The sequence below is a fragment of the Stutzerimonas marianensis genome, from assembly GCF_022810315.1.
GTDB lineage: Bacteria > Pseudomonadota > Gammaproteobacteria > Pseudomonadales > Pseudomonadaceae > Stutzerimonas > Stutzerimonas marianensis.
This window is the reverse complement of record NZ_JALGRD010000010.1, coordinates 111,367-169,037: the sequence shown is the minus strand read 5'-3', so window position 1 is coordinate 169,037 and position 57,671 is coordinate 111,367. Positions and strand designations below refer to the sequence as shown.

The window sequence follows — 57,671 nt, the reverse complement described above, 5'->3', positions numbered from 1 at the left end:
GCGGCGACCATGGACTCGGTGCCGGGGTGGCTGGTGCCCCAGGCCATGGAGGAGATCGCGGTGTCGATGTGGTCGGCGCCATTCTCGATGGCCTTGAGCTGACACATGCTGGCTACGCCCGCCGTGTCGTGGGAATGGATGAACACCGGCAGATCGATCTCGGCCTTCAGCGCGCGGACCAGGTCGCCCGTGGCGAATGGCGTCAGCAGGCCGGCCATGTCCTTGATGGCGATGGAGTCGACACCCATGTCACGCATCGCCCGCGCCTGTTCGACGAACAGCTCGACGGTATGCACCGGGCTGGTGGTGTAGGCAATGGTGCCCTGGGCGTGCTTGCCGGTCTTCTTGACCGCGCGGATGGCGGTCTCCAGGTTCCGGACGTCATTCATCGCATCGAAGATGCGAAACACGTCGATGCCGTTCTCGGCCGCCTTGGCGCAGAATGCCTCGACCACATCGTCGGCATAGTGCCGGTAACCCAGCAGGTTCTGCCCACGCAGCAACATCTGCAGCCGGGTGTTCGGCAGCGCCGCCTTGAGCTGGCGCAGGCGCTCCCAGGGATCTTCCTTGAGGAAGCGCACGCAGGCATCGAAGGTCGCCCCGCCCCAGACTTCCAGCGACCAGTAGCCGACACGGTCGAGCTTTTCGCAGATGGGCAGCATGTCCTCGGTGCGCATGCGGGTGGCGATCAGCGACTGATGGGCATCGCGCAGGATGGTGTCGGTTACGGTGATTTTCTTCTGAACAGTCATGGTTCGTTCCTCACAGTCCTGCGTGGGCGGCGATGGCGGCAGCGATGGCCAGAGCCAGCTCGCCCGGCTTGCGTTTGATCGAGTAGTTCAGCAGCTCCGGATGGTTGTCGACGAAGCTGGTGTTGAACTGCCCGCTGCGAAAATCCGGGTTGGCGAGGATCTGCTGATAGTAGGTCGCGGTGGTCTTCACGCCTTGTACGCGCATGTCGTCCAGTGCACGCGAGCCGCGGGCCAGCGCCTCTTCCCAGGTCAACGCCCAGACGATCAGCTTCAGGCACATGGAGTCGTAGTACGGCGGAATGGTGTAGCCGGTGTAGATCGCCGTGTCGGTGCGCACGCCCGGGCCGCCGGGGGCGTAGTAGCGGGTGATCTTGCCGAAGCAGGGCAGGAAGTTGTTGCGCGGCTCCTCGGCGTTGATGCGGAACTGCAGGGCGAAGCCGCGATACTGGATGTCTTCCTGCTTGACCGAGAGCGGCAGGCCGGAGGCGATGCGGATCTGCTCGCGGACGATATCGATGCCGGTGATTTCCTCGGTGATGGTGTGTTCCACCTGTACCCGGGTGTTCATCTCCATGAAGTACACCTCGCCTTCGGCGAGCAGGAACTCCACGGTGCCGGCGTTCTCGTAGCCCACCGCCTTGGCGGCGCGTACCGCCAGGTCGCCGATGTAGGCACGCTGCTCGGGCGTGAGCTGCGGGCTCGGGGCGATTTCGATGAGCTTCTGATTGCGGCGCTGGATCGAGCAATCGCGCTCGAACAGGTGCACGGTATTGCCGAAGCTGTCGGCAAGGATCTGCGCTTCGATGTGCTTGGGCTCGACGATGCACTTTTCGAGGAACACATCGGCGCTGCCGAACGCCTTGGTGGCCTCGGAGATCACCCGCGGATAGGCCTGAGCCAGCTCTTCGGGCGTATTGCAGCGGCGAATACCGCGCCCGCCACCGCCGGATGTCGCCTTGAGCATTACCGGATAGCCGATGCGTTCGGCTTCGGCCAGGGCCTGCTCGGCGCTGGCGACGTTGCCTTCGGTGCCGGGCGTAACCGGCACACCGGCCTTGATCATGCTGCGCCGCGCCTCGGTCTTGTCGCCCATGCGGCGGATCACGTCAGCCCTGGGGCCAACGAACTTGATCCCACGTTCGGCGCAGATCTCGGCAAGCTCGGCGTTCTCAGACAGGAAGCCGTACCCCGGGTGCAAGGCATCGCAACCGGTCTCCACGGCCAGATTCACCAGCTTGCGGGGGTTGAGGTAGCCGGCGAGGGGGTCGTCACCGATGAAATAGGCTTCGTCGGCACGCTTGACGTGCAGCGCGTGACGGTCCGGCTCGGCGAAAACCGCCACTGAGCGCACGCCCATTTCTGCGCAGGCCCGCACGATGCGGACGGCGATTTCACCGCGATTGGCGATCAGCAGCTTCTTGATCACGCTGTCATTCCCTTCGGTCGATGAGCGGTGTCCACTGAGGACATTCGTGCCTGCACGCCGTGCAAGCCTTTAAACCCTACGCCCGCCGGTACGATTAATTGAAATGAATAATAGTTTGATGCTGAATAAGTAATTACTTATAGATGGCGTTGCAAGGCTGGCGCGCGCCTGCGGCAGTTGACGAGCCGAGCCGGATGACGGCACGAAAAAAGGCAGCGAACACTATGCGAAAAACCATGATGAGGCTGACATTGCGTCAGCTACAGGTGTTCCGGGCGGTATGCGAAAGCCGCTCCTACAGCCGTGCTGCAGACGAGATGGCGCTGACCCAACCGGCGGTGAGCCTGCAGATTCGCCAGCTCGAAGAGCTGATCGGCCAGCCGCTGTTCGAATACCTCGGCCGGAAGCTCTACCTCACCCCGGCCGCCGAAGCACTGCAGCGTGCCAGCACCGATATCTTCGGCCGGCTGGACAGCCTCGACATGCAACTCTCCGATCTGCAGGGCTCGCTGCAAGGCCAGCTCAACCTGGCCGTCGAATCGAGCGCCAAGTACATCACCCCGCACCTGTTCGCCGCCTTCAAGCGGCAACATCCCGAGGTCAATCTCGAACTGGTGGTGGTCAACCATGCGCAAGCGGTCAAACGGCTGTCGGTGAGCCGCGACGACCTGCTGATCATGTCGCAGGTGCCGACCGACATGGACCTCGAGTTCATGCCATTCCTGGACAATCCGATCGTTGCAGTCGCCCCGGCGGGCCATCCGCTGTGCCAGATCGGCGACCTCACATTGCAGGACCTGACCGCCTATCCATTGCTAGTCCGCGAGCCTGGCTCAGGCACACGCAAGGCCAGCGAGGACTACCTCAGGCAGAAGCGCGCCCACTTCGCCCAGACGACCCAGGTCGCCTCGCTCGATGCGCTGCGTGAAGCCGTGGTGGCCGGACTGGGCGTGGCGCTGATGCCGCGCCATGCCGTGCACCTGGAGGTGGCGCACGGCCTGTTGTGCGAGCTGCCGGTGCAGGAACTGCCGCTGTACCGCAGCTGGTGCGTGGTTCATCCGCGCGGCAAGCGTCTTAGCCCGGTGGCGCAAGCGTTCTTCGCGTTCATCCGCGCCGAGCGGGCCCGGATCAGCGCCCTGGCTACACGCTTTGACGCCGCTCCGACAGCCCATCGAGCATCGGGCTGATCATCAACAGGTCGGGGAATTCGGTCAGCTGGGCCTGCAGTTGCCGCTGTTCGTCATAGCTTTCGATCGCACGCCGGAAATACATACGGCGTTCGTCCTGCAACTTGCGACGGGTACGGGCATCGAGGTTGACGTGAGCTTCGCGGTGCGGGGCCATGCGCTTTCTCCCGAAACAGAAGGTGGGAGTTCCAGCATCAGAGCACCGCGTGACGGCATGAGGTCAGCGAGATGACAGGGTGATGACCGTCGCCCGGCGGCTAGTCTTCATGCGCCTTCACCGATTTGGGCGACAGGCGCAGGCTGCGCAAGCTGCGCTTGACGCTTTTGAGGTGGTTGACCAGGCTTGGTCCGCGCGCCATGGCAACGCCCATCGCCAGCACGTCGATGACCACCAGGTGCGCGATGCGCGAGGTCAGCGGGGTGTAGATTTCGGTGTCTTCCTGAACGTCGATCGCCAGGTTGATGGTCGCCAGCTCCGCCAGTGGCGTCTGGCTCGGGCAGAGGGTGATCAGCGTGGCCCCTGTCTCGCGAACCACATTGGCGGTGATCAGCAGGTCCTTCGAGCGCCCGGACTGCGAGATGCAGATCGCCACGTCGGTCGGTTTCAGCGTGACCGCGGACATCGCCTGCATGTGCGGATCGGAATACGCCGCCGCGCTGAGCAACAGGCGGAAGAACTTGTGCTGCGCATCGGTGGCCACCGCGCCGGACGCGCCGAAGCCATAGAACTCGACACGCTCGGCCGCCGCCATGGCCTTCACCGCTCGCTCCAGCGCGTCCGGGTCGAGTCGCTCGCGCACCTCCATCAGCGTATGCAGCGTGGTGTCGAAGATCTTCAGCGCGAAATCGGTGACCGAATCGTTCTCACTGATGGCGAACTGACCGAAGCTGGCGCCGGCGGCGAGGCTCTGCGCGAGCTTGAGCTTCAGATCCTGGAAGCCCAGGCAACCAATGGCGCGACAGAAGCGGACGATGGTCGGCTCGCTCACCCCGACCGTGTGGGCAAGATCCGCCATGGAGCTGTGCATCACGGCCGCCGGATCGAGCAACACATGGTCGGCGACCTTGAGTTCCGACTTGCGCAGCGAGCTTCTCGATTGGGCGATGTGTTGCAGCAGGTTCACGTTCGGGACTCGCTATGATCAGTACCTGACAGCCTGATCGAGCGTGGCTGCATGCTCGGTCCAGACGTGCCGGCTGGGTGTAGTGGGCTTGTAGTTATACTACAAGCGACGCAGTATCGCCCAACTGCTGGCGGTTGAAAACGCAAGCGAGGCAGGCAAGACAAGGCCAAAGCAGCCGAAAGCGCGGGCAATGAGACTCGGCCCCACCCATCCGAGACCCACCCGCGAGGCCTGCCCATCGAGCCCATCCACCCTCTGAGGAGCGATGCTGTGTCCATTTCCTGCGACATGCTGGTGTTTGGCGGCACCGGCGACCTGGCGCTACACAAACTCATCCCGGCGCTCTATCACCTGCACCGCGAAAACCGGCTGCACGACGATGTGCGGATCATCGCGCTCGCCCGGCAGGACATCGACCGCGATGCGTACCTCGCCCTGACCGAGCGTCATGCCCGGGCCGAAATCGCGCGCAGCGACTTCGAGCCTGCGGTCTGGGACAGGTTCAGCCAGCGCCTCGACTATTTCGCCATGGACGCCTCCCAGCGCAGCGAATTCATCCGCCTCGCCCATTATCTCGGCCAGGCCGAAGGCCGCGTGCGCGTGCATTACCTGGCGACCGCGCCCACCCTCTTCGTGCCCATCGCTTCGAATCTGGAGAGCGCCGGCCTCGCCGGGGAAAACGCGCGCATCGTGCTGGAAAAACCCATTGGCCACTCGCTCGACTCGGCGTTGGAGATCAATGAAGCGATCGGCATGGTGTTTCCTGAATCGCGCATCTACCGGATCGATCACTACCTGGGCAAGGAAACGGTGCAGAACCTGATGGCCCTGCGCTTCGCCAACGCGCTCTTCGAACCCATCTGGCGCGCCGGGCACATCGACCATGTGCAGATCACCGTGGCCGAGACGCTGGGCGTGGAGAACCGCGGCAGTTACTACGACCACGCCGGCGCCATGCGCGACATGCTGCAGAACCATTTGCTCCAGTTGCTCTGCCTGGTGGCAATGGAGGCACCGGTGCGCTTCGATGCGAAATCCATCCGCGGCGAGAAGGTCAAGGTGCTCGAGGCGCTCAAGCCCATCACCGGAGGCGATGTCCAGGACAAGACCGTGCGCGGCCAGTACGGCGCCGGACGGATTGGCGGCCACGACGTGCAGGCCTACTACTTCGAGAAAAACGTCGACAACGACAGCGACACCGAAACCTTCGTCGCGGTGAAGGCGGAAATCGACAACTGGCGCTGGGCCGGCGTGCCCTTCTACCTGCGTACCGGCAAGCGCATGGCGCGCAAACGCTCTGAGATCATCATCACCTTCAAGCAGGTGCCGCATCAGCTGTTCAGCAAGGGCGAGGTAAACCGTCTGGTGATCAGCCTGCAGCCCGAGGAAAGCATCAGCCTGCAGCTGATGGCCAAAGCACCGGGCAAGGGCATGCAGCTCGAACCGGTGGAGCTGGACCTGAACCTTGCACACGCCTTCAGCAGCACGCGCCGCTGGGAGGCCTATGAGCGGCTGCTGCTGGACGTCATCGAGGGTGATTCGACGCTGTTCATGCGCCGCGACGAGGTCGAGGCGGCCTGGAACTGGGTGGACCCCATCCTGCGCGGCTGGCAGAGCCACTATCGCAAACCACGCCCCTACCCGGCCGGCACCGACGGACCCGAGCAGGCGCGCCGCCTGATCGAACACCAGGGCCGCCAGTGGTGGCGCCAAGCCACCTGAACACCGCATCACGCTTTGACTGGAGTTCCCCGTGAGGCCCGCGATAGAGCGGCTTGCGGGGAATTACCCACAACTAACGCGACCACCCCCAGGCAACTTGCGCGCATCGCTCTCGAAACTCCACACCAACTAACGCGCCATAAAAATTTCATTTACGGGATGAAGTCGGCCTTTTCAGGCCGAGCACGGGCGAATATCGCGTAGTGCGAGCGCCGTTCAACCCAAGCCTTTTCCTGCTGATTTGGCCTCGATTCCGCCAGCAACTTTCGCCGTATCGACCGACGGGTCACAGCCGTATTCGGCGCCAAACTTTACTGCGCTCCAACTCTAGCGACTTTCCTTATAAATCAATCACTTGGATATCTATCGCCTGCGCTTTTCGCTATCGCCGATTCTCGCGCTTCGCAGCCACCGTCTCACGGCGAAAATATTCCCCGATCAGCCACAGATGTTCCGAACCGGATGGATTAGTTTCAGCCGCGCATTTCGCTTGTTTCATGAATAGTTCAACTTTCACGATGAGCGGCCAACTTCGTCGATATGGGAACTGGCATACTCCGGCGGCTATCGCCCTTGGGGTTGAGATTCTTTTTTCGATGTGTTTATTCTTGAAAAGGATTCAATCAGCAACCCAAAAGGTTTTGTTTTGAGTGTTCCTACCGTAACGCTCCGTCGCCCCCACGACGGCGACGGTTATCCCCTCCATGAGCTGGTCGCACGCTGCCAGCCACTGGACACCAATTCGGTGTACTGCAACCTTCTGCAATGCTCCGATTTCGCCGACACCTCCATCGCTGCGGTCAACGCAGACGGTCATCTGGTCGGGTTCATTTCCGGTTACTGCCCTCCTGCCCGCCCGGACACGCTGTTCGTCTGGCAGGTCGCCGTCGACTCGTCGATGCGCGGTCAGGGGCTGGCGCTACGCATGTTGATGGCCCTGGTCGCCCGGGTCGCCAACGAGCAAGGCGTATGCAACCTGGAAACCACCATCTCGCCGGATAACGGGGCCTCCCAGGCGCTGTTCAAAAAAGCCTTCGCCAAGCTCGGCGTCGACTACAGCACCCGCACCCTGTTTTCCCGCGCCGAACATTTCGCCGGCAAGCACGAAGACGAAGTGCTCTACCGCGCCGGCCCGTTCGCCGCACCCCATTCAGAAGAAGAACTAGAGGAAACCGCATGAAAACTTTCGAACTGCACGAATCTGGCGTTCGCAGCTACTGCCGATCCTTCCCCGTGGTCTTCAAGCAGGCTCGTGGCGCAGAACTGATCACCCGCGAGGGCAAGCACTACATCGACTTCCTGGCCGGTGCCGGTACGCTGAACTACGGCCACAACCATCCGGTACTCAAGCAGGCGCTGCTCGACTACATCGCCGCCGACGGCCTGACGCACGGCCTGGACATGTACTCGGACGCGAAGGAGAACTTCCTCTCCACCTTCGATCGCCTGATCCTCAAGCCGCGCAACATGGACTACGTCATGCAGTTCACCGGCCCGACCGGCACCAACGCGGTCGAGGCCGCGCTGAAGCTGGCGCGCAAGGTGACCGGACGCAACAACATCATCAGCTTCACCAACGGCTTCCACGGCTGCAGCATCGGCGCGCTGGCCGCGACCGGCAACAAGCACCACCGTGGGGCCGCGGGCGTGGCCCTGGCCGACGTCAGCCGCATGCCCTACGCCAACTATTTCGGCGACAAGGTCAACACCATCGGCATGATGGACAAGCTGCTCAGCGACCCGTCCAGCGGCATCGACAAGCCCGCCGCGGTCATCGTCGAGGTGGTCCAGGGTGAAGGTGGCCTGAACGCCGCGTCCGCCGACTGGATCCGCAAGCTGGAAAAACTCTGCCGCAAGCACGAGATGCTGCTGATCGTCGATGACATCCAGGCCGGTTGCGGCCGTACCGGCACCTTCTTCAGTTTCGAAGAGATGGGCATCAAGCCGGACATGATCACCCTGTCCAAGTCGCTGTCTGGCTACGGTTTGCCGTTCGCCATGGTGCTGCTGCGCAAGGAATTGGACCAGTGGAAGCCGGGCGAGCACAACGGCACCTTCCGCGGCAACAACCACGCGTTCGTCACCGCGGCCGCTGCCATCGAGCACTTCTGGAAGGACAGCGCGTTCGCCGATAGCGTCAAGGCCAAGGGCAAGCGCATCGCCGACGGCATGCACAAGATCGTTCGCCGCTACGGTCCGGACTCCCTGTTCGTCAAGGGTCGCGGAATGATGATCGGCATCAGCTGCCCGGACGGCGACACCGCCGCCGCCATCTGCCGCCACGCCTTCGAGAACGGCCTGGTCATCGAAACCAGCGGCGCCCACAGCGAAGTGGTCAAGTGCCTCTGCCCGCTGGTCATCAGCGAAGAGCAGATCGACAAGGCCATGAGCATCTTGGACAAGGCGTTCGCCGCCGTGATGTCCGAGCAGGCCGCCCACCAGGCTTCTTGAGAGGATTCAGAACATGATCGTACGTACCCTGGCCGAATGCGAGCAGTCCAACCGCAAGATCAAGACCGAGACCTGGGACAGCACCCGGATGCTGCTCAAGGACGACAAGATGGGCTTCTCGTTCCACATCACCACCATCTACGCCAACACCGAGACCCACATCCACTACCAGAACCATCTGGAGTCGGTGTACTGCATCAGCGGTAATGGCGAGGTGGAAACCATCGCCGACGGCAAGATCTACAAGATCGAGCCCGGCACCCTGTACATCCTCGACAAGCACGACGAGCACCTGCTGCGCGGCGGAAGCGAGGACATGAAGATGGCCTGCGTGTTCAACCCGCCGCTCAACGGTAAGGAAGTACACGACGAAAGCGGCGTCTACCCGCTCGAAGCCGAAACCGTTTGAGACTTGGAACAGGGCGCGGAGCCATCCGCCCCCGTCCCAAAAGACCGAAGGAATAGAAAGGAGAGCGAACGTGAACCCCGTGCAAGCCGACCTGTACCCTTCGCGCCAGCAGGACGAACCCAGCTGGCAGGAGCGTCTGGATCCGGTTGTCTACCGCCACGACCTGACCGACGCCCCGATTTCGCCGGAAATGATCGAAGGTTTCGAGCGCGACGGCTACCTGGTCATCCCCAACCTCTTCAGCGCCGAGGAAGTCGCGCTCTTTCGCGAAGAACTCGACCGCATGCGCCAGGACCCGGCGGTGGCCGAGTCCGGCAAGACCATCAAGGAACCCGACAGCGGCGCGATCCGCTCGGTGTTCGCCATTCACAAGGACAACGCGCTGTTCGCGCGGATCGCCGCCGACGAGCGCACCGCCGGTATCGCCAGCTTCATCCTCGGCGGTGACATCTATGTCCATCAGTCGCGCATGAACTTCAAGCCCGGCTTTACCGGCAAGGAGTTCTACTGGCACTCGGACTTCGAGACCTGGCATGTCGAGGACGGCCTGCCGCGCATGCGCACCCTGAGCTGCTCGATCCTGCTCACCGACAACGAGCCGCACAACGGCCCGCTGATGCTGGTCCCCGGCTCGCACAAGCATTTCGTCCGCTGCGTCGGTGCCACACCGGAGAATCACTACGAGAAGTCTCTGCGCAAGCAGGAGTTCGGCGTGCCGGATCACGACAGCCTGACGCAACTCGCCGACCGCTATGGCATCGACACCGCCACTGGCCCGGCGGGCACCGTGGTGTTCTTCGATTGCAACACCATGCACGGTTCGAACAGCAACATCACGCCGAGCGCGCGCAGCAATCTGTTCTACGTCTACAACCATGTGGATAATGCCGCGCAGGCCCCGTACTGCGGCCTTTCGCCCCGCCCGGCCTTCGTTGCCGAGCGCGAGGATTTCGAGCCGCTGCAGATCCAGAAACAAACGTATCTCTGACTGTTCGTATCAGGCCCATTCTTGGGCCTGATCTTTGTCGGCCGGCCAGATGGCGCGGCCCAGGGATGACATTCACCCCCAAGACGGGACGTTGAATCGATGCATACCGTAGAAAAAATCGGCGGCACCTCCATGAGCCGCTTCGATGAACTGCTGAGCAACATCTTCATCGGCCAGCGAACGGGTGACGCCCTCTACCAGCGCGTCTTCGTCGTGTCCGCCTACAGCGGCATGACCAACCTGCTGCTGGAACACAAGAAGACCGGCGAACCCGGGGTCTACCAGCGCTTCGCCGACGCCCGGAACGAAGGCGCCTGGCTCGACGCGCTCGAAGCCGTGCGGCAGAAGATGGTCGAGAAGAACGCCGAACTGTTCCAGACCGAATTCGAACTGCGCGCGGCCAACCAATTCATCAACGCGCGCATCGACGATGCCCGCGAGTGCATGAGCAGCCTGCAGCGCCTGTGCGCCTATGGCCACTTCCAGCTCGACGAGCACCTGATGAAGGTCCGCGAGATGCTCGCCTCCCTCGGCGAAGCGCACAGCGCCTTCAATTCGGTGCTGGCGATCAAGCACCGTGGCGTCAACGCCAAGATGGTCGACCTGACCGGCTGGCACCGCGATGCGCCGCTGCCCTTCGAGGAAATGGTGCGCGAGAGCTTCGTCGAGGTCGACCTGGCGCGCGAGCTGGTAGTCGCCACCGGCTACACCCATTGCAGCGAAGGCCTGATGAACACCTTCGACCGCGGCTACAGCGAGATCACCTTCGCCCAGATCGCCGCGGCCACCGGTGCGCGCGAGGCGATCATCCACAAGGAGTTTCACCTTTCCAGCGCCGATCCGAACCTGGTGGGTGCCGACAAGGTGGTCACCATCGGCCGCACCAACTATGACGTGGCCGACCAGTTGTCGAATCTCGGCATGGAGGCGATCCACCCGCGTGCGGCCAAGACGCTGCGCCGCGCCGGCATCGAGCTGCGCATCAAGAATGCCTTCGAGCCCGACCATGCCGGCACGCTCATCAGTCAGGACTACAAGAGCGAGCGGCCTTGCGTCGAGATCATCGCCGGGCGCAAGGACGTATTCGGTATCGAGGTCTTCGACCAGGACATGCTCGGCGACGTCGGCTACGACATCGAGATCAGTCGGATGCTCAAGCAGTTGCGCCTCTATGTCGTCAACAAGGACTCCGACGCCAACAGCATCACCTACTATGCCTCGGGTTCGCGCAAGCTGATCAACCGCGCCGCACGCCTCATCGAGGAGAAGTACCCGGCGGCGGAGGTCACCGTGCACAACGTGGCCATCGTTTCGGCGATCGGCTCGGACCTCAAGGTCAAGGGCATCCTCGCCAAGACCGTCGCAGCCCTGGCAGGCGCCGGCATCAGCATCCAGGCGGTGCACCAGTCGATCCGCCAGGTGGAAATGCAGTGCGTGGTCAACGAGGAAGACTACGACGACGCCGTCGCCGCACTGCACCGCGCATTGATCGAGCCTGAAAACCATGGCGACGTGATCGCCGCGGCCTGACCGACCGCCCACGCGTGTGCGACCCACCGCCGGGCCCGGCTACTGCTGGGCCCGGCGGTCTGCCGTCTGCCAGTCGTTGTCCGGAGCATGGCGGTGGCGATACCAGGTCGCGAAGAACACCAGCGCCAGCAACAGCTCGGCCAGATCCCCGCCGTAATACATCAGTTGCGCCGCCGCCTCGATTTCCGCCAGTGAATGCCCGGCATCCTTGGGGAAACCGTGGGCGTACATCAGCTTGCCCAGTGTCGAGTGCGCAGCGATCGCCGCAAAGAGCACCACCAGCCTGACGAACATGCCCGGGCGATGCGGTGCCGGGTCGGGGCCGGCGATGGACCAGCAGAACAGATAACCGGCCAGCACGAAATGCAGGTGCAGCCCGACATGCACCAGCGGCTCGCTGAAGCTCAACTGATACAGCGGCGTCAGGTACAGCAGATAAAGCCCGCCGATATCCAGCACCAGCGCCGTCACCGGGTGACTCAGCCAGCGTGCCGGCGGCGTCCCGGCGAGCTGCATGATGCGCCTGGCGCGCACCACCGGTACGCTGCGCAGCAGCAGGGTGCCAGGGGTGCCGAGCATCAGCGCGATGGGCGCGAACATGCCCAGCAGCAGGTGCTGCGTCATGTGGCCACGCAGATCGTTATGCCCCCACTCGACCATGGACGGCGACAGCGCGATCACCAGCAGGCCGCAACCGAGGCTGAAACTGCCCAGCCGCCAGCAGCTCCAGCCCTTGCGGGCGCGGCGCTGCGCACGGACGCCAAGCAGATACGCGAACCATAGCCCGATCGTCATCAGCACCAGGATGAACATGCCGCTGAGGGCAAGCAGATGCGCCTGATGCGTCATTGGTCGATCGTCTCCCGACGTGCGCGCTGCCAGATCAGGTACGCGATCACCAGCAGCAGCGCGCCGAAGCCGTTCCACGCCAGGTCGTACGGCCAGAGCTGATCGACGTACCGCACCTGATGCAGACGCAGCAGCTTATGGTTGACCAGCCCGTCGAAAAGCTGGAAACCGCCGGCGCCGAAACACAAACCGGCCCAGGCATGCATGCGCGACAGCGCGCCTCGGCGGCTGAGCGTGAGGAACAAGCGAAAGCCGGCCGCCAGCATGAGCAACTCGGCGGCGTGCAGGAGCCCATCGGACAGCAACGAGACGGCCAGGGTGGAGCGATCGAAGAAGTGGTGCCAGGCGAGCACCTGATGAAAGATGATCTCGTCGACTGCCGCCATCAGGCCGACGCCCAGAAATATCGCGGCGATCAGGCTGCCTCTGGCATCGACGGTGGTGGCGTTCACGCGGGCCTCCGGTGGATTCACGGGTGGCTCGCGTCGGCATCGGGAGAGTCGACCAAGCCCTGCCTATCTAGTGATGACTTGCGCCGAGCCCTGGAGTTCGCCATGACGTCACTGACGGAGGCGAACAGGCGCGGCCAAACCCGGTAGAATCCCACACCTTTCTTGTTGGTATACCGAGCCATCCCACCATGAGTCCCCTGCGCACCGAACTGCTCTCGCCAGCCGGCACCCTCAAATCCATGCGTTATGCCTTCGCCTACGGCGCCGATGCGGTCTACGCCGGGCAGCCCCGCTACAGCCTGCGCGTACGCAACAACGAGTTCGACCACGCCAACCTCAAGCTCGGCATCGACGAGGCCCACGCGCTGGGCAAGCAGTTCTATGTGGTGGTCAACATCGCCCCGCACAACGCCAAGCTCAGGACCTTCATCAAGGATCTGGAGCCGGTGGTGGCGATGGGGCCGGACGCGCTGATCATGTCCGACCCGGGCCTGATCATGCTGGTGCGCCAGCATTTTCCGCAGCAGACCATCCACCTCTCGGTGCAGGCCAACGCGGTGAACTGGGCGACGGTGAAGTTCTGGGAAAGCCAGGGCGTCTCCCGGGTGATCCTCTCCCGCGAGCTGTCGCTGGAGGAGATCGGCGAGATCCGCGAGCAGGTGCCGGGCATGGAGCTGGAAGTGTTCGTCCACGGCGCGCTGTGTATGGCCTATTCGGGCCGCTGCCTGCTGTCGGGCTACATCAACAAGCGCGACCCCAACCAGGGCACCTGCACCAATGCCTGCCGCTGGGAATACAAGACCCACGAGGCCAAGGAGGACGAACTGGGCAACTCGGTTCACCTCTACGAGCCCATCGCCGTGCAGCCGGTCGAGGCGCAGGGCAACCCGACCCTGGGCGTCGGCGCACCCACCGACAAGGTGTTTCTGCTCGAGGATGTCTCGCGTCCCGGCGAGTTCATGGAGGCGACCGAGGACGAACACGGCACCTACATCATGAACTCCAAGGATCTGCGCGCCGTGCAGCATGTCGAGCGGCTGGTGCAGATGGGCGTGCACTCGCTGAAGATCGAGGGCCGCACCAAGAGCCACTACTACGTGGCGCGCACCGCACAGGTCTACCGCAAGGCCATCGATGACGCCCTGGCCGGCCGCCCGTTCGACAAGTCATTGATGGACACCCTCGAATCCCTGGCCCACCGCGGCTACACCGAGGGCTTCCTGCGCCGTCACGTGCATGACGAATACCAGAATTACGAACGCGGCTTCTCGCTCTCCGAGCGCCAGCAGTTCGTCGGCGAACTGACCGGCGAGCGGCGCAACGGCCTGGCCGAGGTGATCGTCAAGAACCGCTTCGCCGTCGGCGACCGGCTGGAGCTGATGACGCCGCAGGGCAACCTGAACTTCACCCTCGAGCATCTGCAGAAGAAAAACGGCGAACGCACCGACATCGCCCCGGGCGACGGCCACGTCCTCTACCTCCCGGTGCCGGACGATGTCGACCTGCGCTACGCACTGCTGATGCGCGAACTGGACGGCAGCACCACCCGCGGCTGAAAGGCACGGCGCGCCGCATGAGGCCGAGGGGACCCGAGGGGTCATCTGATGGCGCTGCGGCGTGCCGGGTCGTTGGGCGAATCAATTCGCCCCTACGAAAGCCGCCGGGTGCGTGGACGAAGCGCCGGCCTCAAGCCTCAAGCCTCAAGCCTCACGCCTCAAGCCTCAAGCCTCAAGCCTCAAGCCTCAAGCCATCATCCAGGATCCCGCGCCCCTTTACCCCAGCAACCTTACGAACTCGGCCGCCGGCACCGGCCGGCTGATCAGGTAGCCCTGCATTTCGTCACAGCCGTGGGCCTTGAGGAAATCCATCTGCGCCTGGGTTTCGACGCCCTCTGCCACCACCTTCAGGTCGAGGCTGTGAACCATGGCGATGATGGCGCGAACGATGGCCGAGTCCTCACCTTCCTGCGTCAGCTCGGAAACGAAGGAGCGATCGATCTTCACGTAGTCCACCGGGAACCGCTTGAGGTAGCTGAGCGAGGAATAGCCGGTGCCGAAGTCGTCGATGGCGAGCTTCACGCCCAGTGCCCGCAACTGCTCGCTGATACTGATGGCGTTGTCGACGTCATCGAGCAGCTGGCTCTCGGTCAGCTCCAGTTCGAGTCGGTCGGGGGGCAAGCCGGTCTCCTCCAGTACCTGGCGCACCAGGGTGATGAAATTGCCCTGGCGCAACTGCTTGACCGATAGGTTCACCGACACACGGATCTCGGCGAGCCCATCGAGCTGCCATTGCCGGGCCTGCCGGCACGCCTGCCTGAGCACGAACTCACCCAGCGGGATGATCAGGCCGGTCTCTTCGGCCAGATGGATGAAATAGCCCGGCGCAAGCAGGCCCTTTTTCGGATGCCGCCAACGCACCAGCGCCTCGGCGGCGTCCAGGCAGTCGGATTCGACATTCAATCGCGGCTGGTAGAAGACCTCCAGCTGGCCTTCCTCGAGGGCGCGGCGCAGCTGGTTTTCCAGCTGCAGGTTCTCCAGGCTCGACCCCTGCAGCCGCTCGGTGAAGAACTGCAGCGTGTTGCCGCCCAGGTGCTTGGCGTGCTTCATCGCCATGTTGGCCTGCAGCAGCAGCGCCGTCGCGTCACGCGCGTTGTCCGGCATCAGGCTGACGCCGATGGAAGCGCTGACCACCAGATCCTGGTCGCCCAGCTGGATCGGCTTGCTGATCCGCGACAGCAGCCGACTGCCGCTGTGGGCCAGGGCGGCGAGACTGCCATAGCCCTCGAGCACCACGACGAACTCGTCGCCGGACAGACGGGCGATGGTGTCGGCGTCGGACAGCGTGTGCGACAGGCGTCGTGACACCTCCCGCAACAGCTGGTCCGCCACTTCATGGCCGAGGCTCTCGTTGAGCACCTTGAAGCGGTCCAGATCAACGTAGAGCACCGCCAGCCCCCGGTTACTCGTACGGTTACGCTCGCAGGCTTCGTTCAGACGCGCCTTGAGCAGACCGCGGTTGGCCAGCCCGGTCAGTTCGTCGTAATGGGTGAGGTAGCGCAAGCGCTCCTCGACCTGTCGCCGCACGCTGAGATCGGAAACGAAGGCCACCACATTGGTCACCTTCCCCTGACTGTCGTGGACGACACGCATCTGCGCCCACTGCGGGTAGACCTCGCCGTTCCTGCGCGTCTCGATCAACTCGCCCTGCCAGCTTCCCTGCTGGGCGAGCGCCTCGCGAATCGCGGCGTACTGCTGGCGGCTGTCCTCGGAGCTGGCCAGCACCGCGACACTCCGTCCGATCAGCTCCTCGCGACTGAACCCCGACAGGTTGCAGCAGGCCTGGTTGACTGCGAGCAGACGGAAGTCGGGATCCATGATCGCCATCCCCTCGCCCGCCGCCTCGAACACCGTGGCGGCCAGGCGCAACTGTTCGGCCTGGCGGCGACTTTCGTTGATGTCACGTCGCGTACCGATCATGCGCAGTGCGCGCCCGTTGGCGTCGCGCTCGATGACGCGACCGCGGTCCTCGATCCAGACGGGGCTACCGTCGATCCGCAGCCCGCGATACTGCACGACATAGGTTTCGGTCTCGCCCTTGAGGTGCGCGATCATGTCCCGCTGGACCCGCTCGGCATCGTCCGGATGCAGCTCGGGGCGTTTCTGCTCGACCAGGCGCAGGCGGCTGTGCTGGCCATCGCCGAAGATGGCCTCCATGCGCGACAGGTGCACCTCATTGCATGTCAGGTCCCAATCCCACATGCCCAGTTCGCTGGCTTCCATCGCCAGGATCAACCGTGCCTCGCTCTCGCGCAGCTCGGCGGTACGCTCGATGACCCGCTGCTCGAGCCCGTCGAAGGCTTCGCGCAGCATGATTTCGGCATGCCGCCGTTGGTCGATCTCGCGGGCCAGCTCGTCGTTGAGCTGACTGGACTCCTCGCGCATCCGCTCGAGCCGCTTGATCAGCTGTTGATTATCGAGGCGTTGCTGAAAGCTTGAGGTCAGGAGCCGGTTGATCTGCCAGGCGATCATGCACAGCGTGATCAGCACGATGCTCGCCAGTACACCCCAGCCCTGCAGCTGCGGCTCGCCGCTGCCGAGCAGCACCGCCGCGGCGGGCAACAGGCTGGGAATGGCAAAGGCACCGAAGGCCCGCAAGGACACGCCGCAGGCCACGCTGCCGGCGAAGATCACCGAGCCGAGCGAACCGAACAGCGCCGCCTGGGTGAGAAAATCCCCGACCGGGGCCAGCTCGATGAGCGCGTAGGACAGCATCAGCGCACTCGCCGCGCTGCTCACCAGGAACGAGCGCAACCACCAGGGGCGCTGGCGATCGGCCAGCTCGGCACGCTGAAAGGCCAGGGTCTGCTGCAGCCGCAGCAGGATGAGGGTTGAGGTCACACCGGCCCAGAGCAGCAGCTCCAGCCGTGCGACCCGGTCCCAGAGCAAGGTCACGAACACCACGCACGCCAGCGCCAGCAGCAGCAGAGACACCCGCGAGCCCTGGTAGAGCAGCCGGGTACGCTCGGTCTGCTGATCGGCATCGTCGTCGACGGCAACCGGTGTGCCGACCATCGACGTTGATTGGGTGGACTGGACGGAATCGATCATGGCGGGTTCTTGTTGTACGTCTTCGTTTGAGCCAGGCGACGCGATCACTGCTCGATAATGGCACGTTGCTAGCGGAGGATGACAGCCCGCTCCGACCAAAGACATGCCCTACCCCACAGCATCGGCCCGACGGCAGCAAACCTTGAGCCAGACCCTACGCCTCGTCCGGGCACACGCCTAGGCCCGGACTGTCGCAGGCATGGCCGGCATCCGTCCGGTGCGCGAGCGGTTCGACGCGGTTTCCGGCTAGAATGGCCGCCATGCACGACGATCTCTCGCTTCTCCTGAACTCTCTCAACGATGCCCAGCGCCAGGCCGTGGCCGCGCCGCTGGGCCGCCAACTGGTTCTCGCCGGTGCCGGCTCGGGCAAGACCCGTGTGCTGGTGCACCGCATCGCCTGGCTGCACCAGGTCGAACGGGCATCATTGCATTCGATTCTTTCAGTGACCTTTACCAACAAGGCCGCCGCCGAGATGCGCCAACGCATCGAGCAACTGATGAAGGTCAACCCGCAGGGCATGTGGGTCGGCACCTTCCACGGCCTGGCGCATCGCCTGCTGCGCGCCCACTGGCGCGAGGCCAAGTTGGCGGAAAATTTCCAGATCCTCGACTCCGACGACCAGCAACGGCTGGTCAAGCGGGTGATCCGCGAGCTCGGCCTGGACGAGCAGCGCTGGCCGGCGCGCCAGGCGCAATGGTGGATCAACGGACAGAAGGACGAAGGCCTGCGCCCGCAGCACATCCAGGCCAACGGCGACCTCTTCCTGACCACCATGCTGAGCATCTACCAGGCCTACGAAGAAGCCTGCGCGCGCGCCGGGGTGATCGACTTCTCCGAGCTGCTGCTGCGCGCGCTGGACCTGTGGCGCGACAATCCGGGCCTGCTCGACCATTACCAGCGGCGTTTCCGCCACATCCTCGTCGACGAGTTCCAGGACACCAACGCCGTGCAGTACGCCTGGCTGCGCCTGCTGGCCAAGGGCGGCGAAAGCCTGATGGTAGTCGGCGACGACGATCAGTCGATCTACGGCTGGCGCGGCGCACGGGTCGAGAACCTGCACCAGTTCAGCGAAGACTTCCAGGACGCCGAAACCATCCGCCTGGAGCAGAACTACCGCTCCACCGCCTGCATCCTCAAGGCCGCCAACGCGCTCATCGCCAACAACCAGGGCCGGCTCGGCAAAGAGCTGTGGACCGAAGGCTGCGAGGGTGAACCGATCAGCCTCTATGCGGCCTTCAACGAACACGACGAAGCCCGCTACGTGGTCGAGAGCATCGAGAAGGCTATCCGTGATGGCCTGAGCCGCAGCGAGATCGCCATCCTCTACCGCTCCAACGCGCAGTCACGGGTGCTGGAAGAGGCGCTGCTGCGCGAGCGCATCCCCTACCGCATCTACGGTGGCCAGCGCTTCTTCGAGCGCGCCGAGATCAAGAACGCCATGGCCTACCTGCGGCTGATCCAGGCGCGCGACAACGACGCGGCGCTGGAGCGGGTGATCAACGTGCCGGCGCGCGGCATCGGCGAAAAGACGGTCGAATCCCTGCGCCAGCTGGCGCGCCAGCAGGAAACGTCCATGTGGGCCGCGCTGCACCAGGCCGTCGGGACCAAGGTGGTCTCCGGCCGCGCCGCCAGCGCGCTGAACGGTTTCGTCGAGCTGATCGACACCCTCGCGCTCAAGGTCGAGGGCCTGCCGCTGCACAGCATGGCGCAGCTGGTCATCGAGCAGTCCGGCCTGCTGGCCTACCACCGCGACGAAAAGGGCGAAAAGGCCCAGGCGCGAGTAGAAAACCTCGAAGAACTGGTTTCCGCCGCACGCGCGTTCGACAACTACAGCGAAGGCGAGGAAGACGAACAGACGCCGCTGGCCGCCTTCCTCGACCACGCCTCGCTGGAGGCCGGCGAGCAGCAGGCCGGCGACCACGAGGACAGCGTCCAGCTGATGACGCTGCACAGCGCCAAGGGCCTGGAGTTTCCGCTGGTGTTCCTGGTAGGCATGGAAGAAGGCCTGTTCCCGCACAAGATGAGCCTGGAAGAGCCGGGCCGGCTGGAAGAAGAGCGCCGCCTGGCCTACGTGGGCATCACCCGTGCCATGCAGCAACTGATCGTCACCTATGCCGAGACTCGGCGGCTCTATGGCAGCGAGACCTACAACAAGGTGTCGCGCTTCATCCGCGAACTGCCACCGGCGCTGATCAGCGAAGTGCGCCTGAGCAACACCGTCAGCCGCAGCTTCAATAGTCGCGGCATGGGCGGCGGCTCGCTGTTCGACGGCGCCAATGTGCCGGAGACCCCCTTCAACCTCGGCCAGCGCGTGCGCCACTCGCTGTTCGGCGAGGGCACCATTCTCAATTTCGAAGGCGCCGGCGCGCAGGCGCGCGTGCAGGTGAATTTCGAGAGCGAAGGGAGCAAGTGGTTGATGCTCAGTTATGCCAAACTGGAAGCGCTATGACGTTAACGTCAACCTCGACCCGATACTAATAATTCTGCAAAGGAAAACCCACTGATGAAACGTCGCCACTTGTTTGGTGCCGCCGCTGCCTTGCTTGCGGCCCTTGGTCTTGCCGGCTGCAACGACGAGAAGAAGGTCGAATCCGGCGCCGAGCCGCAGGCCACCGCCAGCGAAGCGCCGAAGACCTTCAACTGGAAGATGGTCACCGCCTGGCCGAAGAACTATCCCGGCCTGGGCACCGCGGCCCAGCGCCTGGCCGATCGGGTCAACACCATGAGCGACGGTCGGCTGACCATCAAGGTCTACGCCGCAGGCGAACTGGTGCCCGCGCTCGAGGTGTTCGATGCCGTTTCGCGCGGCACCGCCGAACTGGGCCATGGCGCCGCCTATTACTGGAAGGGCAAGGTGCCCACGGCGCAGTTCTTCACCTCGGTTCCGTTCGGTCTGTCCACCAGCGAAATGAACGCCTGGCTGACCCGCGGCGACGGCCAGAAATTCTGGGACGAGGCGTATGCGCCCTATGGCGTCAAGCCGATGGTCGTGGGCAACACCGGCATGCAGATGGGCGGCTGGTACAACAAGGAAATCAACTCGCTCGCCGACCTGCAGGGTCTGAAGATCCGCATGCCCGGCCTCGGCGGCGAAGTGCTGAGCCGTCTGGGCGCCACCACCGTCAACATGCCCGGCGGGGAAGTCTTCACCGCCCTGCAGACCGGCGCCATCGACGCCTCCGACTGGGTCAGCCCCTACAACGACCTGGCGTTCGGCCTGCACAAGGCGGCCAAGTACTACTACTACCCGGGCTGGCAGGAGCCGCAGGCCGTGCTGGAGCTGCTGGTCAACCAGAAGGCGCTCGACAGCCTGCCCGAAGACCTGCGCGCCATCCTCACCGAGGCGGCGCTGGCGGCGAGCCGCGACATGCTGGATGACTACGTCTACAACAACGCCATGGCGCTGGATCAGCTCAAGCAGCAGGGCGCCGAGCTCAAGCGCTTCCCTGACGAAGTGCTGAACGCCATGCGCGAGCAGGCCGACGTGGTGCTTGGCGAGCTGGCCGCGCAGAGCGAGCTGAACGGTCGCATCTGGGCCTCGATGAAAGCCTTCCAGGCGCAGGTCAAGCCGATGCACGAAATCTCCGAAAAAGAGCTGTATAACTGGCGCTGACAGCGCCCGACCGCGACCCCGCCCCGGCGGGGTCGCGCTTTCTCCTGGCACGACCTGACGGATGGGTGACCCCGCCCCAGGCGAGCCGCAGAGCATGATCGCCGCTACCGGCGCAAAAGTCGGTAACACACTGTCGCTGGCGAAGCCTCCTTCGGCTCGGCAGGATGCGAGTCGTTAATCCACCTGATAAAGCGGGAATCCTTAATGCAACGTGTGCTCAGCATCTTCATGGCACTGTGTATCGGCCTGTCGTTCAGCCTTGACGTTCACGCCAAGCGCTTTGGCGGCGGCAAGAGCTTCGGTGCGGCGCCCAGCCACCAGACCCGTCAGGCGCAGCCCCAGCAGCGCAACGACAGCGCTGCGCAGCAGCCCGGTCGTCAGCAGCCCGCTGCGGCCAGTGGCGCGTCCCGTTGGCTCGGCCCGTTGGCCGGTCTGGCCGCCGGTGGCCTGCTCGCCTCGATGTTCATGGGCGACGGCTTCGAAGGCATCCAGTTCATGGATATCCTGATCTTCGGCCTGATCGCCTTCCTGCTGTTCCGCTTCCTTGCCGCCCGTCGTCGCCAGCAGCAGCCAGCCATGGCCGGGCATGCCCCGATGCAGCGCGAGATGCCGGCCCAGCCGTCGATCTTCGGTGGCAGCAACGCCGCACCCGCTGCCGCTCCGGTGATCAACGCACCGGCCTGGTTCAACGAGCAGAACTTCGTCGCTGCGGCGCGTGAGCATTTCCTGTCGCTGCAGCAGCATTGGGATGCCAACGAGATGGACAAGATCGCCGAGTTCGTCACCCCCCAGCTGCTCGACTTCCTCAAGCGCGAACGTGCCGAGATTGGCGAAGCCTACCAGTCGACCTACATCGACGACCTGCAGATCGTTCTGGACGGCGTCGATGACCAGGCGGAAAAAACCATCGCCACCCTGACCTTCGTCGGTGTCGCCAAGACGTCGCGCTTCGACCAGGGCGAGCCCTTCAGCGAAAGCTGGCGTATGGAGCGTACGCAGGGCGAAAACCAGCCGTGGCTGGTGGCCGGCATCCGTCAGAACGTCTGATCCGCTCGCAACGCCCCCGCAACCCCGCCCCCGTGGCGGGGTTTTTTATTCACGCAAAAATGGCGCCTGGGCATCCACCGGATGCGGGCGGCCGAGCAGAATTAAGCCGTAGTTCTCAACACCTCGAGATTCGTCGCCACCGGCTGAACCCTGCCGGAAAAACGGCGTCTATGCTGTTCGCATAACAGCAAGAACAAGAGGTCCTGCGTGTCAGGCAACATCCCCCTGGGATTAGGTAATGGCGCTACGATCCGCCTAAACGCCCCCGTCCCGTCGTATTCGGTCATGCAGCCATGACCAGCGCCCGTCTGCCTTCCATCGACAAGCTCCTGCGTGCGCCCGCCTGCGCACCGCTGCAGCATCGCTATGGTCGCGAAGCGCTGCTGAAGACGCTGCGCGATCTACTCGACGAGCTTCGCGAACCTGCCCGTCACGGCCAGCTGGCCGCGCTGGAGCTGTCCGAAGCGGTGCTCGCCGGGCGTGCCGGCGAACGCCTGGCTAGCCAGCACCGCAGCCGAGTACGCCGCGTGTTCAACCTGACCGGCACGGTGCTGCATACCAACCTCGGCCGCGCGCTGCTGCCGGATGAGGCAATCGAGGCAATCACCCTCGCGGCGCGCTACCCGCTCAACCTGGAATTCGACCTGGCCACCGGCAAGCGCGGCGACCGCGACGACCTCATCGAAGGGCTGATCCGCGAGCTGACCGGCGCCGAGGCGGTCACCGTGGTGAACAACAACGCCGCCGCCGTGCTGCTGGCCTTGAACAGCCTCGGCGCCCGCCGGGAAGGCATCATTTCCCGCGGCGAGCTCATCGAGATCGGCGGCGCCTTCCGCATCCCGGACATCATGGCCCGCGCCGGCGTGAAGCTGCATGAAGTCGGCACCACCAACCGCACCCATGCCAAGGATTACGAAGCGGCCATCAACTCACGCTCCGGGCTCCTGATGCGCGTACACACCAGCAACTACAGCGTGCAGGGCTTTACCGCCAGCGTCGCCACCGCCGAGCTGGCCAGCATCGCCCACGCCCATGGCTTGCCGCTGCTCGAAGACCTCGGCAGCGGCAGCCTGGTAGACCTCTCGCGCTGGGGCCTGCCCAAGGAGCCGACGGTGCAGGACGCGCTGCGCGACGGCGCCGACATCGTCACCTTCAGCGGCGACAAGCTGCTCGGTGGGCCGCAGGCCGGGCTGATCGTCGGCAGCCGCGAGCTGATCGCCAGGATCAAGAAGAACCCGCTCAAGCGCGCCCTGCGCGTGGACAAACTGACGCTCGCCGCGCTGGAAGCGGTGCTCAACCTTTACCGCGACCCGGATCGCCTGGCCGAGCGCCTGACCAGCCTGCGCCTGCTCAGCCGCCCGCAGGCCGACATCCAGCAGCAGGCCGAACGCCTCGCCCCGCCGCTCACCGCCATGCTCGGCGAGGGCTGGCAGGTCCAGGTCGAACCTGCGCTGGGCATGATCGGCAGCGGCGCCCAACCGGTGGCACGCCTGCCCAGTGCGGCCCTGTGCATCCGCCCCCTGCAACCGCGTCGGCTGCGTGGCCGTAGCCTGCGACAGCTGGAGGAAGCCTTGCGCAACCTGCCGATCCCGGTGCTCGGGCGCATCGCCGAAGACGCGCTCTGGCTCGACCTGCGCCAGCTTGACGATGAGCCGGGCTTCGTCGAACAGCTGGGCCTGCTGCAACAGGAACTCTGCGCATGATCATCGGAACCGCCGGCCACATCGACCACGGCAAGACGGCTCTGCTCAAGGCCCTTACCGGCCAGGAGGGCGACCGCCGCCGCGAGGAGCGCCTGCGCGGCATCACCATCGACCTCGGCTACCTGTACGCCGCTCTGGACGGGAACGAACTCACCGGCTTCATCGACATGCCCGGCCACGAACGCCTGGTGCACAACATGCTGGCCGGCGCGTGCGGCATCGACTGCGTGCTGCTGGTGATCGCCGCCGATGACGGCGTGATGCCGCAGACCCGCGAGCACCTGTCGATCATCGAGCTGCTGGGCATCCGCCGCGCCCTCGTGGCCCTGAGCAAGATCGACCGGGTCGAACCCGCACGGGTCGAAGAGGTCCGCCGCGAAATCCGCGACCTGCTGGCACCCGGTGCGCTCGCCGAGGCACCGATCTTTGCCGTATCCAGCCTCACCGGGGACGGCATCGACGCGCTGCGTGACGCCCTGCTGCACGAAGCCGACCAGATCGAACAGCGCAGCGACGAAGGCTATTTCCGCCTCGCCATCGACCGCGCCTTCAGCGTCAGCGGCACCGGCGTGGTCGTCACCGGTACCGCCTTCGCCGGGCGCGTAGCGGTCGGCGATGAACTGATGCTGAGCCCTGGCGGACGCCCGGTACGGGTACGCGGGCTGCATGCGCAGAACTGCGAGGCCCAGCAGGCCCGTGCGGGCCAGCGCGTTGCCCTGAACATCGCCGGCGACCGCCTTTCGGTCGAGGACATCAGCCGCGGCGACTGGCTGCTGCACCCGGCGCTGCAGGCCGACACCCGGCGTATCGACATCGAATTCGTGCTCCTGCCCAGCGAGGCGCGTGCGCTCAAACACTGGACCCCGGTGCATGTTCACCTCGGCGCCCAAGACGTTACCGGGCGCATCGCCCTGCTCGAAGGGGAATGCCTGGCGCCGGGCGGCCATGTACACGCACAGCTGCTGCTCAATGCGCCGGTGCATGCCGTGCATGGCGACCGAGTGGTGCTGCGCGACCAGTCCGCCCAACGCACCCTGGGCGGCGGGCGCGTACTCGACCCCTTCGCCCCGCCGCGCAACCGCCACCGCCAGGCGCGCCTGGCGCAGCTGCGCGCGCTGTCCGGCGAGAGCCTCGAAGACATCCTGCCGGCCCTGCTCTCCAGCGCCCTGAACGGCATCGAGCCGGCCGTGCTGGAACGCCAATTCAATCGCCCGCGGCACACCTGGCAGCTCGGCGACGACGCCCTCGACATCACCACCCGCCTCGGCCCGCGCCTGTTCGACCGCGGCACCTGGGATTACCTGCAACAAAGCCTGGTCGCCGCACTGGGCCGCTTTCATGAACAGCAACCCGACGAGCTCGGCCCGGACCGCGACCGCCTGCGCCGCTTCGCCCTGCCCCAGCTCGAACGCCCGGTGTTCATCGCCCTGCTCGATCAGGTGCTCGCCAGCGGCGCAGTCGAAGCCAGCGGCCCCTGGCTGCACCTGCCGGGCCATCGGGTCCGCCTGAGCGATGAAGAAGAGGCCCTGAAGGCGCGGTTGTGGCCGCTGATCGACTCGGCCCGCTACGACCCGCCCTGGGTGCGCGATCTGGCGCGCGAACTGGATGTGGAAGAAGAACGCATCCGCTTGCTGCTGCGCAAACTGGCCCGCATCGGCGCCCTGCAGCAGGTCGTCAAGGACCTGTTCTACCCCGAGACGACCATCCGCCAGCTCGCCGCCCGCATCCTGGAAATGGAGCGCCAGGCCGGCGTCATCCGCGCCGCCGCCTTCCGCGACCAGATCCAGCTCGGCCGCAAGCGCAGCATCCAGCTGCTCGAACACTTCGACCGCATCGGCTTCACCCGCCGCTTCGGCAACGAGCGCAAAGTCCGCCGCGACAGCGCCTTGGCCTCGGAGACCGAGCTCAGGTAGCCTGTGCTTCCTTTCCAGCTACACCCTTCCGCCTAACGGAAGGCAATCGCACCCGGTGGTGCGGCCGGGCTTCAAATCCTCTGATCACTTAGTTTATTAGTGGGCTACGTTGGTAATACCTAGCGTATCGTGGGTGTCCTGCATTCAATTTGGTTAATGCCGGGCTTCGTTGGCATTCTTTTTCGACACATTTTCGACACTGCCGAGTCTTCCGTTTCTGATCAACCGATCATTTACATCCCAAGAAAAGCGCTCTATACGGCTAAAGGGTGATAAATGGGTTTTGGTCGTATCTATTAAATACATAACGCTATTTCGGGCAGTTTTGTTCGTCGCAACGGCGTAAAAACACCCTAGCAAAAAGACAGCCAATGCTAACCGATTAATAAATCGAAGCCTCTTTTCCGAGCGATCTATCAAGCTGAGTAGCTTTTCTTTTGCCTGTTCAGCGCTAACCCTTACCTCATCTTCATCTTTCATTACCTCGTATCTTTTAAGCGAGCGCTTTATCTGATCCTTTAAAGACGCATACGCTTCGTTATGTATATTATTAGCTATGACAGTTAACAGCCAAATACACAACAAACCAAAACATACAAGGAACAATGCCAATGAATCAGTATTACGCACCAATGCAGCTATTGCTATTATCGCCCCCGGGATAGCAAAAGCTTTAGTCTGACTGGACGATATAGACTCGTTAATCTTACCTATATAGTCAGTTGACTTTTCCTCAATTTCACTAAGTAGTTTATTTACCGAAAACTTATGTAAGTATAAATCATAGTTCTCTTGATACTTCTTTCTTAACCGCCTACCCTGCCTTATCAATGCAGGAATAGAAGTTTCCTTCTGCGAATCCTCCAGAATTTCAGATAAAGATGTTCGCAATACATCGCGACGCTCTTTCTGGTGCCCATCTATTAAACTAATATCGTTCCGCAATTGCTCAAGATCGTCTTGATAAACTTCTCCCTCTGGTATTTCCAGAAGCTCATCAAGAGTTATCTTGCCGGGATCTATCGTATATATTTTTGCGCCTTTCTCTGTGCTTATAAAGAACACCAGAGCGGCATGATTCGCTTCCGACCCAAGGTGATCCTTTAAAGTGAAAAGCAAACTTCGCCATCCAAGATAATACTCAATTGCTTTTATCTTGTTGCTCTTCGGCTCTTGGCCGCTGTATAAATGCTCTTGTAGAACGTAAAATTTTTCCGGAATCTCAGAATTTCTTTTTACGTAATCCCAGAAATCGTAAATGGTCGGAAAAAGGGTGAATGACCATTCCATGCGTCCGCGTCAAGGTTGATAGATAAACAGTGACCTAGCTTGCCAGATTCAACTATTTCGTCTTCGGTATAGCCTACGCTAACGATTTCATTGAATAGCAGTCCTAAGCGGGATTGCTCTAGATATATCTCTAGAACACCCGAGTCCAGCTGATAGTCCGAATCTCTTATAAGATCAGCTATCTGCTTCATCTTTTTCGCCTATCACTGCTTTGATCTGGTCCCTATCCGCAGCGCTCAGTGGGATCTTAAGGTAGGTCAGATTACTGTCGACGATAACCGGCTTTCCGCTGTAGCCGATAGAAGCGGCCTTGATATTTACCGTATAGTTACTTTGGAAATCAGTTATCTTTATTGTTACGCCTTGGTTGAGAGAGTACCTTGTAGCCTCAAAAACAGCGTTGATTTGATATCCATTTTCGTTAGCAAACTTTGAGAATTTCCCGACCGCCAAATGATCAGGCGGAAGCGCACCATCAATGACATTCTGAATCTCTTTTAACTCGACCTGCTGACCGATGTTTTTTTCAATGTACTCGTATACCTTTTGAGTAATTGAAGCCTGCATCTTGTGCTTTATTGAATTCAAAGCCGAAAACTGCTTAATAGCTTCGAATATATTTCCAACGCTCTCTTTATTTGAAACCTGCGTATCACACCCAAGCGCCGACTTAAAGAACTCAGCCTTTGATCGCCCTTCAATAAAATGCAAATAAGCAGCGCCATCTTTATTCGGGTAAACCTCAGAGAATAGCGTTAGATCGAACATTGCTGCTTGTCGCAGGGCGTCAGTATCTATCGGCTGCAATCTCTTTGGCTCTAGCGTTTTCTCATCAAATTCGAATGCTCCTTTCTTATCGAGCATTACCACTAGCAAACGACCGGCATCATCTTCTTCACCAGTATTCTTATAGTGCATAAAGACGACATTGCCGCCGACCAGCGAGGTACTATCAGATTCGTTTGCTAAGCTTTCGAGAAGCTTCATCTCGTTCTGAACCAAAGCTTTGAAGTCAATTTGACCTGCAATGTACTCTGTCAGATTCTGTGGCGTTTGATTAGAAGGAAGCCCAGAAAAATAACTATGGAACTTATTCTTCTTTCTAAACTTCTTCTCAAGCTTTTCAACAAATTCAATGGAAGCCTCGTTTTTGAGATTCCAAATATTGCCTAGATAGCTCCTGAAGGGAGACCTATCTACTGATCTATCTCGCTCAAGTGATGCTGTGATCCCAGCCTGAATTGTAAACTTCGAGCTTGGCAATTCTGTACTTTCAACAGCATCTTCAATTCCGATTACTTGGTTATTCATGCGTGATATCCCTAGCGCAATTTTTGCTGACTGATCTAATTGGACGGCACAAGCTTTGGTTGTGCTCTTATACTTATATGCCGCACGCTTCGGCTTTTTTACTAGCGGTTCTTTGAGTAGCGTTCTGACTGTGTTGCTGCCACCAAAACTGGCATTCAGCTGACTTGTAACGTTTTTCCTGTTCGAGTCTTGCTAGCTCGGCTTGGCGACTGGCTTGCTGTTGAGCTTGCTGCTGTGCTCGCGCATTCGCTTCTGCGGCCGCTCGCTGCCGCATTTCAATTTGCGACTGGCGGGTACTCTGCTCGGCTTGTTTGAGGGCTTGCTGCATATAGAGGGCAGCTTCATGGACGGCGGCTCGCACCCGCTGTTCCTGGATATAGTCGTAGAGCAGCTTTCCGCCCCATAGACCGCCAACGATGATGATTGCCGCCAGGATAATGGCTTGGCTGGTGTCCATTGGTCGGTGGGCGTGTTGAACGCTGGATCGGCCCCAACCACGACGTTCATTGCGATCGTCGATTTCTTCGTCCATGCCGAAGCTAAGCGTGCTTAGCTGCTCGTCGATATCACGCTTATCCATGTGATCTGTCCTTTAACCGTACCTTGTTCCATGTACTCGGGCATACCAGCGCCTAGTCACTTCAGCTGTGATCGCTATTCCGCGCTCTGTTTGATCGAGCTTCGGCTGGCCTCGTCATCCAGTGCGGGTTATCGGCCGCCGCTCCTGATTTAGGTAAAGATGCTACTACTTCCTAAACGGCGGTGCGATGCGGAAATCATGGCCGTGCTGGCCACAGACGGGGCACCATAGAGCTCATAAACGTCGTCACCGCTATATCAATTTGCTACGCTCTTTCACCCGCTAGCAGGGGCTTATTGGCTAGCGACCGCTAAACGATTCGATTTAGCTAAGTACCGCCGCATACGGAAGGCAATCGCACCCGGTGGTGCGGCCGGGCTTCAAACCCGGTTGGGGGCGGCAGCCGTTCCCGGGTGAGTTCGACTCTCACTGCCTTCCGCCATCTTCGCCATAAGCCCCTCTCCCGCACATTCTCCGCCTCTCGAACCGTTCTCTCTAGCTGCAGCCGTTCCGCTCGTTTTTCCAATCGGCCCCATAGACAAAAGCCATCTCCCGATCGAGCGCACGTCTGGAAAAGCTGGACTAGGATTTCCTGCACGCGGAATCAGGAGATCGACCATGTTGGCCACATTACTTCCGACTTTGAGGGAACTGGACCTTCCGTTGCGCCTGAAGCTGTGGGACGGGAAGGAGATGGACATTGGCCCGGCGCCGTCGGTGACGCTGGAGATAAAGGACCCGAACCTGGTCGCACAGCTCGCGCACCCCAGCCTGGATCTGCTGGGCGGTGCCTACGTCGAGGGTCAGATCGATCTGCATGGGCCGCTGGAGGAGATCATCCGCATCGGCGATGAGATCACCCGGGCGCTGGGTGACGAAGGCGACTCGGTGCCGACCCGCGAGGCCCATGACAAAGCCACGGACGCCGAGGCCATTTCCTATCACTACGACCTCTCCAACGCGTTCTACCAGCTGTGGCTGGATCGCGACATGGTCTATTCCTGCGGTTATTTCGAAACCGGCACCGAGGACCTCGACCAGGCGCAGCAGGCCAAGCTCCGCCACCTGTGTCGCAAGCTGCGCCTCAAGCCGGGCGACCGGCTGCTCGACGTGGGATGCGGCTGGGGTGGCCTGGCCCGGTTCGCCGCGCGCGAGTATGACGCCGACGTGTTCGGCATCACGCTCAGCCGCGAGCAGTTAAAGCTGGCACGCGAGCGCGTCGCCGCCGAGGGGCTGGAGGGTCAGGTCAGGCTGGAGCTGATGGACTACCGCGACCTGCCGCAAAACGAGCAGTTCGACAAGATCGTCAGCGTCGGCATGTTCGAGCACGTCGGCCATGCCAATCTGCCGCTGTATTGCCGCCAGCTGGCCTCGCTGGTGCGCCCCGGTGGCCTGGTGATGAACCACGGCATCACCTCGCGTTACATCGACGGCCGCCCGGTCAGCCATGGCGCGGGCGAGTTTATCGATCGCTATGTGTTCCCGCACGGCGAGCTGCCGCACGTGACGGAGATCGGCGCCTGCATCAGCGAATCGGGCCTGGAGATCGTCGATGTGGAGAGCCTGCGCCTGCATTACGCACGCACGTTGCAGTTCTGGAGCGAGCGGCTGGAAGCGCGGCTGGACGAGGCGCAGCGGATGGTTCCGGAGCGCGCCCTGCGGATCTGGCGGATCTACCTGGCGGGCTGTGCCTATGGTTTCCGCCGCAACTGGATCAACCTGCACCAGATCCTGGCGAGCAAGCCGCTGCCGGACGGTAGCCATGAGCTGCCCTGGTCGCGGGCGGACTTGTACGCCTGAGCCGCTGGCCTGGCGCCCAGTGCGCCAGGCCGAAGCCGTCAGCGCAATAACAGCAGCGGCGTCGTGGTGGTGCGAATCATGTTGGTGGTAGTGCTGCCGACGAGGAACTGGCGAATACGTGAGTGCCCGTAGGCGCCCATGACCAGCAGGCCGATGCGGTGCTCGGCCTGGTAGGCATGCAGCGTGGGTTCGACCTCGCCGGCGCGGATCGCGATCTGCACCTCGAACCCGGCGGCACGCAGCGCGTCACGGGCCGATTCGAGCAGCGCGCGGCTGTCACCGGTGTCCGCCCCGACCATCACCAGATGGATGGGAATGCCTTTGAACAGGGGGCTGGAGGCGATCATTTCGACGCCCTTGCGGGTGGTCGCGCTGCCGTCGAAGGCGAGCATGACGCTGTCCGGTGCGGTGAATCCGGTCGGGGTGACGAGGATCGGCCGGTGCAGCGTGCGGATGACGCTTTCCAGATGGCTGCCGATGAGCGCCGTGTCGACGCCGCTGTCTTCGCCCTGCTTGCCGATCACCAGCAGACGGATGTCGGATTCCAGCTCGCGCAGGCTCTCGACCAGATCACCATGACGCTGCCGCACGTCCGGCTGGGCCACGCCCGCGGTGATGGCGCGTTGCCGGGCGGCATCGAGCATCATCCGTCCTTCTTCGAGGGCGAGCTTGCTGCGCTTCTCGTCCAGCGCGGCCAGCTCTTCGAGCAGGTACTCGCGGCTGCCCAGGCCGATGATGCCGCTGAGGTTGCCGGCGGCCGGGTATTGCTGCTGATCGAGCACGTGCAGCAGGGTCAGCGGTGCGTCCAGCTTGCGGCTGGCCCAGGCGGCGCAGTCGCAGACGGCCGCAGCCTGGGGGGAACCGTCGATGCAGGCCATTACTTGATTCATTGCAGCTCTCCTGATCAGTGGCCCATGAGGCTGTCGATGGCCTCGGGTTTGTCGTGTACGCCGAAACGGTCGACGATGGTGGCGCTGGCTTCGTTCAACCCCAGCACCTCGACTTCAGTACCTTCGCGGCGGAACTTGATGACGACCTTGTCCAGCGCCGCGACGGCGGTGATGTCCCAGAAATGCGCATGGGTGAGGTCGATCGTCACCTTCGCCAGCGCTTCCCTGAAGTCGAAGGCGCGAGTGAACTTGTCCGAGGAGCTGAAGAAGACCTGACCGACCACTCGGTAGACCCGCGCATGGCCGTCGACGTCCAGTTCCGAACCGATGTGCAGGTAGTGCCCGACCTTGTTGGCGAAGAACATCGCCGCCAGCAGCACGCCGGCGAGCACGCCGTAGGCCAGGTTGTGGGTGAAGACCACCACCACCACGGTGACCACCATGACGATGTTGGTCGAGAGCGGGTAGCGCCTGAGGTTGCGCACCGAATCCCAGCTGAAGGTGCCGATGGAGACCATGATCATCACGGCCACCAGCGCGGCCATGGGGATCTGCCCGACCCAGTCGCTGAGGAACACCACCATCAGCAGCAGCACGACGCCGGCGATCAGCGTCGACAGGCGGGTGCGACCGCCGGATTTCACATTGATCACCGACTGCCCGATCATCGCGCAACCGGCCATTCCGCCGAAGAGGCCGGAGACGATATTGGCGACGCCCTGGCCCTTGCACTCGCGGTTCTTGTCGCTGCCGGTGTCGGTGAGGTCGTCGACGATGGTCGCGGTCATCAGCGATTCCAGGAGGCCGACCACGGCCAGCGCGGCGGAGTACGGGAAGATGATGGCGAGGGTTTCGAAGGTCAGCGGCACTTCCGGCCAGAGGAAGACCGGCAGGGTGTCGGGCAGCTCGCCCATGTCGGCGACGGTGCGGATATCCAGGCCCAGGTACACGGCCACCGCCGTCAGGGTCAGGATGCAGACCAGCGGCGACGGGATGACCTTGCCGAGCGTTGGCACATAGGGGAACAGGTAGATGATGCCCAGGCCCGCCGCGGTCATGGCGTAGACGTGCCAGGTGACCCCCGTCAGCTCCGGCAGCTGGGCCATGAAGATGAGGATGGCCAGCGCGTTGACGAAGCCGGTGACCACCGAGCGCGAGACGAAGCGCATCAGCGAGCCGAGACGCAGGTAGCCGGCGCCGATCTGCAGCACACCGCAGAGCAGGGTGGCCGCCAGCAGGTACTGCAGGCCGTGCTCGCGCACCAGCGTCACCATCAGCAGCGCCATGGCGCCGGTCGCCGCCGAAATCATGCCCGGACGACCACCGACGAAGGCGATCACCACGGCGATACAGAAGGAGGCGTACAGCCCGACCCGCGGGTCCACCCCGGCGATGATGGAAAAGGCGATGGCCTCCGGGATCAGCGCCAGCGCGACCACCAGACCCGCGAGCACATCGCCGCGAAGGTTGCAGAACCAGTTTTGTTTGATCGTTTGAAGCATTGTGGTTTTCCAGAGCAAAAGCACCACCAACGGCATCGAAGCGACGCGCTGATTGATACAAGGCTAGTTTCTGAATGGGGAACAGGGTGCAAATCGCGTGCGCGAAATGCGGAGCACGGGGCAGCGCGACCGTCCTAACCGGAGATCGGCTCAGGCGAAGGGCATTGCGCTATGGCGGACTGGGCAGCCAGGTCATGCTTGGGGACACACTCGTGAGGGCTTCGAAGGCTCGAAGCGGCCAGACAGGGCGCGGATGATAGCTCAGCTACCCGTCAGGTGCGACCCGCCGGTCGCGTACCGGCCTGCGGCTGCGGGGCGCACCCAGCGCGGCAGGCATGGCTAGCGCCAGATGTCCTCGAGCTTGTTGAAGCCCCATTGCACGGGGTCTTCCCGACCGACGATGCGGTCACCCGGGTTGCGCCGCGACAGGTCCAGGTCCTGCGGCTGGATCTGCATCCGCGTCTTGCTCGAGAAGAACACCCGCACCACCGGCTCGGTGAGGCGATCCTCGTGCTGCTCGATGACCACACCCAGGCGCCCGGATTCGAGCCTGACCAGCGACCCCAGGGGGTAGATACCGACCGAGCGGACGAAAGCGTGGAAGATCCGCGTGTCGAAATGCCCGCTCCACTGCGCCATGCGCGCCACCGAATCGGCCGGGTTCCAGGCCGTCTTGTACGGGCGGTTCGAGGTGATGGCATCGTAGACGTCGCAGACCGCGCCCATCCGCGCGAACAGACTGATCTCCTCGCCTTTCAGGCGATGCGGGTAGCCAGTGCCATCGAATTTCTCATGATGATGCAGGCAGACGTCCAGCACCGAAGCAGGCAGGTTTTCGGCGGCGGACAGCAGCGCGTGCCCGCGCTCGGGATGGCTGCGCATGATGGCGAACTCATCGTCCGTCAGGCTGCCGGGCTTGTTCAGCACAGCGCTGGGCATGGCCATCTTGCCGACATCATGCAGCAGCCCGGCGAGGCCGGCCTCGCGCGCAGTGGCTTCGTCGAGCCCCAGTTGGCGCGACAGCGAGACCATCAGCGCGCATACCGTGACCGAGTGCATGTAGGTGTACTCGTCCTTGTGCTTGAGCCGCGCCAGGCCGATCAGCGCCGAACCATTGCGCGCCAGCGAATCGCTGATGTCCGAAACCAGCGGCAGGCAGGAGTCGACGTCGATGGCCTTGCCCAGGCGCGCCTCGTTGAACAGCTCGCCCACGGCCTTCTTCGATTTGCTGAGGATCCGCGCGGCCCGCTGCAGCTCATCGCGTACGGTGCAGCGCGGCACCGTAGCCACGGTGGGCAGCTCCGGGGTCGCCGTGGCGTTCGTCGACGCCATCTGCTCGCCTGCTGCCGGGCCGACGACCGGCGCCAGGTCGAGGCCCTTGCTCAGATCGATCCACACCGCGACCAGCCCGCTGGTACGCAGCCGCTGGACATCGTCAGGCTTGTCGATGACGAACCTGCTTTTCCAGAAGGGGTTGGAGAGCCAGTCGCCCTCGAAGGAGTGGATGTACATGCCGGCACGAACGGCATCGACGGGGATTTTTCTCAGCATGACGGCAACTCGAAAACGACATGACCCAGGCGGGCCTGTCGGCGAGCGTCCCTGCCCGCCAGACGGCGCGCATCGGTCAGGCCGGGCGGCAACTGACCGAGCAGTCACATTGCCACCATCTCCCAGCCCTGTACATCAGCCTTTAGCCGCGTGAGGCGTCGCTTCCGACAGGCGGCGTGGCTTACCATGGCCGCCACCCTTCGATGAGCCGAACCCGTGCCCGCCAGCCGTTATCGCGTCGTCCTGACCGTCCTGCTGATCCTTGCCGGACTGCTGCTGTGCATGCACCTGGCAGGGCGTGTTGCCGAACAGCGCGCCTGGGACGAGCGCAGCCAGGAGGCACGCGGCCAGCTGCAGCTGTACGCCCAGGCGATCCATACGCAGGTCCAGCGCTTTCGCTCGGTGCCGGCGCTGTTGGCGCTCGACAGCGACATCCGCCAGCTGCTCGCCAACCCGGACGACCAGAACCTGCGTGAACAGCTCAACCTGCGCCTGGAAGCGCAGAACCAGGCCGCCGGCTCGTCCGTGCTCTACTTGCTGGACCGCCACGGCGAAACCCTGGCGGCCAGCAACTGGCGCGACTGGAGCAGCTTCGTCGGCAACAACTACGCCTTCCGCCCCTACTTCCTCGACGCCCTGGCGAACGACTCGGGTCGCTATTTCGCCGTCGGCGTGACCACCGGCATTCCCGGCTATTTCCTCTCCAGCTCGGTAAAGAACGACCGCGGCGAGGTCATCGGCGTGCTGGTGGTCAAGCTCGAACTGGAAGATATGCAGCGCGAATGGGTCGGCCAGTCGGGCATCCTGCTGATTTCCGACTCGCTGGACATCGTCATCCTGACCAACCGGCCGGCGTGGCGCTTCCGCTACCTGCGCCCCCTGAGCGACGAAGTGCGCGAGCGCCTGGTCGCCGTGCGCCGCTACGCCGAACAGACCCTGCAACCGCTGCCAAGCGACCAGGTGCAGCAGATCGCCGAGGACAGCGAACAGCGTCTGGTCGAGGGGCCGGACGGGCGCCGCCTGTATCTGTGGCAACGCCTGTCGCTGCCCGAAGAGGACTGGACGCTGCACCTGTTGCAGGAGCCGCAGCAGATCGCCGCCAGCGTACGCAGCTACCGCCTGGCCGCCGCCGGGGTCTGGATGACGCTGGCGTTCCTGCTGCTGTTTCTCGCGCAACGCCGCAAGACACGGCGCATCGAGCAGCGCAACCGCAGCGAGCTCGAACGGCTGGTCGAAGAGCGCACCCGTGAGCTGCACACCGCCCAGGACGAACTGGTGCATGCCGCGCGCATGGCGGCCCTGGGGCAGATGTCCGCCGCTCTCGCCCACGAAATCAACCAGCCACTGACGGCCCTGCGCATGCAGCTGGCCAGCCAGCGTCTGCTGCTCGACAGCGGCCGCACCGACGCCGTGCGCGAAGGCATCGGGCAGGTCGAGGGCCTGCTCGAGCGCATGGCCGCGCTGACCAGCCACCTGAAGACCTTCGCCCGCAAGAGCCCCGCGGGGCTGCGTCAGCGCCTGAGCCTGGCCGAGGTGCTGGACCAGGCCCTGCACCTGCTGGCGCCGCGCATCCGCAGCGAAGGCGTCGAGGTTCAGGCCCGCGTACCGGGAGATGCCTGGGTCAGCGGCGATGCGATCCGCCTGGAACAGGTCCTGATCAATCTGCTGACCAACGCCCTCGACGCGATGCTCGGCGGCCAGGTGCGCCAGTTGCACATCGACTGCGTGCCCGAGCGGGACGGCTGGACCCTGCGCGTCGCCGACAGCGGCGGGGGCATCGCGGCCGAACATCTGGAGCAGGTCTTCGAGCCGTTCTTCACCACCAAACCGGTGGGCCATGGCCTCGGCCTGGGACTGGCCGTGTCCTATGGCATCGTGCGGGACCTCGGTGGCACGCTCGAGGCGAGCAACGAGGGCGCGGGCGCCGTGTTCAAGCTGCATCTGCCAGCGGCCGAGCCGGGCCACAGCGAGTAGACTGGCGATCAGCAGGAGGACATGACATGACCGGCCAGGTGATCTTCATCGATGACGAGGCGGCGATCCGCCAGGCAGTGCAGCAATGGCTGGAGCTGTCCGGCTATCGCGTGCGCACCTGCGCCAGTGCGCAGGAAGCGCTGGGCATCGTTGACCGCGGTTTTCCCGGCGTGCTGATCAGCGACGTGCGCATGCCGGACCTGGACGGCCTCGGCCTGCTGGAGCGGTTGGTCGCGCTGGACCCGGAGCTGCCGGTGATCATGGTCACCGGCCATGGCGACGTGCCCATGGCCGTGCAGGCGCTGCGCCAGGGTGCCTACGACTTCATCGAAAAGCCTTTCACCCCCGAACGCCTGCTCGACAGCGTTCGACGTGCCCAGGACAAGCGTCGGCTGGTCTGCGAGAACCGCCAGTTGCGCGAGCAATTCACCCGCAAGGGGCGCATCGAGTCGATGCTGCTGGGCGTTTCGCGCGCCATGGAAAACCTGCGCCGCCAAGTGCTGGAGCTGGCCGGCACCAATGTCAACGTGCTGATCCGCGGGGATACCGGCAGCGGCAAGGAGCAGGTGGCGCGCTGCCTGCACGACTTCAGCCCGCGCGCGCGCAATCCGTTCGTCGCGCTCAACTGCGCGGCCATCCCGGAAACCATCTTCGAGAGCGAACTCTTCGGCCATGAGAGCGGCGCCTTCACCGGCGCCCAGGCCAAGCGCATCGGCCGCATCGAGCACGCCCACGGCGGCACCCTGTTTCTCGACGAGATCGAAAGCATGCCGCTCGCCCAACAGGTCAAGCTGTTGCGCGTGCTGCAGGAGAGAACACTCGAGCGGCTGGGGTCGAACCGCAGCATCGAGGTCGACCTGCGGGTGATCAGTGCCGCCAAGCCGGATTTGCTGGAAGAGGTGCGCGGCGGGCGCTTCCGCGAGGACCTGCTGTACCGCCTGAATGTCGCCGAGCTGCACATCCCGCCCCTGCGCGAACGGCGCGAGGACATTCCGCTGCTGTTCGAACACTTCGCCAGCCAGGCCGCCCAGCGCCACGGTCGGGACCCCGTCCCCGCCAGCCCGGCGGAGCTGGCGCAGCTGCTCGGCCACGACTGGCCGGGCAATGTCCGTGAATTGATCAACGCCGCCGAACGTCACGCCCTGGGCCTGACCCCGCCGCCAACGGCACAGGCCCCCACCACCAGCACCGGAACCTCCCTCGCCGAACAGATGGAAGCCTTCGAAGCGCAATGCCTGCACAATGCGCTGCAACAACACAAGGGCAACATCAGCGAGGTCATGGCGCAGCTGCAGCTCCCGCGCCGTACCCTCAACGAGAAGATGCAGCGCCACGGCCTCAGCCGCAGCGACTACCTGCCAGCGGGCAGCAATGACGGCTGAGTGGTGGGTAGGGATTTACCTGAAGGCGCGAGCGACCGCACTGCACTCTGCTTGACCACGACGCCGCTGAAATCCTCGCTTTTGGCAGCCTCTGCGCCACCGCAGGCGAGCGTGATCGCCGGCGGTGTTGCCAGTAGGCGAACAAGGGCGCCCCTACCGGGCCAGCCACCCCGACAACTTTGTAGGGGCGAATCTATTCGCCCAACGGCCCCCGGCTCAACCCATACCGCCAACAAACGCCCTGTAGCTGTCGTGGAGCGTTATTGCTCTTCGCTAGCGCTCGAGCTCGCTCAGCTGCCGCTGCAGGAAGCGCTTCTCCGGCTCCAGCTGCGCCAGGGCCAAGGCCGTCCGGTAGGCTTCGCGCGCCTCGTCCACCCGTCCGAGACGGCGACAGAAATCGGCGCGGGCGGCATGCAGCAGGTGATATTCAGGCAGCTCGCCGCGCGCCAGCAGCTCGTCCGTGACCGCCAATCCGGCGGCAGGCCCATCGCGCATGGCCAAGGCCACGGCGCGGTTGAGCTCGACCACCGGCGACGGGGTGGCATGCAGCAGCAGGTCATAGAGGCGCACGATCTGCGCCCAGTCGGTTCGTTCGGCACTGGGGGCTTCCGCGTGCACGGCCACGATGGCGGCCTGCAACGTGTAGGCGCCGAATCGTCTCGATCCGAGCGCGCGCTGCACCAGGGCGATACCTTCGGCGATTTCAGCCCTGTCCCAGCGGCTGCGATCCTGCTCGTCCAGCCGCACCAGGTCGCCGGCGGCATCAAGGCGCGCAGCCCGCCGGCTGTCGTGCAGCAGCATCAGTGCAAGCAGTCCCGCCACCTCCGGGTCCGGCAGCAATTCGAGCAGCAGCCTGCCCAGGCGAATCGCTTCGGCGCTGAGGTCCGCGCGGGTCAGTTCGGGGCCGCTCGAGGCCGAATAGCCTTCATTGAAGACCAGGTAGATCACCCGCAGGACGCTGTCCAGCCGCGCCGGCAGCTCGTCGCGTGACGGTACGTGGTAGGGCAACTTCGCCTCGCGAATCTTCGCCTTGGCGCGGACGATGCGCTGCGCCACGGTCGCCGGCGCGGCCAGGAAGGCCCGTGCGATCTGCTCGGTGGTCAGGTCGCAGACTTCGCGCAAGGTCAGTGCCACGCGGGCGTCCGGCTGCAGCGCCGGATGGCAGCAGGTGAAGATCAGCCGCAGACGGTCGTCTTCCATCTCGTCCACCTCCGCGGCGTCCGGCGAGCCTTCCAGTTGCTCGGCCAGCAACCGCAGCGAGGCATCGAAACGTGCACGACGGCGCAGCGCATCGATGGCCTTGAAGCGCCCGGCGGACACCAGCCAGGCGCGCGGATTGTCGGGCACGCCCTCCCGCGGCCACTGCTGCACAGCCGCGGCGAAGGCGTCGTGCAGCGCCTCTTCGGCCCGATCGAAATCGCCGAGCAGGCGAATCAGCGTCGCCAGGACACGACGCGACTCCTGTCGATAGATGGCCTCGATCCGCCCGGCCAGCGGGCTGGCGTAACCGGGCATGCTAACGCTGTGGCAGCTGCCGCAACGGCCGCACTTCGATGCTGCCGAGGCTGGCCGGCGGAATCGTCGCGGCGATGGCCTCGGCTTCCGCCTGATCAGCCGCTTCGATCAGGTAAAAGCCGGCCAGTTGCTCGCGCGTTTCGGCGAAGGGCCCATCGACGACCGATGCGGTGCCCTCGCGCACCCTGACCGTGCGGGCGGTTCGCACCGATTGCAGCGGCTCGCCGGCGAGCATATGCCCACTGGCACGCAGGCGCTCGCCGCAGGCCAGGCAGCGCGCGACCAGTGCCTGCCACTGCTCGTCGGTCATCGCGTCCACAAGCTGCTCGTCGTAATAGATCAGGCACAGGTATTTCATGGCGGGGCTCCGTCTGCCGGTAACCCAGCAACGCTAGCAGCGACCGGCGCTCCCTGCCCCACCAAGCGACGAACGCTCAGCGCCCTACCCGGCCTGCTCCTGCAACGGCGGTGTCGAGTCGGACATGCAAACCTGTCCGGTCTCCATGTCGAAGGGCATGGAGAAATGTTCATGCACGACCCGCCATTGATCGCCTTGCCGGCGCCAGACCCGGCTGCCACGCATCCAGGCGGTCTGCATCTCGCCCTTTTCGTTGGGGCCGCCGCAATGCGAGAGCATGCGGCTGTACGCCAGGTCGCCGCCTACCTCGACATGCAACTCGTGGGTTTCGAAGAAGCCCTCGCCCTGGCAGAACTCGAAACAGCGCTTCCAGTGCGCGTGGTAGTCCGGTACGCCGGCGAATTGCAGCGCACCGACGGCGTCGAAGGCGACAACGTCCGGCGCGTACTGGGTCATGATCCGGTCCAGATCCCTGGCCTTGAGGGCAACTTCGAATTCGTCGTGCAGCTGACGGATGCGGGCTTCGTCCGGGTGGATGGCGTTTGGCATGGTGGTTTCTCCTGTCATGTGGGTTTCGCATGAACTGGTCGTCCGGCAGCACGCCAGATCGACAACCACCCTCATGTGTTTCCGAATATGACGACCAACGGCATAGTCGCGACCATTCGGCGCAGGATGATGCAACTTAGGTTGCGAATTGTTCGCATTGAAATATGATAGTGGCCCTCAGATAGCATGCCGTTTCGTCGGCCTCTGCTCCGTGATCCACCCATTGCCTCCATGCCGGTCAGGTCTCCCATGCCCACTCTTCGCTTCGCACGCAAAACCGCCCTGCTGCCCGTTTGCCTTGCGGCCAGCTTCACTGGCACGCCGTTGATGGCGCAGGAACAAACCGAGCGCCAGCCCCAGGCGGCGACCACCGAGCCGGTGGAACTGCAATCGGTCGAGATCACCGCCAGCGCCGACGCCTCCGCCGAGGGCCTGACCGAACCCTACGCGGGTGAACAGGTGGCCCGAGGCGGCCGGGTAGGCATCCTGGGTAATCAGGACTATATGGAGACGCCGTTTACCTCGACGTCCTATACCTCCAAGCTGATCCAGGATCAGCAGGCGCGTAGCGTCTCCGATGTGCTGCAGAACGACCCATCGGTACGCGTCGCCCGCGGCTTTGGCAATTTCCAGGAGCTGTACGTGGTACGCGGGTTCCCAGTGTTCTCCGACGACATCGCCTACAACGGTCTCTATGGCCTGCTGCCGCGCCAGTACGTGGCTGCCGAATTCATCGAGCGCGTGGAAGTGTTCCGCGGCGCCAACACCTTCCTCAACGGTGCGGCACCGGGTGGCAGCGGCATCGGCGGCGCGATCAACATCCTGCCCAAGCGCGCACCGAACGAGCCGTTGACACGCTTGACCGTAGGTGCCGAGAACGGCGGCCAGTTCACCAGCTCGGCGGATATTGCCCGTCGCTTCGGCGAGGACGACCGCTTCGGCGTGCGCCTGAACGCGGCCAAGCGCGCCGGCGAAACCACGGTCGAGGACGAGGATCGCACCCTCGACATGTTTGCCCTTGGCCTCGACTACCAGGGTGACAACTTCCGCCTGTCCGGCGACATCGGCCACCAGTACCACTTCATCGACAGCCCGCGCCCGAACGTAACTCCTGCCGGTGGCATCCCCAGCGCGCCGGACGCCGAGGACAACTTCGCCCAGCCGTGGACCTACTCGAAGGAAAAGCAGACCTTCGGCACCTTCCGCGCCGAATATGACTTTTCCGATGCAGTGACAGGCTGGCTCGCTGCTGGCGTGCGTGAGGGCGAGGAGAAGAATCGCCTGGCCAACCCGACGTCCGATGCCAATGGCAACCTCACCGCGTACCGTTTCGACAACGTGCGCGAGGAGGAGGTATTCACCAGCGAAGTCGGCCTGCGTGGGCTCGCGCAGACCGGCGCGGTATCGCACCAATGGGTCGTCTCGGCGGCGATGTTCGATGTGGAGGCCCGTAACGCCTACGCCTTCTCGAACTTCGCCGGCTTTGCCAATGACCTCTATGACCCCTACGCCAGCCCCATGCCATCGGCAGACTTCTTCATAGGCGGCGCGATGTCCAACCCCCATGTGACCGAGCGCACCCATACCCAAAGCTTGGCCATCGCTGACACCCTCGGGTTTCTGGACGACCGCCTGCTGATTACCCTTGGTGCCCGCCGCCAAGGCATCGAAGCCAAGACCTACGATTACAACTCCGGCCTGCGTGCGTCGTCCTATAACCGCTACGAGACCACTCCGTCGGCTGCCGTGGTCTACAAGCTGACCGATGAACTTTCGGTATACGCAAACTACATCGAGGCGCTGGTCAAAGGTGATATTGCCCCGGCGAACAGTGGCGGCAGTCCCGTCACCAACGCGGGCGACGCGTTGGCGCCCTATGTCTCGGAGCAGACCGAGGTGGGTATCAAATATGACGGTAGCTACCTTGGCGGCAGCCTGGCCTTGTTCACGACCGATCGGCCTTTCAGCACCATCGATAACGGTGTATTCACGGACGGAGGCGAGCAGCGCAACCGCGGCATCGAGCTGTCCGTATTCGGTGAACCTGTCTATGGCGTACGCTTGCTGGGTGGCGTGACATTGCTCGACGCCGAGCTGACTCGCACCGAGAACGGACTCAACGAAGGCAACCGCGCCATCGGCGTGCCCCGCACCCAGGCCAATATTGGCGGTGAATGGGACCTGCCGGGTGTAAACGGTCTGACCCTGACCAGCCAGGTCGTCTATACCAGCAGCCAGTACGCCGATGCGGCGAACGACCTGAAGGTGCCGTCCTGGACACGCCTGGACCTCGGTGCCCGCTACCGGATGGTGCTCGACGAGCGTGACGTGACCCTGCGCGCCAACCTGGACAACGTGACCGGGCGCGACTACTGGGCCTCGGCTGGCGGCTACCCCGACCAGAGCTACCTCGTCCTCGGCGCCCCGCGCACCCTCACGGTCAGCGCCACGGTCGACTTCTGATGCAGGCAGTCACGCTCCGCCGTTGGGGCTGGATCCACAAGTGGTCCAGCCTCGTTTGCACACTGTTCATCCTGATGCTGTGCCTGACCGGCCTGCCGCTGGTCTTCTCGCATGAGATCGATCACCTCACCGGCAACGAGATCGAGGCGCCGGCGATGCCCGAGGGCGCGCCACGCGCTCCGGTCGATCAGGTGGCTGCCAAGGCGGTCGAGGCCTATCCGGGGCTGGTCCCGCTGTATTTCTTCGCCGAGGAAGACGAGCCGGACGTCTGGTACGTCAAGCTCGACACCCGCGTCGACACCGACGAGAGCGAGTCGACCCTGATCCTGTCCGACGCCCGCACGGCCGAGGTGCTGGGCGCGCCGAACTTCGACGAAGGCTTCATGAGCGTCATGTACCGCCTGCACGTGGACCTCTACGCGGGGCTGGCGGGCAAGCTGTTTCTCGGTCTTATGGGCCTGCTGCTGATGGTGGCGATCGTCTCCGGCGTGGTGCTCTACGCCCCCTTCATGCGCAAGCTGCGCTTCGGCGAGGTACGCCAGGAGCGCACGGCCCGTACCCGCTGGCTGGACCTGCACAACCTGCTCGGTATCGTCACCCTGGTCTGGGCGCTGGCGGTGGGCTTCACCGGCGTGATCAACACCTGGGCGGACCTGATATTCCAGGCCTGGCAGGCCGAACAGGTCGCCGCGCTGCAGGCCGGCAAGACTCGTGTGCTGCTCGCGGACGATGCCAGTGATGCCCCGGCCGCGGACGGCTCGCTGCAAACTGCCGTCGACCGGGTGCTGGCCGCGGCACCCGACATGGCCGTTTCGATGATTGCCTACCCCGGCACCCTGCGCGCCACGCCGGAGCATGTCGCGGTGATCCTGCGCGGCGACACGCCGCTGACGTCGCGCCTGACCCAGGCGCTGCTGGTCGATCCGGCCAACGGCGAGGTCCTGGAAGCCGGCGCCCGGCCCTGGTACGTCACCGCGCTGCAACTGTCCGAACCGCTGCACTTCGGCGATTACGGCGGCCTGCCGCTGAAAATCCTCTGGGGGCTGTTGGACATTCTCACCATCGTGGTGCTCGGCAGCGGCCTGTACCTGTGGCTCAAGCGCGGCGCGACGGAGGGTCGGGCATGATGCGCATCTGGTTGTGGCCGGTGGTGATCGCCGTGGTATCGGCGATCGGACTGATCGCCGGCCTGGTCTCCGAAGGTGCCGGCGACTGGCTGAGCTGGCTGGCGCTCGCCGTACCCGTGGTGATCTCGCTGCATGGCCTGCGCCGCTGCAAGCCGCAGGGGCCGCGTGGCCTGAGCGTGCGCGCCCAGGGCTGAGGGGCGGCGCAGCGTTCTTCGACCGGAGCATTGCCGCCTGACTGCGGTCACATGCTCACGTCTGTCTGGAGATGCGCCATGCGCCACCTCATCAACGCCCTGCGCCAGTGCGCCCTGATCGGGTCCCTGGCCTTCAGCACCTCGGGAGCCGCCGCACCCATGTACCAGGTCCTCATTGGCAGTTACACCAGCGAAGGCAACAGCGAAGGCATCTACCGGATGCAGTTCGACGCCGAACGCGGCCACCTCGACCCGCAACCCCTGCAGGTCATCCGCAGCCACAATCCGTCCTGGCTGACCCTGGATCTGAATCGCAACCGCCTGTACGCCGCCAACGAAAATGGCCCCGGGCATCCCGACCCGGTGGGCCGGGTCAGCGCCTTCATGATCGCCGCAAGCAGCGGCAGACTCTCCCCGCTGGCGCAGCAGATCACCCTCGGCGACGAGCCCACCCACCTGGCACTGAGTCGCGACGGGCGATTCCTCTTCGTCTCCAACTATGGGTCACGGGCCAACCCTGGCGGCAGCCTGGCCGTGGTGCCAACGGCGAAGGACGGCACCCTGATGCCGGTGACCCAGATCGCCACGCACAAGGCCAGCGAACAGCACCCCGAGCGCCAGCAATCGGCGCACGTGCATTCCGCCGTGATATCGCCGGACGGCAAGACATTGTTCGTCAGCGATCTCGGCGCGGACCGGATCTTCGTCTACCGCTACGACCCGAGCAACGCCGAGCGCCCCCTGACGCCAGCCGACCCGGCGGTCATCACGCTACCGGATGGCAGCGGGCCCCGGCACCTGGCGTTCAGCCCTGACGGCCTGCAGGCCTATGCAACGCTGGAGCTGAGCGCCCAGGTGGTGCGTTTCGATCATGTCGACGGCAGCCTGGTCCAGCGCCAGCTGGTGAACCTGGCGGAGGACGGCGACGCTTCCCGGCATTCCCCCGGGGCGATCCATCCCTCGCCGGACGGCCGCTTCCTGTACGTCAGCGATCGTGCCGAGACGAATCGGATCCTGGTCTACGCCGTCGACGACAACGGCATGCTGCGCGAGATCCAGCAGCGCGACAGCGAAGGCCGCGAGCCGCGAGAGTTCGCCATCGATCCAAGCGGCCGGTTCATGCTGATCGCCAATCAGAAGAGCGATGCCCTGGTGGTGCTCGAGCGCGACCCGGACACCGGGTTGCTGGGCGACACCCTTCAGAGCCTGCCGATGGGGCGGCCGTCGGATGTGAAGTTCATCGACCGCACCCAGAGCGGGGGCTGAGATCAGGACAGCAGGCTGACCACCGCGAAGCGGCTGATGATGGCCTGCGCCACGACCGTCTGGGTGACGGCCGCGTAGCTGGAGGGGCTGCGCTGCATCAGGTTGAACACCGAGCGGGAGAAGTCCAGCGCCCACTGCTTCTCGTCCGCATGGGCCTGGCGGGCGAGAAACTCGCGGATTTCCTTCTGGCGGTTGCTCAGTTGCTCGCGCAGCGCGGTGACCTTGTCGAGCCCGGTGACCACCGAATCGAGCAAGCGGCGCAGTTCGCGAAAGGAGTCCAGCTGCAGCTCCTCGGGCAGCGCGAGCAGCTGGTCTTCCTGGCTCTGCAGACGAACGTACCGACCCTTCTCGAACAGCTTGCCCTCGCCCTGCACCGCCAACTGGCCCTTGAGCTTCTGCCAATCGGCTTCACGCGCGGAGAATTTCAACTCGCCGTTCTGATCCAGCTCGGCGCGAATACCGGCCTGCCCGAGGCTGCCGTTGAAGCGGCGCAGGATCTGCTCGTCGGTCATCTCGTCGTCGAGCACCACCGCGACGGGCTCGGCCAACTGGCGGCCGCCACTGAACAGCAGGGTTTCGCGGCCGGACTGGCGAATCTGCTCCAGCGACTCGAGCCCCTGCAGGCTGAAACGGCTGCGGACGGGTTCGGTCAGGCGCAGCTTGAGCGTCGCATCGAGGGATTCGCCGGAGCGCTGGCGGCGCGCCTTCAGCAGCTCGTCGAGTTGCTGGGCCGAGCGACGGATATTTTCTTCACCGCTTGGCTGCGGCGCGCTGATCTGGCGGCTGAGGTCCAGCTTGAGCTGGGACAGGCGGCTCTGCAGATCACCCAGGTAGCTGTCGGCCGACTGCATCGACGACAGCTGCTGGTTGAGCTGCAGGCTGAAGCTGGTGCTCTTGCTGGGAGCCGTCTCGGCGTGCGGCGTTTCCGACGGCAGGCCGCCACGCAACGGCGCAGGCGTATCGCGCAGCAGGGCTTCGCGCCGCTCCTGCGGATTGATTGCGGAAACAGCGGGTAGCTGCTTGCCAATCTTCATTCACGCTACCTCGGTCAGAGCATGCCGAACAGCGACAGCCCGTTGATCTTCAAATAGGTCTTCTGCGTCGCCTGCAGCGACAGCTGATAGTTGTTCAGGTCGATGCTGGCGGTGGCGTAGTCGAGCTGCGAGAGCTCGCCTTCAATCTTCTGGTTCACCAGCGAGACGTCTTCGTTGCTGCTCGACAGCAGCGTCAGGGTGTTCTGCCGCCCGCCGAGATCGGTGACCGCGCCGAGCAGCCTGCCGTGGGTGGCGTCGAGGCTGTCCATGCTCGCGGCGATCTGCGCGCGGACGGCCGGGTCGCTCGAATCCAGCGCCGGGTCCTTGAGCGTCTGCACCAGGCTGCGCAGCTCGTTGAGCATGCCCACGCCGGCACCGAAGACCTGCGCCGCGGTGACGTTCTCTTCCACCAGCACGCCGTTGGCCACCGCGGCCTGGCGATGCTGGTCGTTACCCTGCATGACGTAGACACCGCCAACCAGGGCGATCGCCGGCTGGTTGGAGCGGGTGCCGGAGAACAGGTAGCGGCCCTCCTCGTCGCGCACGTTGGCGAAGCTGAGCACGGTGCCTTCGAGGGTTTCCAGCTCGTTGGCGATGGCCGACAGGTCCTCGTCGGTGTTGCTGCCGTTGGCCGCCCACAGCAGCAGGTCACGGATGCTCAGCATGCTGTCGGAAGCCGCCTTGAGATTGGCTTCCTGCTTGGACAGGTTGCCGGCGACGTTGGCGATGTTGGTGCGGTACTGCGTCAGGCTGGCTTCCTCGCGCTGGATGCGCAGCACGCGGACCGCCGAGATCGGGTCGTCGGATGGCACCAGCATGCGCTCGCCACTGGCCATCTGTTGCATCAGATTGCCCAGTTTCTCGGAGCTGTTGTTCAGCGAACCGTGCATAGTGGCGGTGATCTGGGCGTTGGAAATGCGCATGGTGTCTTCTCGTCAGTCGGCTCAGAACATTGCCAGTACGGCGTTGAACAGGTCGTTGGAGGTACTGATGACCTTCATGTTGGCCTGATAGGCCTGCTCGTAGGCCATCAGGTTGACCGCTTCTTCGTCCAGGTTCACCGCGCTGACGCTGTCGCGCTGGGCCTGGGCCTGCTCGGCGACGACGGTGGCAGCGGCGAGGTCGGCCTGGTTCTGCCGGCTGGCACTGCCGACCCGGCCGACCAGGCCGGCATAGGCATCGTTGAGGGGGACATCGCTGCCGGCCACGTTGACCTTGGCCGACTTGAGCTCCAGCAGCGCCAGCAGGTTCTCGTTGTTGCCAACCTCGCCCGTGCCGCTCTGCCCGGCGGAGGAGAAGGCCAGCTGTTCCGGAGCCAGCGCCGTCACAGCAAGCATGCCGCTGGTGCTGCCGGGGGTGTAGACGAACAGCGGCTGGCCGGGATCGCCATTCAGGTCGAAGCCGCCGGCCAGGGTGTCGTTGACGCTCTGCGCCAGGGCCGCAGCCATGTCGTGCAGGTCGTCCTGGGCCGGCCGCAGCGCGCCGTACTCCATGTCGTAGAGCGCGCCGAGCGAGCCGCCGAGGCCATCCTGCACCAGTGGGAAGGTGGTCTTGGCGAACACCAGGGCCAGCTCCTGTTCGCCGGCCAGGTTCTGCTCGACCGTCAGTTGCCCCGCGCTGCCACCGGCGACCAGCGGCTGGCCGTTGGCCAGGGACACGGTCAGCGTGCCGTCGGCGACCTCCTGCACACGAATGCCGGCGTACTGGCTGAGGTCTTTGATCAGGTTCTCGCGGTAGTCGCGCAGCGTGGCGGTATCGCGCCCGGCCGACTCCATCTTGAGGATTTCCACGTTCAGCTCGGCGATGTTGTCGGACAGCCCGTTGATCTCCGCGACCATTGCCACGCGCTGACCCTGCAGGGCGTTGAGCTGGGTGCCGATGTTGCTGTTCAGGCCGTTGAAGCGCTGCGCCAGCTGTTTGGCCTCGCCGATGATCTGCTGACGCAGGGGAATGGATTCCGGCGTGGAGCTGGCCTCGCTGAGCGCGGCGAAGAAATTGTCCAAGCCGACGCTGACGCTGGAGCCTTCGCTGTGGATCAGGCCTTCCAGCGCCGAAAGGTACTGCTGGCTGGTGCCGTAGTAGTTCTTGTCGGTGCTGGCGCGCCAGAGCTGCTGGTTCTGGAAATCGTTGGACAGCCGGCGAATGCTGCTGACCTGCACGCCACCGCCGATGCTGGTGGCGGTCTGCCCGCCGACCGAATGCAGTTCCGGGCCGAGGCGGCTGAAGCCGGGCGTGTTGACGTTGGCGATATTCTGCCCGGTCGCGGTTAGGGCGATCTGCGAGGCGCGGACGCCGCTGTAGCCAATCTGACTCAAGACACTCACGACAGCACTTCCTTCGAATCGATGCGGATCGGTTGGGCGAACGCCACGGAGAGATGGCGCGCGACGACCGGTGGTTGTCTATCCAAGGCGACTGTCGCGGGCGGCTCATTAAGCGCAACGGGTGCCGGCTGTTGCGTGCCGATGCGCTCGCCCTCCAGCGTGGCCAGCATTTGCCCGCGGGACAGTCGCTCGGCGGTGCCCAGGCTGGCCTGTGCCGCCGGCGACCGGCCGGCCGGCTGTAGCGCGGCCTGCGGCTCGCGCGGCTGGCTGTTGGCGGCCTGCAGGTCCTTGAGGATGTTGCGCGTGTAGTCGCGGGTTTCCTGGTAGGGAATCTTCTGGATCCAGTTCGCCGCATCGATCTCGCCGCGGCGCGGATCACCATGCTGCTTCAACCACTCGTCGACCTTGCCGGGGCCGGCGTTGTAGGCGGCCAGCGCCAGCGCCTCATGGCCGTCGTAGCGCTCGAGCATCTTGTTCAGGTAGGCGCTGCCGAGGCGCTTGTTGTACTCGGCATCGCGGGTCAGGCGCGCCTCGTCGAATGGCAGGCCGAGTTCGGCGGCCATGTCGCGGGCGGTGCCGGGCATCAGCTGCATCAGCCCGCGGGCGCCCTTGGGCGAGACGGCGGCGACGTTGCCGCTGGACTCGTGCTTGATGACGCTGTCGACCAGCGCACGAAAGCCGGCCTTGCCCGCCGACCAGGCGCTGTCCAGCGCTTCGACGCCGCGCTGCCAGGTGCCCCGCAGGGCATGCTGGCCGCCCTGCCCGACACTGGCCAGGCCGAGTGCCGCCGGTGCCGGCGCGGTGCCGTCGCGGCCGCCGGAGAGCTGCTGCACCAGCATGTCGGCGATTCCGGTCTGGCGCTTGCCGGCCAGGGTTTCGGCCAGCACTTCGTCGTAGAAGTCGCGCATGGTATCCAGCTCGCGGCTGCGCATCGGGTTGCCGGCCGACAGCACGTCGCCGGCCTTGCGCATCTGCTTGAGGATCTGCTGCAGGAACATGGCCTCGAACTGCTCGGAAACCATTTCCAGCTGCTGGCGGCGCGCGGCGCTGGGGCCGTCGCTGCGCGCACGCATGGCATTGAGGTGGTGCGGTAGGGAAACGATGCTCATGGCCAGCCTTACATCACGATCAATTCGGCGTTCAGTGCGCCGGCGCGTTCCAGCGACTGGAGGATGCTCATCACGTCATCCGGGGTCGCGCCCAGGCTGTTGATGGTGCTGATGATGCTCTCCAGGCTGGCGCCTTCCGGCCACTTGAACATGGCCTTGCGGTCCTGCTCGACGGCCACGTCGGACTGCGGTGTAACCACGGTGTCGCCACCGGCAAACGCGTTCGGCTGGCTGACTTGCGGCCGCTCGCTGATGGTCACCGTGAGCGAGCCATGGGCCACCGCCGCGGCCTTCACCCGCACGCCTTCGCCGACCACCACGGTGCCGGTGCGGCTGTTGAACACCACCTTCGGTCGCACACGACCTTCTTCGACGTCCAGGCGTTCGAGCATGGCCATGAAGCTCATGCGCTGGGTGCTGGTGACCGGCGCACGAATCGAAATCTTGGTGGCATTGAGCGCGGTGGCGGTGCCCTTGCCGAAGTAGGCATCGACCGCATCGACCACCCGAGTGACGGTCTGGAAGCTCGGCTGGCGCACGTTGAGCATCACGTCCGGGCGCTCGGTGAAGTCGGTGGGAATCATCCGTTCCACCGTCGCGCCGTTGGGGATCAGGCCGCTGTTGGAGGTGTTGATCGCCACCTTGGAGCCGCTGGCACCCTCGGCATTCACCCCGCCGACCACCAGCGCGCCCTGCGCCACGGCGTAGATTTCACCGTCGACGCCCTGCAGCGGGGTCATCAGTAGCTGGCCGCCGCGCAGGCTCTTGGCATCACCCAGCGAGGACACGGTGACATCGATGCTCTGCCCCGGGCTGTAGGACGGCGGCAGCGTGGCGGTAACGGTCACCGCAGCGACGTTCTTCAGCTTCGGGTCGACGTTCGGCGGCAGGTTCACGCCGAACTGCTTGATCATGTTGGCCACCGACTGGCTGGTGAACTTCACCTGGTTCTTGTCACCGGTGCCATCCAGGCCGACCACCAGACCGTAGCCGATCAGCTGGTTGCCACGGATGCCTTCGATATCCACCAGATCCATCAGCGGCACGGCCTGCACCGGCAACTGCCAGCACAGTGCGACGGCGGCGAGAAACAGCTTCACACGCATCGGGAAAACTTCCACTTAGAGGGGGAACAGCGGGTGGGCGAAGAAGCGCGTCAGCCATCCGGCGGAGTTGCTGTCGTTGAGCACGCCACGGCCGGCGTAGGAGATGCGCGCGTTGGCGACGTTCTGCGAGGACACCTGGTTGAAGCGGTTGATGTCGTCCATGCGCACCAGGCCGGCGAGACGGATGTACTCGTCGCCCTGGTTCAGCCGCAGCGCCTTCTCGCCCTTGACCAGCAGCGTGCCGTTGGGCAGCACGCGATGCACGGTGACGGCGATCGAGCCACGCAGGGTGTTCTGCTGCGAACTCTTGGCCGAGCCACTGAAGTCGCGCTCGGCCGAGGCCGAGGTCTCGACATCCGGGTAGGTCTTGCCGAGTACGGTGGGCACGCCGACGCCGACGCTGGACTGCTTGCCGAAGCTGGTGCCGGCGCTCTTGCTCGACTGGGTCGATTCGTCCAGCACGATGGTGAGGATGTCGCCGATCCGCACCGCGCGCTTGTCGCTCACCAGCGAGCCACCGTAGCCGGAGCGGAACAGACCGCCGCCAGTGGTCGGTGGCAGGCTGTAGTCGAGTTCCAGCGGCTCGTACTCGCTGGAATCCTCGTCCGGCAGCATCTCGTCGAAACTGGCGCAGCCGCCGAGCAGCAGAAAGGCGAACAGGAGGGCGATCGGCTTCATCGGCATCACACGGTCTGGTTGAGGAACTGCTGCATGCCGCTGGCGGCATCGAGAACCTTGGCGTTGGCCTCGTAGGCGCGCTGGATGGCGATCATCGCCACCATGGCCTCTACGACCTGCACGTTGGAGCCTTCCAGCACGCCCTGCTTGAGCTGGCCGAGGCCTTCCTCGCCCGGCACGCCTTCCACCGGCTCGCCGCTGGCGACGGTTTCGCGATAGAGGTTGCCGCCCAGCGCTTCCAGCCCGCCGGGGTTGGTGAAGTTGACCAGGGTGATCTGCCCGAGCTCCGACGGCAGGGTGTCGCCGGCCAGCACCGCAGTGACGATGCCGTCGCTGCCGACGGTGAAGCCGGTGCTGCCTTCGGGCACTTCGATCGCCGGGTTCAGCGGCAGGCCCTGGGCGTTGACCATCATGCCTTCGGCATTCAGCTGAAACTGGCCGTTCTCGGTGTAGAAGATATCGCCGTTGGGCGCCTCGACCTGGAAGAAGCCGCGGCCGACGATGGCCAGGTCCATCGGCTGGCCGGTGGTCTGGATGCTGCCCTCGGTGAACACCTTCTGCGTGCCGGCGACGCGCACGCCGCTGCCCAGCTGGATGCCGGACGGCACGGTGTTGATCTCGTCGGCCTGCGCGCCCGGCTGTTTCTCGATGACGTAGAACAGGTCTTCGAAGACCGCGCGGTCGCTCTTGAAGCCATTGGTGTTGACGTTGGCCAGGTTGTTGGCAACGGTGGACATGGCCTTGTCCTGGGCGGCCAGGCCGGTCTTGCTGACCCAAAGTGCGGAATTCATGCGTTATCTCCCGATCAGCTGCCGCGGATCATTCGGTTGCCGGCGTCGGAAAGGTCCTCGGCGGCTTTCATCATCTTCACCTGGGTTTCGAACAGGCGGTTCAGGCTCATGGTCGAGGCCAGCTCGTCGATCGCCGAGACGTTGCTCGACTCGAGAAAGCCGCTGGCCAGCCGCACGTCCTCGCTGGGCTGCGCCGGCTCGCCGTCGCGGGTCACCAGCAGGCCGGCCTGGTTCTTCATCAGGTTGGCCGCCGGCACGTCGACCAGGCGGATGCGGTCGACCTCGGCCATCAGGTAATCGCCCGGCGCCATGATCGAGACGGTGCCGTCGTTGCCGATTTCCACGCGGTCATGCTCGGGCAGCTCGATCGGCCCGCCCTCGCCCATGACGGCGCGACCGTTGAGGGTCAAGCGGCCTTCGGCATCGATCTGCATGCTGCCCTGGCGGGTATAGGCCTCGCCTTCGCCATCCTGCAGGACGATCAGGCCGGTGCCCTTGACCGCAAAATCCAGCTCGCGGCCGGTGGCGACCATCGGGCCGGCGGCCAGGCTGACGCCGTTGTTCTCGACCACCGCCATGTGCCGGCTGTCATAGCCGTAACCCTCGACCGCCACGGCCTGGGCGCGCTCGAGGTCGGCGCGAAAGCCGGGCGTGTTGACGTTGGCCAGGTTGTTGGAGCGCACCTGCAGCGACATCATCGTGCGGCTGGCGGCGGTCATCGCCGTGTATCCCAAACGGTCCATGGATCAGCCTCAGAGTGCGCTAAACAGAACCTGGGTCAGTTCCTTGTTGGTGGAAATGACCTGGGTGTTGGCCTGGTAGTTACGCTGGCCTTCCATCAGGCCTACCAGCTGCTGGGTGAGGTCGACGTTGGAGCTTTCCAGCGCGCCGCTGGCCAGGGTGCCGTACTGGCCGACGCCCGGCGCACCGAGCATGGCCGCACCGGAGGCGGCGGTTTCGGTCCAGGCCGTGCCGCTGATGTTCTTCAGGCCCTCGGCGTTGATGAAGTTCGCCAGTACCACCTGGCCCTGCAGCAGGCGCTCGCCGTTGGAGTAGCTGGCGTAGACCTTGCCGTCCTTCTCGACGCTCATGCCGGTCTGCTCGCCGGCCGAATAGCCGGTGGCGCGGTTGCTGGTGACGCTGAATTCGGAGCCGTACTGGCTGGTGCCGCTGTAATCGAGCTGGATCGCCAGGGGATCGACGCCGCCCGCGAGGGCGGCATTGATCGCGACCTTGCCGATCGGGGCCGACAGTGTGCCCGCGCCATCGAAGGTCAGCGCCTGAGGCCCGGCAACCGCAGCGCCGTCGACGTAGTAGTGAGCGTTCCAGCTGTTGTCGGCCGTCTTGACGAAGTACTGGGTCAGGGTGTGTTCCTTGCCCTGCGAGTCGTACAGCTTGGTCGTGTAGGTGGAGTTGTAGCTGTCGGCGGCGAGCGGGTCGAAGGCCACCGCCGGGACTTCCTGATTGGCATCGAGGTTGGCGACGAAGCTCAGTGCATCGGTGGCCTTGGCGGGCAGACCGCCGGCCTTCATCTGCAGATCGCTTACCACACCGGTCTGCAAGTTGCCGGTGGCATCCGCCGGGTAGCCCTGCAGACGCTGGCCGAGGCTGTTGGTCAGGTAGCTGTCCTTGTCCGTGCCAAAGACGCCGGCGCGCGTGTAGGCCACATCACCATTGCTGGCGCGGGTGACGAAAAAGCCGCCGCCGGAAATCGCCAGGTCAAGGTTACGGTTGGTGGTGGTCAGCGCACCGCCCTGGCTGATGCTCTGGCTGGTACCGGTCACTTCGACGCCCATGGCCTGAGTCTCGGCGTAGAGGCTACCGAAGTTGGTCCGCGACGACTTGAAGCCGACAGTGCCGGAGTTGGCGATGTTGTTGCCGATGGTGTTGAGTTGTTCGTTCACGGCGGACAGGCCGGTCAGGGCGATGTTGAAGCTCATGGCTGATCTCGATACTTAAAGGGAAAAGAAGACTGGCGAGCCTTGGGCTCAGCCGCCGAGCAGCCCGGCATCGGCCTGGGCGAATTCGAGGATGTTGTAGAACGGCACCGAACCGACGCCCTTGACCTGCAGCACTGGGCCCTCGGCGCTGACGCGCACGTTGGCGACCTGGCCGGCCACTTCCACCTGCGGGAACTCGCCGTTCTCCGATTCGATGCTCACGCTGTAGGTGCCGTCGGGCAGGCCGTGTTTGGCCGGGTCGATGACGAAGGGCACCCGGCCGGCGGACTGCGCGCCCAGCTCGATGCGCGTCTGGGTGCCGTTGGAGTCGGTCAGCAGGACGGCGGTGCGCGTGGACGCGTGGCTCAACTCGAACCCGCCGCTGACGGCCTCGCCGGTCAGGTCCAGCGATTCCACAGCCACGCTCACCTGCTGGCCGACCAGCCCGGCGGCGGTCAGGGTTTGCAGGTTGTCGGTCAGTACCAGGTTGTTCTGCGCCAGGGTCGCCAGGTTTCCCATGCTCTTGACCTGCGACATGGCCGAGAACTGGTTGAGAAACTCGGTGCTGTCGACCGGCTTGGTCGGGTCCTGGTACTTGATCTGCGCGACCATCAGGCTGATGAAGTTGTTCTCCATCTGGGTGGCGTCGCTGACATTCACCGCCTGCTTGGGGAGATCGCCAGCCGCCGTGCCGGACAGGCCATTGCCCAGCAGATTATTGGTCACGGCCATCAGGCTTCTCCCAGCCGCAGCAGGCTCTGCTGCATGCTCTTGACGCGGTTGAGCACCTCGACGCCGGTTTCGAAGCTGCGCGTGGCCGACATCATGTCGGTCATCTCTTCGATCTCGTTGATGTCGGGGTAGTAGACGTAGCCGTCACCATCGGCCAAGGGATTGCCCGGCTCGTAGCGGCGCTTGGGGTCGGCGCCGGAGGTGACCACGTCGAGCACCTGGACATGGGCGCCGCCTAGGCCCACGCCGCGGGTCAGCGAGTCGTTCTCGTAGACGGCGGCGAACATCGGCTTGCGCGCCTGGTAGACGTCGGCCGGGTTGTTGGCGGCCGAGTCGGTGTTGGCCAGGTTGCTCGCCACGGTGTTCAGACGCACGGTCTGGGCATTCATCGCCGAGCCGGCGATGCGGTAGATGGAATCGAATGACATGCTCAACGGCCCTCGATGGCCTGCTTCAGGCCACGGAATTTCATCGTGACGAAGGTCAGGCTGGTCTGGAAATCCATGGAGTTGCGCGAGAACTGCGCCTGTTCGGTCGACAGCTCGACGGTATTGCCGTCCTGCGAGGCCTGGCTCGGCACGCGGAACAGCAAGCGCGGATCGGTGCCGGCAATGCTGGCGCGTGGCGACTGACTGCTTTCCAGCCGCTGCATTTCCTGACGGAAGTCGATATCCCGTGCCTGGAAGCCCGGGGTGTCTTCGTTGGCCAGGTTCGCCGCGAGAATTTCGCTGCGCTGCATGCGCAGCCCGAGGGCGCGTTCGTGAACGCCCAGCGCGTCATCAATCCGTATACTCATGTCCTACCCTTCAGCCTGAGGGGCCGAATCCAGCCCACCGCTTTGCGGCTGACTTTGCAGAATGCGTGCCGAACCGATAACCCGAGCTAACTCATTGTTCTATAAAGACAAAATTCCTACGCATGACGGGCTGACAGACCCCTTCCTTCCGCTGCGCAGCCGCAAGGGACGCGGAAGCGGAAAAGCGGCTTCCGCCCTGGCGTTCGCGGCCATGACCATGCTGACGGCCGCCCACTCGCTGGCCGACACCCGCCTCGAGATCCAGGAGGCGGTCGAGCATCACCTCGGCGCGATGCTCGAGGCACAGGCCGCGCGCCAGGGCTGGCAAGGCATGCAGTTGCGCTATGAGGTCAACGTCCCGGCCGCTGCCACTGACCTGCCGACCTGCTCCACCGGCATTCAGGTCCAGGCCACCGGCGAGGCGCCCTCGGCCATGGAGCGGCAGACGCTGCAGGTTCGCTGCGCCGACACGCCGGGCTGGACCCTCAACGCGACCGGCCTGGCGCATGTCTTTCTGCCGAGCGTCCATGCCGCTGGCGTCATCGACCGCGGGCAGACCTTCACCGCCCAGGACCTCAAGCTGCAACGCATCAACATCGCCAAGGCCCGACGCGGCTACTACAACCGCCTCGAGGAGGTGGTCGGCCTGGCCGCCAAGCGCCGCATCCGTGCCGGCCAGCTGATCACCCCGGCGCTTCTGGAGCAGGCCATGGCCGTCCGCCGCGGGCAACCGGTCAGGATCGTCGCCAACCACGACGGCATCGAAGCCTCGACGTCCGGCGAAGCCCTGGCCGATGGCCAGCCCGGCGATGTCATCCGCGTGCGCAACATAGGCAGCGGCAAGGTAATCGACGCAAAGGTGCTGGACGCAGGAGTGGTGACCAGTACGTTCTAAAAAGGCCAAGCGCGGCCCTGCCCAAGCGCGCCTGGGCGAATGAATTCGCCTCTACAAAAAGCGCGGCNAGGTAATCGACGCAAAGGTGCTGGACGCAGGAGTGGTGACCAGTACGTTCTAAAAAGGCCAAGCGCGGCCCTGCCCAAGCGCGCCTGGGCGAATGAATTCGCCTCTACAAAAAGCGCGGCCCTGTAGGGGCGAACTTGTTCGCCCAAAGGGTTCTCGCCCAGGGAATTACCCCCGCCTCAGGCAGCCGCGCTCGACCTCCGGCACGCCCTGGCGGATGGCCGGCCCGGCGTGCACACCACAGGCAGCGGCAAGGTGATCGACGCCAAGGTGCTGGACGTAGGCGTAGCGACCAGTACGTTCTAGAAATGGCCAAGCGCGGCCTGCCCAAGCGCGCCTGGGCGAATAAATTCGCCCCTACAAAAAGCGCTGCCCGGTAGGGGCGAACTTGTTCGCCCAAAGGGATCGTCTCCTCAAAGAGACCGGCCAGGCTTCAGGCAGCGGCAGCCTCGACTAGGCCAGACGCCAGATTGAGCCGGGTCCCCTTGGACCGACCGCGGCAGCGTTTTAAACAGGATCGAACCCCGCTCGCAACCTGAAGGCAAAAAAAATTTGACGTCAGGATTTAATCCCTCGCCAAGGGCTGTCGCCTTACCTTTTCAGCAGGCAGTCAAGCCAGCTCCTAACAGCCCAACGCACGAAGGATGATCATCATGGCTCTGTCCATTCACACC

Annotated in this window: 51 protein-coding genes and 1 tRNA gene (2 of these 52 only partly in view); 24 read left to right on the top strand and 28 right to left on the bottom strand. The window is 64.1% G+C overall.

Annotated features, from left to right (window positions below):
* Together oadA and MST27_RS18195 are read right to left on the bottom strand one after the other, a co-directional pair.
* Positions 1-752, bottom strand: partial view of a sodium-extruding oxaloacetate decarboxylase subunit alpha gene (gene oadA / locus MST27_RS18200; RefSeq protein WP_243607348.1) — the beginning only. It extends 1,066 nt beyond the left edge of the window; the window shows 752 of its 1,818 coding nt (coding positions 1-752); it begins with the start codon at positions 750-752; its stop codon lies off the left edge, out of view.
* A gap of 10 nt (positions 753-762) precedes the next feature.
* Complete coding sequence (locus tag MST27_RS18195) at positions 763-2,178, bottom strand: acetyl-CoA carboxylase biotin carboxylase subunit (RefSeq protein ID WP_243607347.1); 1,416 nt, start codon at positions 2,176-2,178, stop codon at positions 763-765.
* Between the two features lie 224 nt (positions 2,179-2,402).
* On the opposite strand from MST27_RS18195, the gene MST27_RS18190 reads away from it, so the two are divergent.
* A complete protein-coding gene (locus MST27_RS18190) occupies positions 2,403-3,365 on the top strand; it encodes a LysR family transcriptional regulator (protein WP_275973299.1) in 963 nt (320 codons plus the stop codon).
* Here MST27_RS18190 and MST27_RS18185 read toward each other — a convergent pair.
* Together MST27_RS18185 and hexR are read right to left on the bottom strand one after the other, a co-directional pair.
* Positions 3,319-3,522: a PA3496 family putative envelope integrity protein gene (locus MST27_RS18185; RefSeq protein ID WP_243607345.1), complete on the bottom strand. Its 204-nt coding sequence runs from the start codon at positions 3,520-3,522 to the stop codon at positions 3,319-3,321. The two genes, MST27_RS18190 and MST27_RS18185, sit on opposite strands and share 47 nt — an antisense overlap.
* Positions 3,523-3,622: 100 nt before the next feature.
* The gene (gene hexR, locus MST27_RS18180; RefSeq protein ID WP_243607344.1) at positions 3,623-4,489 is read right to left on the bottom strand and encodes a transcriptional regulator HexR; all 867 of its coding nucleotides are present in this window, start codon (positions 4,487-4,489) and stop codon (positions 3,623-3,625) included.
* A 270-nt stretch (positions 4,490-4,759) separates the two neighbouring features.
* Between hexR and zwf the strand changes: the two genes are divergently transcribed.
* From zwf to MST27_RS18150, 6 genes are all read left to right on the top strand, one after another.
* Complete coding sequence (gene zwf, locus MST27_RS18175; protein WP_423707167.1) at positions 4,760-6,211, top strand: glucose-6-phosphate dehydrogenase; 1,452 nt, start codon at positions 4,760-4,762, stop codon at positions 6,209-6,211.
* A 646-nt stretch (positions 6,212-6,857) separates the two neighbouring features.
* Positions 6,858-7,391, top strand: coding sequence for a diaminobutyrate acetyltransferase (gene ectA, locus MST27_RS18170; protein ID WP_243607343.1), 534 nt, complete (start codon positions 6,858-6,860; stop codon positions 7,389-7,391).
* The gene (gene ectB, locus MST27_RS18165) at positions 7,388-8,662 is read left to right on the top strand and encodes a diaminobutyrate--2-oxoglutarate transaminase (protein WP_243607342.1); all 1,275 of its coding nucleotides are present in this window, start codon (positions 7,388-7,390) and stop codon (positions 8,660-8,662) included. The genes ectA and ectB overlap by 4 nt, the downstream gene beginning before the upstream one ends.
* Positions 8,663-8,675: 13 nt before the next feature.
* Positions 8,676-9,071, top strand: a complete 396-nt coding sequence (locus MST27_RS18160) for an ectoine synthase (protein ID WP_243607341.1) — start codon at positions 8,676-8,678, stop codon at positions 9,069-9,071.
* Positions 9,072-9,150: 79 nt separating this feature from the next.
* Positions 9,151-10,059, top strand: coding sequence for an ectoine hydroxylase (thpD, locus tag MST27_RS18155; protein WP_243607390.1), 909 nt, complete (start codon positions 9,151-9,153; stop codon positions 10,057-10,059).
* A gap of 99 nt (positions 10,060-10,158) precedes the next feature.
* Entirely contained in the window at positions 10,159-11,589 is a 1,431-nt protein-coding gene (locus MST27_RS18150; protein ID WP_243607340.1) for an aspartate kinase, read from the top strand.
* Positions 11,590-11,628: 39 nt separating this feature from the next.
* Here MST27_RS18150 and MST27_RS18145 read toward each other — a convergent pair whose 3' ends face one another.
* Entirely contained in the window at positions 11,629-12,438 is an 810-nt protein-coding gene (locus MST27_RS18145; protein ID WP_243607339.1) for a cytochrome c oxidase assembly protein, read from the bottom strand.
* A complete protein-coding gene (locus MST27_RS18140) occupies positions 12,435-12,890 on the bottom strand; it encodes a DUF2243 domain-containing protein (protein WP_243607338.1) in 456 nt (151 codons plus the stop codon). Before MST27_RS18140 ends, MST27_RS18145 begins: the two co-directional genes overlap by 4 nt.
* A gap of 188 nt (positions 12,891-13,078) precedes the next feature.
* Between MST27_RS18140 and trhP the strand changes: the two genes are divergently transcribed.
* Positions 13,079-14,446 (top strand): prephenate-dependent tRNA uridine(34) hydroxylase TrhP, encoded by a 1,368-nt coding sequence (gene trhP, locus MST27_RS18135; protein ID WP_243607337.1) that lies wholly within the window; start codon positions 13,079-13,081, stop codon positions 14,444-14,446.
* 216 nt (positions 14,447-14,662) lie between these two features.
* Here the strand turns inward: trhP and MST27_RS18130 are convergent, their stop codons facing one another.
* Positions 14,663-17,497 carry a putative bifunctional diguanylate cyclase/phosphodiesterase gene (locus tag MST27_RS18130; RefSeq protein WP_243607336.1) on the bottom strand — a complete coding sequence of 945 codons (2,835 nt, stop codon included), beginning with the start codon at positions 17,495-17,497 and terminating at the stop codon, positions 14,663-14,665.
* Between the two features lie 260 nt (positions 17,498-17,757).
* On the opposite strand from MST27_RS18130, the gene uvrD reads away from it, so the two are divergent.
* The 5 genes from uvrD to selB all read left to right on the top strand — a co-directional run bounded on the left by uvrD (position 17,758) and on the right by selB (position 25,774).
* Positions 17,758-19,947 (top strand): DNA helicase II, encoded by a 2,190-nt coding sequence (gene uvrD, locus MST27_RS18125; protein WP_243607335.1) that lies wholly within the window; start codon positions 17,758-17,760, stop codon positions 19,945-19,947.
* A 54-nt stretch (positions 19,948-20,001) separates the two neighbouring features.
* The gene (locus MST27_RS18120) at positions 20,002-21,111 is read left to right on the top strand and encodes a TRAP transporter substrate-binding protein (RefSeq protein ID WP_243607334.1); all 1,110 of its coding nucleotides are present in this window, start codon (positions 20,002-20,004) and stop codon (positions 21,109-21,111) included.
* Between the two features lie 204 nt (positions 21,112-21,315).
* Positions 21,316-22,158 (top strand): Tim44 domain-containing protein, encoded by an 843-nt coding sequence (locus tag MST27_RS18115; RefSeq protein ID WP_243607333.1) that lies wholly within the window; start codon positions 21,316-21,318, stop codon positions 22,156-22,158.
* Positions 22,159-22,451: 293 nt separating this feature from the next.
* Positions 22,452-23,861 (top strand): L-seryl-tRNA(Sec) selenium transferase, encoded by a 1,410-nt coding sequence (selA, locus tag MST27_RS18110; RefSeq protein WP_243607332.1) that lies wholly within the window; start codon positions 22,452-22,454, stop codon positions 23,859-23,861.
* On the top strand, positions 23,858-25,774 hold the full coding sequence (gene selB, locus MST27_RS18105) for a selenocysteine-specific translation elongation factor (protein WP_243607331.1): 1,917 nt from the start codon (positions 23,858-23,860) through the stop codon (positions 25,772-25,774). The genes selA and selB overlap by 4 nt, the downstream gene beginning before the upstream one ends.
* 153 nt (positions 25,775-25,927) lie before the next feature.
* On the opposite strand, the gene MST27_RS18100 is transcribed toward selB, so the two are convergent.
* The 3 genes from MST27_RS18100 to MST27_RS18090 form a co-directional block, all read right to left on the bottom strand.
* Positions 25,928-27,064 carry a hypothetical protein gene (locus tag MST27_RS18100; protein ID WP_243607330.1) on the bottom strand — a complete coding sequence of 379 codons (1,137 nt, stop codon included), beginning with the start codon at positions 27,062-27,064 and terminating at the stop codon, positions 25,928-25,930.
* Between the two features lie 174 nt (positions 27,065-27,238).
* Positions 27,239-28,375, bottom strand: a complete 1,137-nt coding sequence (locus MST27_RS18095; protein WP_243607329.1) for a nucleoid-associated protein — start codon at positions 28,373-28,375, stop codon at positions 27,239-27,241.
* Between the two features lie 73 nt (positions 28,376-28,448).
* Complete coding sequence (locus tag MST27_RS18090) at positions 28,449-28,955, bottom strand: hypothetical protein (RefSeq protein WP_243607328.1); 507 nt, start codon at positions 28,953-28,955, stop codon at positions 28,449-28,451.
* Positions 28,956-29,301: 346 nt separating this feature from the next.
* On the opposite strand from MST27_RS18090, the gene MST27_RS18085 reads away from it, so the two are divergent.
* Together MST27_RS18085 and cfaB are read left to right on the top strand one after the other, a co-directional pair.
* Positions 29,302-29,397, top strand: a tRNA-Sec gene (locus MST27_RS18085).
* A 176-nt stretch (positions 29,398-29,573) separates the two neighbouring features.
* Positions 29,574-30,755, top strand: a complete 1,182-nt coding sequence (gene cfaB, locus MST27_RS18080; protein WP_243607327.1) for a C17 cyclopropane fatty acid synthase CfaB — start codon at positions 29,574-29,576, stop codon at positions 30,753-30,755.
* Between the two features lie 38 nt (positions 30,756-30,793).
* On the opposite strand, the gene MST27_RS18075 is transcribed toward cfaB, so the two are convergent.
* The 3 genes from MST27_RS18075 to MST27_RS18065 form a co-directional block, all read right to left on the bottom strand.
* Positions 30,794-31,645, bottom strand: coding sequence for a universal stress protein (locus MST27_RS18075; RefSeq protein WP_243607326.1), 852 nt, complete (start codon positions 31,643-31,645; stop codon positions 30,794-30,796).
* A 14-nt stretch (positions 31,646-31,659) separates the two neighbouring features.
* On the bottom strand, positions 31,660-33,147 hold the full coding sequence (locus tag MST27_RS18070; protein WP_243607325.1) for a SulP family inorganic anion transporter: 1,488 nt from the start codon (positions 33,145-33,147) through the stop codon (positions 31,660-31,662).
* 339 nt (positions 33,148-33,486) lie between these two features.
* A complete protein-coding gene (locus MST27_RS18065) occupies positions 33,487-34,698 on the bottom strand; it encodes an HD-GYP domain-containing protein (RefSeq protein ID WP_243607324.1) in 1,212 nt (403 codons plus the stop codon).
* A 20-nt stretch (positions 34,699-34,718) separates the two neighbouring features.
* Between MST27_RS18065 and MST27_RS22465 the strand changes: the two genes are divergently transcribed.
* From MST27_RS22465 to MST27_RS18055, 3 genes are all read left to right on the top strand, one after another.
* Complete coding sequence (locus tag MST27_RS22465) at positions 34,719-34,844, top strand: hypothetical protein (protein ID WP_275973298.1); 126 nt, start codon at positions 34,719-34,721, stop codon at positions 34,842-34,844.
* Positions 34,845-34,914: 70 nt separating this feature from the next.
* Positions 34,915-36,672, top strand: a complete 1,758-nt coding sequence (locus tag MST27_RS18060) for a sensor histidine kinase (protein WP_243607323.1) — start codon at positions 34,915-34,917, stop codon at positions 36,670-36,672.
* A 26-nt stretch (positions 36,673-36,698) separates the two neighbouring features.
* Positions 36,699-38,054: a sigma-54-dependent transcriptional regulator gene (locus MST27_RS18055; protein WP_243607322.1), complete on the top strand. Its 1,356-nt coding sequence runs from the start codon at positions 36,699-36,701 to the stop codon at positions 38,052-38,054.
* Positions 38,055-38,327: 273 nt separating this feature from the next.
* Here the strand turns inward: MST27_RS18055 and MST27_RS18050 are convergent, their stop codons facing one another.
* The 3 genes from MST27_RS18050 to MST27_RS18040 all read right to left on the bottom strand — a co-directional run bounded on the left by MST27_RS18050 (position 38,328) and on the right by MST27_RS18040 (position 40,476).
* Positions 38,328-39,548, bottom strand: coding sequence for an RNA polymerase sigma factor (locus MST27_RS18050; protein WP_243607389.1), 1,221 nt, complete (start codon positions 39,546-39,548; stop codon positions 38,328-38,330).
* Between the two features lie 22 nt (positions 39,549-39,570).
* A complete protein-coding gene (locus MST27_RS18045; protein WP_243607321.1) occupies positions 39,571-39,927 on the bottom strand; it encodes a YciI family protein in 357 nt (118 codons plus the stop codon).
* An 84-nt stretch (positions 39,928-40,011) separates the two neighbouring features.
* On the bottom strand, positions 40,012-40,476 hold the full coding sequence (locus MST27_RS18040) for a YybH family protein (RefSeq protein ID WP_243607320.1): 465 nt from the start codon (positions 40,474-40,476) through the stop codon (positions 40,012-40,014).
* Positions 40,477-40,725: 249 nt separating this feature from the next.
* On the opposite strand from MST27_RS18040, the gene MST27_RS18035 reads away from it, so the two are divergent.
* The 4 genes from MST27_RS18035 (at position 40,726) to MST27_RS18020 (ending at position 45,526) form a co-directional block, all read left to right on the top strand.
* Positions 40,726-42,939 (top strand): TonB-dependent receptor, encoded by a 2,214-nt coding sequence (locus MST27_RS18035; RefSeq protein ID WP_243607319.1) that lies wholly within the window; start codon positions 40,726-40,728, stop codon positions 42,937-42,939.
* Positions 42,939-44,066: a PepSY-associated TM helix domain-containing protein gene (locus MST27_RS18030; protein WP_243607318.1), complete on the top strand. Its 1,128-nt coding sequence runs from the start codon at positions 42,939-42,941 to the stop codon at positions 44,064-44,066. The genes MST27_RS18035 and MST27_RS18030 overlap by 1 nt, the downstream gene beginning before the upstream one ends.
* On the top strand, positions 44,063-44,260 hold the full coding sequence (locus MST27_RS18025) for a hypothetical protein (RefSeq protein ID WP_243607317.1): 198 nt from the start codon (positions 44,063-44,065) through the stop codon (positions 44,258-44,260). Before MST27_RS18030 ends, MST27_RS18025 begins: the two co-directional genes overlap by 4 nt.
* A gap of 78 nt (positions 44,261-44,338) precedes the next feature.
* The gene (locus MST27_RS18020) at positions 44,339-45,526 is read left to right on the top strand and encodes a lactonase family protein (RefSeq protein ID WP_243607316.1); all 1,188 of its coding nucleotides are present in this window, start codon (positions 44,339-44,341) and stop codon (positions 45,524-45,526) included.
* A gap of 2 nt (positions 45,527-45,528) precedes the next feature.
* Here MST27_RS18020 and MST27_RS18015 read toward each other — a convergent pair whose 3' ends face one another.
* Genes MST27_RS18015 through flgB form a run of 12 tightly spaced genes read right to left on the bottom strand, consistent with a single transcriptional unit; the run spans position 45,529 to position 56,036 of the window.
* Entirely contained in the window at positions 45,529-46,560 is a 1,032-nt protein-coding gene (locus MST27_RS18015; protein WP_243607315.1) for a hypothetical protein, read from the bottom strand.
* 14 nt (positions 46,561-46,574) lie between these two features.
* Positions 46,575-47,483, bottom strand: a complete 909-nt coding sequence (flgL, locus tag MST27_RS18010; RefSeq protein WP_243607314.1) for a flagellar hook-associated protein FlgL — start codon at positions 47,481-47,483, stop codon at positions 46,575-46,577.
* 21 nt (positions 47,484-47,504) lie between these two features.
* Entirely contained in the window at positions 47,505-48,884 is a 1,380-nt protein-coding gene (gene flgK / locus MST27_RS18005) for a flagellar hook-associated protein FlgK (RefSeq protein ID WP_102839278.1), read from the bottom strand.
* Positions 48,881-49,993: a lytic transglycosylase domain-containing protein gene (locus MST27_RS18000; protein WP_243607313.1), complete on the bottom strand. Its 1,113-nt coding sequence runs from the start codon at positions 49,991-49,993 to the stop codon at positions 48,881-48,883. The genes flgK and MST27_RS18000 overlap by 4 nt, the downstream gene beginning before the upstream one ends.
* Before the next feature lie 8 nt (positions 49,994-50,001).
* Positions 50,002-51,099 (bottom strand): flagellar basal body P-ring protein FlgI, encoded by a 1,098-nt coding sequence (locus tag MST27_RS17995; RefSeq protein WP_156244797.1) that lies wholly within the window; start codon positions 51,097-51,099, stop codon positions 50,002-50,004.
* Positions 51,100-51,114: 15 nt separating this feature from the next.
* Positions 51,115-51,783: a flagellar basal body L-ring protein FlgH gene (flgH, locus tag MST27_RS17990; RefSeq protein WP_200600817.1), complete on the bottom strand. Its 669-nt coding sequence runs from the start codon at positions 51,781-51,783 to the stop codon at positions 51,115-51,117.
* Entirely contained in the window at positions 51,783-52,568 is a 786-nt protein-coding gene (flgG, locus tag MST27_RS17985) for a flagellar basal-body rod protein FlgG (protein ID WP_102839274.1), read from the bottom strand. Before flgG ends, flgH begins: the two co-directional genes overlap by 1 nt.
* Before the next feature lie 14 nt (positions 52,569-52,582).
* Positions 52,583-53,311: a flagellar basal-body rod protein FlgF gene (gene flgF / locus MST27_RS17980; protein WP_243607312.1), complete on the bottom strand. Its 729-nt coding sequence runs from the start codon at positions 53,309-53,311 to the stop codon at positions 52,583-52,585.
* Positions 53,312-53,320: 9 nt separating this feature from the next.
* A complete protein-coding gene (gene flgE, locus MST27_RS17975) occupies positions 53,321-54,508 on the bottom strand; it encodes a flagellar hook protein FlgE (RefSeq protein ID WP_243607311.1) in 1,188 nt (395 codons plus the stop codon).
* A 48-nt stretch (positions 54,509-54,556) separates the two neighbouring features.
* Complete coding sequence (locus MST27_RS17970) at positions 54,557-55,240, bottom strand: flagellar hook capping FlgD N-terminal domain-containing protein (RefSeq protein ID WP_243607310.1); 684 nt, start codon at positions 55,238-55,240, stop codon at positions 54,557-54,559.
* Entirely contained in the window at positions 55,240-55,668 is a 429-nt protein-coding gene (flgC, locus tag MST27_RS17965) for a flagellar basal body rod protein FlgC (protein ID WP_243607309.1), read from the bottom strand. Before flgC ends, MST27_RS17970 begins: the two co-directional genes overlap by 1 nt.
* 2 nt (positions 55,669-55,670) lie before the next feature.
* Positions 55,671-56,036: a flagellar basal body rod protein FlgB gene (gene flgB, locus MST27_RS17960; protein ID WP_243607308.1), complete on the bottom strand. Its 366-nt coding sequence runs from the start codon at positions 56,034-56,036 to the stop codon at positions 55,671-55,673.
* Positions 56,037-56,247: 211 nt separating this feature from the next.
* Here flgB and flgA point away from each other — a divergent pair, with 211 nt between their 5' ends.
* Positions 56,248-56,931, top strand: a complete 684-nt coding sequence (flgA, locus tag MST27_RS17955) for a flagellar basal body P-ring formation chaperone FlgA (RefSeq protein ID WP_243607307.1) — start codon at positions 56,248-56,250, stop codon at positions 56,929-56,931.
* A gap of 719 nt (positions 56,932-57,650) precedes the next feature.
* Positions 57,651-57,671 carry the 5' portion of a lateral flagellin LafA gene (lafA, locus tag MST27_RS17950; RefSeq protein ID WP_243607306.1) on the top strand. The gene runs 816 nt beyond the window's last position, so the window shows 21 of its 837 coding nt (coding positions 1-21); its start codon is at positions 57,651-57,653; its stop codon lies beyond the right edge, outside the window.

Coding starts and splice junctions, on each gene's coding strand:
- MST27_RS18035 (WP_243607319.1), top strand. CDS start 40,726: ATGCCCACTCTTCGCTTCGCACGCAAAACCGCCCTGCTGCCCGTTTGC.
- MST27_RS18020 (WP_243607316.1), top strand. CDS start 44,339: ATGCGCCACCTCATCAACGCCCTGCGCCAGTGCGCCCTGATCGGGTCC.
- flgF (WP_243607312.1), bottom strand. CDS start 53,311: ATGGACCGTTTGGGATACACGGCGATGACCGCCGCCAGCCGCACGATG.
- MST27_RS18130 (WP_243607336.1), bottom strand. CDS start 17,497: ATGATCGATTCCGTCCAGTCCACCCAATCAACGTCGATGGTCGGCACA.
- MST27_RS18095 (WP_243607329.1), bottom strand. CDS start 28,375: ATGAATAACCAAGTAATCGGAATTGAAGATGCTGTTGAAAGTACAGAA.
- MST27_RS18055 (WP_243607322.1), top strand. CDS start 36,699: ATGACCGGCCAGGTGATCTTCATCGATGACGAGGCGGCGATCCGCCAG.
- MST27_RS18000 (WP_243607313.1), bottom strand. CDS start 49,993: ATGAGCATCGTTTCCCTACCGCACCACCTCAATGCCATGCGTGCGCGC.
- flgA (WP_243607307.1), top strand. CDS start 56,248: ATGACCATGCTGACGGCCGCCCACTCGCTGGCCGACACCCGCCTCGAG.
- MST27_RS18190 (WP_275973299.1), top strand. CDS start 2,403: ATGCGAAAAACCATGATGAGGCTGACATTGCGTCAGCTACAGGTGTTC.
- flgH (WP_200600817.1), bottom strand. CDS start 51,783: ATGCCGATGAAGCCGATCGCCCTCCTGTTCGCCTTTCTGCTGCTCGGC.
- MST27_RS18040 (WP_243607320.1), bottom strand. CDS start 40,476: ATGCCAAACGCCATCCACCCGGACGAAGCCCGCATCCGTCAGCTGCAC.
- ectB (WP_243607342.1), top strand. CDS start 7,388: ATGAAAACTTTCGAACTGCACGAATCTGGCGTTCGCAGCTACTGCCGA.
- MST27_RS18065 (WP_243607324.1), bottom strand. CDS start 34,698: ATGCTGAGAAAAATCCCCGTCGATGCCGTTCGTGCCGGCATGTACATC.
- MST27_RS22465 (WP_275973298.1), top strand. CDS start 34,719: ATGACCCAGGCGGGCCTGTCGGCGAGCGTCCCTGCCCGCCAGACGGCG.
- MST27_RS18100 (WP_243607330.1), bottom strand. CDS start 27,064: ATGGAATGGTCATTCACCCTTTTTCCGACCATTTACGATTTCTGGGAT.
- MST27_RS18145 (WP_243607339.1), bottom strand. CDS start 12,438: ATGACGCATCAGGCGCATCTGCTTGCCCTCAGCGGCATGTTCATCCTG.
- flgG (WP_102839274.1), bottom strand. CDS start 52,568: ATGAATTCCGCACTTTGGGTCAGCAAGACCGGCCTGGCCGCCCAGGAC.
- MST27_RS18115 (WP_243607333.1), top strand. CDS start 21,316: ATGCAACGTGTGCTCAGCATCTTCATGGCACTGTGTATCGGCCTGTCG.
- MST27_RS17970 (WP_243607310.1), bottom strand. CDS start 55,240: ATGGCCGTGACCAATAATCTGCTGGGCAATGGCCTGTCCGGCACGGCG.
- flgB (WP_243607308.1), bottom strand. CDS start 56,036: ATGAGTATACGGATTGATGACGCGCTGGGCGTTCACGAACGCGCCCTC.
- MST27_RS18030 (WP_243607318.1), top strand. CDS start 42,939: ATGCAGGCAGTCACGCTCCGCCGTTGGGGCTGGATCCACAAGTGGTCC.
- MST27_RS18150 (WP_243607340.1), top strand. CDS start 10,159: ATGCATACCGTAGAAAAAATCGGCGGCACCTCCATGAGCCGCTTCGAT.
- flgC (WP_243607309.1), bottom strand. CDS start 55,668: ATGTCATTCGATTCCATCTACCGCATCGCCGGCTCGGCGATGAATGCC.
- MST27_RS18120 (WP_243607334.1), top strand. CDS start 20,002: ATGAAACGTCGCCACTTGTTTGGTGCCGCCGCTGCCTTGCTTGCGGCC.
- MST27_RS18025 (WP_243607317.1), top strand. CDS start 44,063: ATGATGCGCATCTGGTTGTGGCCGGTGGTGATCGCCGTGGTATCGGCG.
- MST27_RS18015 (WP_243607315.1), bottom strand. CDS start 46,560: ATGAAGATTGGCAAGCAGCTACCCGCTGTTTCCGCAATCAATCCGCAG.
- MST27_RS18185 (WP_243607345.1), bottom strand. CDS start 3,522: ATGGCCCCGCACCGCGAAGCTCACGTCAACCTCGATGCCCGTACCCGT.
- selB (WP_243607331.1), top strand. CDS start 23,858: ATGATCATCGGAACCGCCGGCCACATCGACCACGGCAAGACGGCTCTG.
- selA (WP_243607332.1), top strand. CDS start 22,452: ATGACCAGCGCCCGTCTGCCTTCCATCGACAAGCTCCTGCGTGCGCCC.
- cfaB (WP_243607327.1), top strand. CDS start 29,574: ATGTTGGCCACATTACTTCCGACTTTGAGGGAACTGGACCTTCCGTTG.
- flgE (WP_243607311.1), bottom strand. CDS start 54,508: ATGAGCTTCAACATCGCCCTGACCGGCCTGTCCGCCGTGAACGAACAA.
- MST27_RS18070 (WP_243607325.1), bottom strand. CDS start 33,147: ATGCTTCAAACGATCAAACAAAACTGGTTCTGCAACCTTCGCGGCGAT.
- MST27_RS18160 (WP_243607341.1), top strand. CDS start 8,676: ATGATCGTACGTACCCTGGCCGAATGCGAGCAGTCCAACCGCAAGATC.
- MST27_RS18090 (WP_243607328.1), bottom strand. CDS start 28,955: ATGGATAAGCGTGATATCGACGAGCAGCTAAGCACGCTTAGCTTCGGC.
- uvrD (WP_243607335.1), top strand. CDS start 17,758: ATGCACGACGATCTCTCGCTTCTCCTGAACTCTCTCAACGATGCCCAG.
- MST27_RS18075 (WP_243607326.1), bottom strand. CDS start 31,645: ATGAATCAAGTAATGGCCTGCATCGACGGTTCCCCCCAGGCTGCGGCC.
- trhP (WP_243607337.1), top strand. CDS start 13,079: ATGAGTCCCCTGCGCACCGAACTGCTCTCGCCAGCCGGCACCCTCAAA.
- MST27_RS17995 (WP_156244797.1), bottom strand. CDS start 51,099: ATGCGTGTGAAGCTGTTTCTCGCCGCCGTCGCACTGTGCTGGCAGTTG.
- MST27_RS18045 (WP_243607321.1), bottom strand. CDS start 39,927: ATGAAATACCTGTGCCTGATCTATTACGACGAGCAGCTTGTGGACGCG.
- flgL (WP_243607314.1), bottom strand. CDS start 47,483: ATGCGCATTTCCAACGCCCAGATCACCGCCACTATGCACGGTTCGCTG.